Consider the following 55065-nt stretch of genomic DNA (forward strand, 5'->3'; position numbering starts at 1 on the left):
CCGTCACCCCGCCCAACGAGACCACCGCCCTCACCCTCACCTGGCCCTGGGGCCCCCTCACCCACCAGGACGGCGCCACCCACCCCGCCACCTTCATCAACCCCATCGGCTGACCGACACCACCCACACGACCCACACGACCCGCATCACTAGGACCGCTAGGCGGGCGACTGCTCGCCGACAGCGGATGACCGCTGCCCGACGCGGACAGGGCAAAGCTTCGACGCGCCCTACCTTCCGAGGAAATCGGCGCTCGGGACATCGGGAAATCGGCGCTCCCGAGGCGTACATGGGCAGCTGTCGCGGTGAGCGGACGGTTGTGACCGCGGGGGCGGGAATGGCTGGGCCGACAGCGGCCCCCGCCCCGGCGGGCGACAGATGGCAGGTCGGGAACGCCGAGACCGGCCCCGCCGGTACGCTCGCCTACCGCCGGCACGCTCACCTACCGCCGGGGCACCACCACCCCGGCCGCTTCGCCGCCGATTGCCGAAGCCGCTTGACCGAGCTCCCGTCCGATACGGCAGCTCGCAGGTAACCCGTCCTCCCCGTGCCCCGCCGAACGCTCCGCTCAATCTCCCCCGACCCGCGCCCCAGCAGCACGCGCCCGCGCCCGCGCCGCAGGGCTGACCCCCTTCTTGCGGGGCGACATACGGGGGTCCGTCGCCTCCCGCTGGGCGACCCACAGGAGGCGCCGTGGCCCAGGGGCCGCGACGACGCCCAGATACCTGGGGTCACCCGCGAACCACACGTCGGTAATCCGACCGGACTTCACCTCGCGTAGCCAGAAATGCCCTCGCGTCCCGATGAGGCCGCCATGGCCGAGGCTCACGGACTTCTCCGCCCGTTCCGGGTCCGGCACGACGAACCGTGTACTGCCGTTCTTCTTCGGCTCTGCCCGGGCGATGCCCGCCTGCCACGGGTAGACACGCAGCACGCGGCGCGTCCGCATCAGGGAAAGCGTCGAGATCACCGAGAGCATGGCGTACCAGATGCCGACACACAGCACGGGAATCCACAGCACCAGCAGCCAGACCGGCGTCATGACCACGGCGAAGAGCCACGCGCTGAACCCCAGCGGCCAGGTCACCAGGGCAGCACATCGGAGCGACGCGGTACGGCGCCAGGCCCGGCGGGTGGCCGGGTCTTCCCAGGCGGTCTTGTACGGCACCGAAGCCGTCATCTCTGCCCTCACGAGTCCCTACCCGGCCAGGCGCTGAACCAGGACCTTCACCGGGGCCGCCAGACCGCTGCGCAGTATCGCACCGGGCTGCCGGGGTCAGGCAGGACTCTCAGGAAGCGCTGACCTGTTCGGCAGGCGCACCTTCGGGCTTGGTCGGTGCTTGGGTGACGAGAGCGTTTTCATGGACGGCGAAGGCGGCGTCGCATCGGTCGCGGACGCGGTCGTCGTGGGTGGCGATGACAACGGCGCATCCGGCGTCACTCATCTCGCGGAGGATGTCGATGACCGTGGTGGCATTGGCGTGGTCGAGGGCGCCAGTGGGCTCGTCGGCGAGCACGACGGCCGGCTTCTTCACCATGATGCGGGCGAGCGCGACACGTTGCTGCTCGCCACCGCTGAGGTGGTGGATCATCTCCTTCTCCCGGCCCGCCAGGCCGACCCGCTCAAGAGCCTCGGCGATCGCCATGCCGGCCTTGCCCCGCGCACTCCGCTGCGGCTTGGTCGCGACCTCAAGGTTGGCGGCTACGGTGGCGTTCTCGATCAGAGCGTAGTTCTGGAAGAGGTACCCGAGAACGTCGCGACGGAAGTGCCGGATCTCGCGTCGCCCGAACTGGGTCATGTCCTTCCCCGCATGGAGAATCTGTCCGGCGCTGGGTCTGTCGAGCAGGCCGATGCAGTTGAGGAGGGTGGACTTTCCCGATCCGCTGGGGCCGACAAGGGCGAGCAGTTCGCCGGGATTGACGGTCACAGTGACATCGGACCACAGGGTTCGGGTACCGAAGCCCTTCGACAGCTTGACGATATCGATCACGACTGCACTCCTGCTGCGGGGGAGGGGGTCTTCCGAGTGATCCTCATGCCTCGATTGCCCCTTCCTTGACGATGCGCTGGTGGAATATCCAGAGGGTGAGGATGACAGCACCGAACTCAAGGGCGGCCAGCCCCGCGATGGCACTGATGTCAGCTGCGGTGAGCTGGACGGGCGGGACGGGCGCAGGAATGCCCTGAGCGGCCATCTCCGCAAGGTCCTGGTTCTGTCGCCACACCTGGGCAGGAACCCACCAGATGAGGAAGGCCGCGAGAATTCCCTCTACAGCGAGAATGAAGCGGTGAGTTGCGGTGAATCGCCAGCCGCTGATGTGCCGGACGAAAGTAGCCTGCGCGTGCTTGCGTGCGTGGATGATGCAGACGCCGATCCCAGTGATGAGAAGCACGGCCACGGAGGCGATGAGATTGAAGAGCTGCAGCCGGAAGCCGGCGACGGCTTCCCTCAGCTTCAGCGCGGCGTTCTGCCCCACGGGATTCACTGTCGCCACGTAGGACTGTAGCGCGTACTTATTCGCTGCAAGAGGGGTCAGGACGTCGTCGGGATCAGGGAAGACGATACCGTCCTGGGTCGCGATCGTGGTGTACATATCGTCGGTGAGGATGTGTGAACCATTGGGGACCACGACAAGGACGGGGTCGCGGACCAACGACCGGTCGTCGTCCGGACTGTAGGCAGCGTTGGGGCTTCGGTCTCCGGAGTTGTAGCCGAAGACGCGCTGACCGCTTTTCGCTTCGAATGTCTCGGTCTTGAGGTGCCGCCGGACATCCGGGTCCATCTTGCCGAAGACATCAGGGACGGTCGCTCGGATAGCCGATGCGTGAGGGGCGAGGGATTCGGGGATGATGACCCGAACCGAACGGGCGTCTGCCGCCGGCGTGTTGTGCGGCGCCGGCGAGTACCGCTGTCCCTTCGGGTCCGTGACCGGCTGGTGGGCGAGGAAGGTCTCGTTGACGATCAGTATCTCGCCTTGCGGCAGACGCGCGTCCGAAGAGAGATTCTGGAGATCGTGGCGTCCGGCAACGACGATCTCGCCGGCCGCGTCGGCCTGGCGGAGCCACGTACCCACCTGCTTGACCACCGGCTCCGAGTCGCCTCCCCAGCTGCCGTTGAGGCGGATGGTGACGGCGTTCCCCGCCTTGGCATAGGTGTCCTGACTGCCCTGGCGTGCCGTCACGTGCTGGCCAGCCACGATGACGTCCATGGCGAAGCCGAGCGCGAGCAGCACCGCGGGGATCCGCACCACGTACGTGGAGACGAATGCCGCTCTGGCGGGCAGTTCACCCTTGAGCGCGCGCAGCAACTCGGTCTTGAAGGTGAGAGCGAGTACGGCGGCGTGGGCAGCCAGTACCGAAAGGATCAGCAGGCCCGCGAGACACGCGGCCACGGCAGCGAACAGGCCCAGCCAGGCGAGACCGTTGTAGAAGCCGAGCGATACGAGCACCGCGGCCACCACGGCGCCGGCCGCCGGCAACCAGAAAGCTGCCAGCTGCTTCAGATCACGGGCAAGGATTTCCCCGAGGGATTTTCCTTGCAGACGCAATACGCCATAGGCTTTCGCGTTCAGCAATACGCTCGCGCCGGTCATCGTCACTGCGGCGAGCGCGATGACCAAGAACGACCAGAACAGCTCACCGCCCGTGAAGTACTGGAGCAGCTGGCCGGAGGAAAGCGGATGCTGGACACTAGAGCCCAGCCCGAGATCGGCGAGTACGGCGACCAGGGCGTCAGCGGTCTCAGGTGGTCCGAAAACGTAGTAGAAGCCCCGTGGGTCGCGCTGCCCGATCTCCGCGATGGGGTGCACCTCCGTGGTGAAGTGCGAACCGAACGCCGGGTATCCGTCGGTCAGCCAGGATGCCGCATCGAAGTGCGGGTTTCCTGAGGCGAGATACAGGTGCCGACGGCTGTCGGAATACTCCACGTCGGGCAGCTCGCGCGCCACGGCAACCTTGTGGTCGTCCGAGAACGCGGCGATCGCGCGGGCGACCTGGGCGCCACTCACCGAATCGTCGGACCTGGTCACCCAGACCTGAGCAGAACTTCCCAGAACCAGGCTCTCGTCCAGCCCCCGCACGAAGAGGAAAGAAATCAGGGCGGAGAAGACCAAAACGGCGGCGTGGACGAACTTGATACCTCGATGGAGCATCGGCAACCCAGGTTCAGGCACTCGGGAGTGCGCATATCGCGAGATGAGGGTGGGGCGAATCGGGGTCCTGGCTGCGGGCCGGAATGGCAGCCCGCAGCCAGGTGCGGCAGTCAGGAAATGACAGCCGCGGGTATGAGAGCGTCAGCAGGAGGGGTTGTAGTAGGCCTTGTTGATGCCGACCGACTTCTTCTGCGCCGAAGCCTTGGCCCACACGCCTTCCTTCTCGCAGGCGCTCTTGGCCCAGTACGCGCCCTCGACGGAAGACGAGTGGTAGACCTTGGGGTGCTTGTAGTTCGAGTACACGTAGTTGGCGCCCACGCCGTGGGACCACTTGCCGCCACCGGCGTCCTCCGCGGCCAGCGCGGGAGCGGCAGCGGCCACGATGATGGCGCCGGTCGCGAGAGCAGCCTTGAGCCCGGTCTTCATCTTCATCATTAACTCGCTTTCTCGTGAGTATTCGCTGCCATGAATCGATGGTCAGTCGATTCGCAGCGACGAATTACGGTATCAGGCGATTACCTGCGGGTTAACCTACAAGTTTTCGCCCCATACGCAAGGGTAGGCTTTTCTGGATTCAGGCCGGCGGGGCGGTTGCCGAAATTCCTGCACCGGCACTCTGGTGCGGGCAGTGTGCGCCGTACAGCAATTGGTGACCGCTGTACAGGGCAGCAGGAAGCAGGAAACCACCATGGTTCAGGCAGCCTGAAGGCCGGAGTGCGCAGTGATTTCGCGGAGATTTACGCATCGACAGGTGTCAGCGCGCTCCGTGAACAGCGCGCTCCGTGAAAAGTGCGCTCCGTGAAAAGTGCGCAGGAGGCCACTGTGACGAGGCGGAGCGGGAAACCTGTCCCTCTTGCTGTGCGCGGTCTCGCTGGCGTCAGCGTCGGCCTGGCGTCATCAGCTTTTTATCGCCGGGCTCCGCATGATGTCCCAGAAAGAGTGCTTCGTTTGCTGCACTGCGGGGAAGCGCGGCCATTGCTGCAGTAGTGGCTATGGGGGCCATCGTGCGTGGCTTGCGCATACCTGCTCCTCTAGGGGTCAGCGTCCCTTGCGATCAGGGGCAGGTCATTGCTGCTACGGCCCACACTTGTCCCGTTGCTGCAGGGCATACCAAAACCGCCCCAGCTGCATGAGCCGAGACGGGATCTGGTGTGACCCCCGTCCCCCTGAATGCCCCCCTCGCCGACGGTCAATTCGACGGGGTGGGCGTGACAGAACTTATGCGACAGGGGCGATATTTAGCCAGTCACCACCAGTGTGAGCAGGGTCACGTCCGGCGCGGCCCACGCCCGTGTCAACCCTGGGCCGCCTGCGCGCTCCGGTGGGTGGTCGCCCCTGCTGCGGTGAGGAGTTCGGCGGTTTCGGGGTGGGGGCCCTCGTTGGCCCAGTCCAGCGGGGAGCGGCCCGTTCCGTGATCTTCGCGCCGGTTGGGATCGGCGCCGTACGCCAGCAGTTCGCGCACGGTTTCGGTGTATCCCCAGCATGCGGCTGCGCACAGGGGGGTGCCTTCCGAGCCGAATCCGTTGCTCTCCGTGTCGGGCGAGGCGCCGGCCTTGAGGAGCAAGCGGGCGATGTCCGCTTCTCCGTTGACGGAGGCCAGATACAGCGGGGTCGTACCCTCGCTGCTCGGCTCGTTGGGGTCGATTCCGGCCCGCAGAACCGCCTTCACGCGGGCGGCGTCACTGGTCAGGATCGCCCCGAAGAGATGACGCGAAAGCTTCTTTCGTTTCCGCTGGTTCATGGGCGCCAAGGTTAGCGGCCGGGCACCAGGAGAGACAGGCCAGGGGCGACGGCACTGGGCATCTTGAGGAGTGACACGCCGTCAGGCAGTGCCGTCCGACACCCGGATACCGCGCCCGGGCAGTGATCGTGCTCACTGGAGATTCAGTATTGATCAGGGCGGCTTGATCCCGTAGGTTCTGGCGTGCTCATCCGCTCGGTTGACCACCGAGGCGGGTGGTTCTCAGGGGGGCAAGGATCGACCACCATTTCTCGCCTTGGCTTGTGCGGCCAAGGAAGTTCGGTGTGCCTTGCGGAAGTGGGTTGGCGAGTGTGGATTGCACCGCCCAGCGGCCTGCCCCCGCAGTATCGGAACATCGATCCTCGGGAGAATTTTCTCATGCGTACATCGCGTACCGTCGGTTCGCTGATCACCGGCGCCGCTGCAGTTGTGTTCTCGCTGGGTTTGACCGTCCCTGCGGAGGCGGCGTCCGGGTGGACCGCGCATATGCAGTGCCCCAAGGAAAGCATCGCGGACGGCGGAATTCACGGATACGTGCAGGGGCACGGCTGGGGCGCGACGCAGGACCTCGCCTGGAAGGCGGCCCACAAGAACGCCAACGACCAGATGCCCAAGGGCTACCGCGCGCACCACTGCACGAAGAAGAGCATCCGAAAGGGCAAGCCCTGACCTGACGGCAGGAGCCGTGGCGTAAGCCGGACCTGACTGGCCTGCCGGGGTGACCTTGAGTTGGTCCGGCAGTGCCAATACGGGCAAGGGCCGCAGCCGCAGTGCAGGCACGACCTAGTGATCACGTGTGATCACGCGTATCACGTGTGATCACACGTGAGGGTCCAAGCCCCGTGACTCCTTGACGGGTCCGTGCCTGCTCTCCCGTCCCCTCTCGTCCTAGGGCCTGGAGAAACTGAAAGGCAGCTCATCGTCACTGCCGGCACCGCTCCCGGTGGCTGTGCACGCGCCGAGCCCGGGCAGACTGTGGCGCGGCGCCCCGAGTTCCCGAGGGACACCGCGCCGATCCGGGACTCACGGGGCAACGTGCGCCACCACCGCCCTGCACAGGTGCCACGCAAAACACCCCCCTGACCGCGTCTCCGCAGATCAGAGGGGTGTTACAAGCGGTAGCGGTGGGATTTGAACCCACGGAGGAGTTGCCCCCTCACGCGCTTTCGAGGCGCGCTCCTTCGGCCGCTCGGACACGCTACCGAGAGGAACTCTAGCTCACGGGGGGCCGTACGCCGAAATCGGTATCCGGGGGAGGGGGCGCGGCGGGGTCAGCGGGAGCGGAAGAAGGTGGTCAGGAGGGTGGCGCAGGGGTCGGCGAGGACGCCGGTGATGACTTCGGGGCGGTGGTTGAGGCGGCGGTCGCGTACGACGTCCCAGAGGGAGCCGGCGGCGCCCGCCTTCTCGTCGGCCGCTCCGTAGACGACGCGGTCCAGGCGGGACAGCACGATGGCGCCCGCGCACATCGTGCACGGCTCCAGGGTGACCACGAGCGTGCAGCCGGTCAGGCGCCAGGAGCCGACCGTGCGGGCGGCCTCCCGGACGGCGAGGACCTCGGCGTGGGCGGTGGGGTCGCCGGTGGCCTCGCGTTCGTTGCGGCCGGTGCCGATGACCGTGCCGTCCGCGGACAGCACGACGGCGCCCACCGGGACGTCGCCGGTCCCGGGGGCGAGGGCAGCCTCGTCCAGCGCCCGGCGCATGGCCGCGGTCCAGGGATCGCGCAGCGGGTCGGGCGCCGGGGTGCGGAGGGGGTCGGGCAAGGAGGCGGTCATGCCTCCCAGTGTCCGTGACGGGGGTTACCTCACGGCCTCCAGGACGTCCGTGCAGCCGAGGGCGTCGGCGATCTCGGACAGCGCGTCGGTGTCGAGCGCGAGCAGCTCCTTGTCGCCGATGCCCAGGTCGGCCAGCAGGGCCGGGTCGCCGAGTGGTCCCGGCGGTGGCGCGGGGGCGCCGGAGGCCGTCACCGTCTCCTCGCCCTCGCCCGTACTTTCCACCGGGTCGGGTTCGCCGTCCTCCGTACCGTCCAGGTCGAGGCTGTCGAGGTCGTCGGTGCCGTCCTCGTCGCGGCCGAGCAGTTCGTCGGTGAGCATCGCACCGTACGAGCTGCGGGCAGCGGCGGCGGCGTTCGAGATGAAGATCCGCGGATCGTCCTCGCCGTCCACGCGGACGACGCCGAACCACGTGCCTTCCTGCTCGATGTATGCCACCACCGTGTCGTCGTCGACCGCGGCCTCTCGGGCCAGGTCGGCCAGATCGGTCAGGGTCTCCACATTGTCGAGCTCCGTGTCGCTCGCTTCCCACCCGTCTTCGGTGCGCGCGAGCAGTGCGGCGAAGTACACCGTGACTCTCCCACTGGTCATAGGCGTGCCGGGTCGGACGGGGCGGCGCCTCGGCGCCGCAGGTCCCCGCCCATCGGAATCGTGGCAGAAACAACGCGATTGCGCGGGGTCTTCGGCGTTGCGTCGTGCGGGCGTTCCGAGAGATGTGGCTCACGTTTTGTGAGGCGAGAGGTTCTGGTGAGGCTGTTGTGACGTTCGGCTACCAGCGGAACGTGCGCATTCTCATGGCCTGGCGCATCCGTGCCGCCCGGGCGCGGCGCGGCTGGACCCGGTCGCGCAGTTCCTTGGCCTCGTGGAGATCGCGCAGGAACTGGGCGCGCCGGCGTCGGCGCGCCGCGTCGTTCTCGGCACCGGTGGCGCCTTCGTCGAGGGGGGAGGGAGTGGGAGTGGGGGAGGGAGTGGGGGCGTTGTCGTCGGCGGGGGTGTCGTCCAGGGGGGCCGATGCGCCGGCGGTCGATTCGCCGTCGGCCGATTCGCCGGTCGCGCTCCCGGTCCCGCCGCCACGCCGTCGGGCGGCGCGTCCGCTGCCGGCGCGTCCGCTACCGCTGCGTCCGCTGCCGGCGCGTCCGGCCCTGCCGCCGCGTCCGGCCCTGGCCTCGGTTCCGTCGCCGACCCCGGTTCCGGCCTCGGTTCCGTTTCCGCTCCTGTTCCCGTCGGGCACGCCGTAACCCCCTTGGGACGAGGTCCATGCCCGGCGCCGGTACGACGGACCGGGCGTTTGTGCCCACTTTCCCCCTGACCGGTGGTCCGATGCCAACGGGGGCGGAATCGGTTCCCGGGCCACGCGGGCGCGGACGGGCGGGCACCGGCGCCCGCGACCTCGGCTACTGTCGATGTCATGCGGATCCACGTCGTCGACCACCCGCTGGTGGCGCACAAACTCACTACTCTGCGCGACAAGCGCACCGATTCCCCGACCTTCCGGCGTCTCGCCGACGAGCTGGTCACCCTGCTCGCGTACGAGGCCACCCGCGATGTGCGGACCGAGCAGGTCGACATCGACACTCCGGTGACGGCGACCACCGGAGTGCGGCTGTCCCACCCCCGCCCGCTGGTCGTGCCGATCCTGCGCGCCGGGCTGGGGATGCTGGACGGCATGGTCCGGCTGCTGCCCACGGCCGAGGTCGGCTTCATGGGCATGGTCCGTAACGAGGAGACGTACGAGGCCCACACGTACGCCACGCGGATGCCGGACGACCTCTCGGGCCGCCAGGTGTACGTGGTCGACCCGATGCTGGCCACCGGCGGCACGCTGGTCGCGGCGATCCGGGAACTGATCAACCGCGGCGCGGACGACGTCACCGCGATCTGCCTGCTGGCGGCGCCCGAGGGCGTCGAGGTGATGGAGCGCGAGCTGGCCGGCGCGCCGGTGACGGTCGTCACGGCGGCCGTGGACGAGTGCCTGAACCCCGACCGCTACATCGTCCCGGGGCTGGGCGACGCGGGTGACCGGATGTACGGGACGGCCGGCTGAGGCAGGCCGTGGCAGGCCGTGGCGGTCTGCGGCAGGACGTCGCCCGTAGTGGCCTGAGGCCGGTCGTAGCGGCAGCGGAGCGTCCGGGCGGGGCGGGCGGATCGGTTCGACCCGGTTCTAGGCGGGTGATCGGTTCGACTCGGTTCGGGGTGGGCGCTCGGTTCGACTGGGTTCGGGGCGGGCGCCCGGCCCCGGCCGGTCACTTACGGCAGTGCGGGTTCTGCTTGGCCGGTGCCGTCAGCGCGGTGAGTGCCTTCTGGGCCGCGGCCGGCTCGGCCAGGGCCTTGAAGGTGTCGCCGATGAGCAGGTCGACATCGCCCGTCTTACGGGTGTCGCTCTTCAGCTCCGCGCCTTCGAGCTGCGTGCCCAGCACCTTCTGGGCGCCCTCGGACGTCGCCCGGGCGCCCAGCAGCACGCCGGTGCCCTTGATCTTCTTGTCGTACGCGGGCGGGGCGTTGCCCACTTTGCCGACCTTGAAGCCGCGCTTCTTCAGCTCGTCGGCGGTCGACTTGGCGAGTCCGCCGCGCGCCGTCGCGTTGAGGACGTTGACGGTGACGTCGGCGGGCCGGGGCAGCGGCTTGCCCGTACCGGCGGCCAGGGCGCTCGTCTGCTTCGTGCCGCCCTTGTCGGGGCACTTCTTCTTGTCCTGCGCCGCCTGGGCCGTACCGCCCCTGCCGCCGAAGACGTCGATGAGCTGCAAGGTGCCCCAGCCGGCCAGGGCCAGGGCACAGACGGCGGCGGTGATCGCCAGGGCGATCCGCCGACGGTGACGGGGGCGGCGCATCCGTGGATATCTGTCGCCCGTGATGCGGTACTTCTTACCGCCCATGCCAGGGGGCGTCAGCATGCTCATGTTCGCAGCGTAGTGCGGTGGCGACGCCGTGCCTACTAAATGATCAATGCGCGTCGCAAGACCCACCCGAAAGGGCCAATACGGCCCCCCGGACAGGGGGACAGGCCGTGTCGGGCCGGGGACGCCGGGCCGGCAGCCGGGCTGCGGGCCGGGTCGTCGACCGGACTGTCAGCCCAGTTCCAGGACGCGGGCGTGGAGCACCTGGCGCTGCTGGAGAGCAGCGCGCACGGCGCGGTGCAGCCCGTCTTCCAGGTAGAGGTCGCCCTGCCACTTCACGACGTGCGCGAAGAGGTCGCCGTAGAAGGTGGAGTCCTCGGCGAGCAGCGTCTCCAGGTCGAGCTGCTGCTTGGTCGTCACCAACTGGTCAAGGCGTACCGGGCGAGGGGCAACATCCGCCCACTGGCGGGTGCTTTCCCGGCCGTGGTCCGGGTACGGCCGCCCATTTCCGATGCGCTTGAAGATCACACGGAAAGCCTACCGGGCCTCCGGTGCCGGGCGCAGCCATGCGGTCGCAGAGCGAAGGCGGCAAAGAGGGGCAATTCCGGAACGGGCTGCTGAGAAGCGGATGAGAAAGCGGTACGGGGCAGGTGGTCTGCGTCCCGCGCGGCCATGGTGGAGGAAGGGTTGCCCCGTACGGCGAAAGGCGCCCACCGCCGCGGAAAAGTGACGCGACGCGCTCGCGAGGACGGCCGGAAATGAGCGCTCGGTGGGGCGCGGCAGTCGGGGCGGGCGCTTGTCGCGGGGCGGAAAGAGAGGTGAATTCCGCAAAATCCGTGAAGCGTGTGGTGTGGGGGAATTCGACACGATCGGAGTACGGCTCGTCGTGCCGGGTGGATGTGGGTCGGGGGGAGTGGTACGCGCGTAGTGGCGATGCGAACGATGGCGATGGTGGGGCAGGGGCAGGGGCAGGGGCAGGGGCAGGGGCAGGGGCAGGGGTGACGGTGGGGACGGGGTCGGGGGCGACGGCGGAGGCGGGGCGTGACGCACCTCAGCGGCCGGCCGCGCCGCTCGGGGACGCCACCCGGCCCGAATCCGGCGCGCTCGGCACCGCCGTCGCCGGGGGGTCCGCCGCCCCCGGAGGCGATGCGGACGGCCGTCGCCGCGCCTCCAGGGGCGAGGCGCCCTCGACCGGATCGGCGGCGCGCGCACTCGGGACGGGCGTTCCGGGCCGCGTGGTGGGACCGGGGGCGGGGGAGGACGCGGACGGCGAAGGGGTGGCCGGGCCGGTGGGGGACGACGGGGAGGGGGTGGGGGTGGGGGCAGGAGTGAGGTGAGTGGGGGGCGGTACGGGGCTGGGCGTGGACGCGGGGACGGGGCGCGGTGAGGTCGGGGCGTCCGGGGCCAGGACCAGGTAGCCCACCGCGGCGGCGGCCGCCGTGACCGCAGCGGCCAGCGGCAGGACGAACCGCCGCAGCCGCCGGCTGAGGAACGGGCCGCGCCGCAGCTCGGGCCCTGGAGGCGCGGCCGGCCGCAGGTCCCGGAGGTCGACCTGCTCGGCGCGGGCGGACAGGGCGAGCCGGAGCCGCGTTTCGAGGGAGTCGTCGGCTCCCGGTCCGTGGTGCGTCATGGCCGCGCCTCCAGCATCTTCTCCAGGGAGTCCAGCGCGCGGCTGGCGATGGACTTCACCGCGCCGCGGCTGATGCCCAGCGTGGCCGCGATCTGCGCCTCGGTGAGGTCGCCCCAGTACCGCAGGACGAGGACCTCGCGGCGGCGCGTGGTCAGCCGGCCGAGGGCGGCGAGGACTTCGCGGTGCTCCTCGTCGAGCACGACGCGTTCCTCGGCGGAGGGTGCGTCCGATTCGTACGGGGGTGTGTAGTCGCGGGCCGTGCGGCGGCGCCGCAGCACCGAGCGGGCCGCGTTGACGACGGCGGTGCGCAGGTAAGCGAGGGCGTTGTCGACCTCGTCGAGCCGCTCGCCGTGGCGCTTGTAGAGGGCCGCGAACGCGTCCTGGACGACGTCCTCGGCCGTGGCCCGGTCGTCCACCAGCAGCACCGCCAGCCGCACCATGGACAGCCGGTGCGCGTGGTAGAGGTCCGTGATGGTGGGGGCGTCGTCGGGGTGGTGGGCGGTGCGGCCGGCGCGATACGGGGAATCGGTCCGGCCGGTCCGGTAGTCCCAGGCAGCCCGATCAGCCCGATCAGCCCGATCAGCCCGATCAGCCCGATCAGTCCGGCTTGCCTGGTCGTCCCGGTCGGTCCTGGAAGTGGGCCGCTGGACCGGCGGCGGACCGTACGACCGGTGGTGCTGCTGCGCCGACACGCGCGTCAGCAGGCGCCGGCCCAGGGCGCGCCAGGGCCCCGGCACGGCGGGCCGTACCGGGGCGGGGGACGCGGCGGCGGTGAACTCCATCGGTTCCTCGGCCGTCGGAAGCGTTACGGGTGGCTCAGGCGGCGCTGCCGCGGCGGCGGGCGGCGTACACGGCACCGCCGCCTCCGGCGATCAGCAGGACGGCAGCGGCGCCCAGCGCCACGTTGGTGGTGGTGGAGGTGCCCGTCTCGGCGAGTTCGTCCTTGCCGGACGGGGCCGCCGGCGCGGGCGCGGGCTTCGCCGCGGAGTCGCCCGGCGCCTTGCTCGGACTTGCCGCGGCACTCGGTACGGCGCTGGGCGCGGCGCTCGGGCGCGAGGCGGACGAGGGCGGGTTGCTGACCTCGGGGGCCGGCTTGGGGGCGGAGTCCGCCGGGCGAGGGGCGGCGCTGGGCGCACTCACCTTCGAGGGCCGCTCCTCGGCGTGCGCCGTACCGGCCAGGGCGAGCGCCGGAAGGGCGACCGCCGCCAGCAGCCCGGCGGTCACGGCGCTCCGTACCCGGCCGCGGGCCGCGCGCCCGGCGTCACCGGACGGCGCGTGGGAGGCGGCGGACGGGCCGGGCGAAGTGGACGAGGCGGAGGTGCGAGAGTCGTTCACGGTGGCTGCTCCACGATCGGCGGGACGGCGCCGGACGGCGCCCTCACCCGTCACGACGTGCGGCAGCGGTGGGGGTTGCCGGTGGGGCGGAAATTTCTTCGAACGGTCCGCGACCGGCCTGCCGCGGCGGCCCGCGGCCCTTCCTCAGTGGTCGTCCCAGTGGTCCTCGTGCGCGGCGTGCCGGTGGCCGTCGTGGATGAAGTCGACGTGGGTGCCGTGCGGTACGGCGACGTGGCCGCAGCCGGGGCGGTGGTCGTGGTCGTGGCCCTCGTGGACGGTGTGGGCGGCGGGCTCGCACTCGTCGGCGTGGTCCCCGTGCGGGCGGTGCAGATGGCCGTCGTGCACGTAGTCCACGTGGTCGTCGTGGGGTACGGCGACGTGGCCGCAGCCGGTGCCGTGCTCGTGGGTGTGGTCCGGGTGCGGCGCGTGCGTGGTGGCTGTCATGACAGGCACCTTCTTTCCTTCCTCGCCATGGATGCGCGCACCGCGGCGTGGGTGCGCGACTCCTCTTCCGAGTCTCCCGCCATCCCGCGCGGGGCGCATCGCCGTACGGGCCGTGAGCCGCATCGCCGTACGGGCCGCGCGGGGCGCATCGCCGTACGGGCCGTGGGGCCAGGGCTATGCGTACAGACCGTCGCAGTGGCCGCAGATGCCGCTGAGTTCCACGGTGTGCTCGACCGCGCTGTAGCCGCTCTCCGCGCCCACCCGCTCCGCCCAGCGCTCCACCACGTCGGAGTCCAGGGGGCGGCTGCGGCCGCAGCGGCGGCAGATCAGGTAGTGGCGGTGGCCGTCGGCGGGCCGCGGCCGGTACAGGCGCTCGCCCGCCTCGTCCCGTACGACATCGACCTGCCCGGCCCGCTCCAGGTCGTGCAGGGTGCGGTAGACGGTGGACAGACCGACGGGTACGTCGGCGGTGACCAGGCGGACGTGCAGTTCCTGCGCCGAGACGAAGTCCTGGCACGTGGTCAGTACGCGCAGGACGGAGGCGCGCTGTCGGGTCAGCCGGCCGCCCATGCCGGTTAGCCCTCGTGGTCGCAGCTGTCGTCCGCGCCGTACACGTCCCAGGCCGGGAACGGGTCGGTGCCGTACGCCCCGGTGAGCGTCTCGGCGTCCGTGACGAGGCAGTTCCCCAGGGCGGCGTGCAGGGCTTCGGCCCGCAGGCCGGTCCCGATGAAGACCAGTTCCTGGAGATCCTGAGGGGCCTGGAGATCATGAGGGACCTGAGGGGTTTGGGGGCCCTGGAGGTCCTCGGGAGATCCGTCCCCGGCGTCCGCCCGCGTGCCCGACGGTTCGAAGCGGGCGACGGAGCCCGCCTGCGACCACAGGCCGGTCACCCGGGGCCGGCCGGCGAGGCGGAAGAAGCCCTTGGACCGCAGGATGTCCCCGTACGCGCCGCTGTCCATGCCCTCCGTGACGAACTCCCAGAGCCGGGCGGGGTGGAAGGGGCGCGCCGCGCGGAAGACGGTGCTGGAGATCCCGTACTCCTCGGTCTCCGGCACGTGGTCGCCGTTCAGCTCCATGACCCAGCCGGGTGCCTGCTGGGCGCGCTCCAGGTCGAAGCGGCCGGTGCCCAGGATCTCGGCGGGCGCCACGCGGCCGTGCCGGGCGGGGACGACGCGGGCCGCCGGGTTCAGCCGGGTGAGGACGGCGCGCAGGCGGCCGGCCTGGGCCTCGTCGACCAGGTCGAGCTTGTTGAGGACGAGTACGTCCGCGAACTCGATCTGGTCGATCAGCAGGTCGCTGATGGTCCGCTCGTCGTCCTCGTACGGGGCGAGGCCGCGCTCGGTGAGACCGTCGCCGCGCACCAGCTCGCCGTGGAAGTTCACGGCGTCGACCACGGTGACCATGGTGTCCAGCCGGGCCAGGTCGCCCAGCGTCGCACCGTCGTCGCGCGGGAACGCGAAGGTCGCGGCCACCGGCATCGGCTCGGAGATGCCGCTGGACTCGATGAGCAGGTGGTCGAAGCGGTCTTCGCGCGCCAGCCGGTCGACCTCTTCCAGGAGGTCGTCGCGCAGGGTGCAGCAGATGCACCCGTTGGTCATCTCGACCAGCCGTTCCTCGGTACGGGACAGTGCGGCCGTGCCGCCGCGGACGAGCGCGGCGTCGATGTTGACCTCGCTCATGTCGTTGACGATCACCGCGACCCGCAGGCCCGCGCGGTTGTGCAGGACGTGGTTGAGCAGCGTGGTCTTGCCCGCGCCGAGGAATCCGGAGAGCACGGTGACGGGCAGCGGGCCGGCGGGGGACGGGTGCGGCGCCATGGGCGGTCAGTCCTCCGGGTGCAGCAGGCCGCGCTGGTACGCCTTCACCAGGCGGCGCGGGACCTGGTACACGGAACCGTCGACGGTCACCGGCACCAGGGCGGGCGTGCGGGCCTTCCACTGGGCGCGGCGGTGGCGGGTGTTGCTGCGGGACATCTTCCGCTTGGGAACGGCCATGGTCCGGGAACCTCCTGGGCGTGGGTGTGCTGACGGGCACGCGGGACGCCATGCGGGCGTACGCGGGCACGTACCGGTGCCGACCGGTGCCGGACGAGGCTATATGAAAATGGATCCCATTTCGAACTAGGAGAGGGGTGGGTCAGGGCGGGGCTACGCGGTCACCGGCGGGGCGGGCGCGTGCCGGGGAGAGCGGATATCTCGTCGTCCAGCTCGGGATGCGGGATGACGTGCCCGCGGCCGAAGCTCTTGTAGGCCGCTGTCCGGTTGCGGCGGCCCGCGACATTGGCGTGGCATATCTCGCGGCGCCCGCACTGCTCGCAGTACAGGCTGGCGACGAACGGCGACAGGGCGACCGGGCCCGCCGGGCTGAGCACGTACACCGTGTCGTCGGCGACCGGGGCCGCGCAGGGGAAGGTCAGCCGGTCGAAGTCCGGGTGGTCGCCCATCAGGTGGTCCGCCACGACCTCGAACGTGCCGGTACGGCGCTGGTAGGCGCACGACACGGTGAGCAGCCAGGGCAGCCCGGCGAGGAACTGTGCGCTCGCCAGAGCCCGTTCGAGCGTGAGCTGGTGCTCGGTGACGCGCAGGGCGGCCTCTTCCTGCGTCCGTGGCTTGTCGCCGTGCGACGTGCGGTTGCGTTCGCCCTTGAGGCGGTCGAGGAGTTGGACGAGTCCGGGATCGTCCGGTCTGGCGGCCATGTCGGAGCCGTCCCGCAGCGCCTCCGCGAGACCGGGGACGACGTCCGGGCGCTCCCGCGCGACCCGGCACAGGTGGTGGAGCCACGTCGTCCAGGTGCCGAAGGTGGTGCCCGTGCCGGCGAGGGCGGTACGCAGCTCAGCGAGGTTGCGCTCGCCGACGCCGTACGCCGTGAGCAGGCCGGCCGCGGTGACGGTGACGGTGGCGGCGAGCGTCTCGGCGGCTTCGAGCAGCGCCTCGTGCCGGTCCTTGGGCGTATGCGCCCGCTGCATCTCGTGAACGGTCCGGGCCACGGGGTGCGGCAGGGTCCGGCGGGCGGCGGCCAGGGGGTCGGGGGAGGGTGGGTGCGGGGTCTCGGGCCGCGCGAACGCTGGGGGTGGGACGGGCTCCTGGTGAGCGGTTTGCCGTGGGGGCGGGGTGGTGTGCGGGGGCGGCGCCGTACGGGCGGGTGGGTCGGTGTGAGGGGGCGGGGCGGTGCGAGGGGGTGGGTCGGTGTGAGGCGATGGGCCGGTGTGAGGCGGCGGGTCGGTGTGAGGTGGCGGGGCGGTGCGAGGCGGCGGGGCGTGGTCGGTCGGCGGGGCGACGCTGGGCGGCGGGGTGTCGCTGGGCGGCCGGGTGGCGCTGTCCGGCGGTGCTGGGCGGGGGTGGTGTCTGCGTCGGCGCCACCTCCGGACGTGCAGCCGGATCCAGGCGGGCAGCACTCCGAAGAGCGCGGTGAAGACGACCACCGCGAGCAGTGTGTCCAGCCAGCGGGGCAGGCCGCTCGCCGGACCGGGATGGGTGAGGACACTGACGGTCTCCAGGGCGGCAAGCCCGACGGTGAGCCAGAACGCCCAGTCCCGGTGCAGGGGCGCGTCGTACAGCCGGAGCACCGCGTTGTGCCGCCGCGGCGACGGCTGCGGCGGTTCCGTCGGCGCGAACCCGCTGGACCTCCTCATGCACCCATAGTGCAGGTGTGGCGTGGTTCACAACCACCCCTGTGGACAAGTCGAATCACCCCTGGCGTTCGGGGCTCTCGAACGCGGGGCTCTCGAATGCCGGGCTTCCGTACGCGGGCTTCCCGTAACCCGGACTGGCGTACTCGGGGCGGGAGCGGGTGGGCTGCGCGGCTGTGGTCGCGCCGGCGCGGGACTGCTGTTCCTGGATGCGGGACAGCAGGAACGGCAGGATGCCGCGCTCCAGCAGGGCGAGCTGCCAGGCCGCGCGTGCCCGTGCCACCTCGGACTCCGGGCCGACGCCGTCGCCGATGGTCGTTTCGCCCGCGGGGGCCGCCGAGCGGTTGCGGGCCGCCGTCACCAGCACCCAGGCCAGGCCGGCCATGGTCGCCGCCGCCGCGATGCCCGCGGCGAGCCAGCCCGCGTAGACCAGTTCGTCGGCGAACTGCCGGTGGAGGCCGACGAGCCGCATGCCGAAGCCGATGGCGAGGAAGAGGGCCGCGGCCACCGCGCCCAGGCTCGGTACGAGGACGGCGAGGGCGGGGAGCAGGCCGCCAGAGGAGTCCGCGTCCGTACCGGAGTCCGCGTCCGGACCGGAGCCCGGGGCCGTACCGGACTCCGAAGCCGTACGGCAACCCGAGGCCGTACCGGAACCCGGGTACGCCCCGGCGCCGTCCCCGGCGCGCAGCCGGGTGTACGCCGCGTACTCGGCGGCCGCCGCGGCGCACAGTGTGTCGCGTTCCCGGTGGGCCCAGGCGCGCAGCTGTTCGCGGTCGACGGCTCTCGGGGCGCGGCCCATCGCTTCCCTGACCTGCGGGGAGTCGAGTGCCTGGCCGAGGGCGTGGGCGAAGACGGCGTCCGCCTCGGACCGTGGGGAGTGGGTGCCTGGCATGTGGATCCCCCTGCGGCTCGGTGCGCGTTCCGCGCCGCGCTCATTAAGTTGCTGGATTGCGCAACTGTACAACTCGTTGCCGGCGTACCCGCCGCGTAGCTGCCGACTTCCGGCCATCCCGGCGCCCGCGGCCCCGCGACGCGCGTCCCGCACCCCGGCCCCGCACTCCGCAATCCCCGGATCGGGTGGCTGTCCACGGCCGGGTGAACCGCGGTCCGCGCCACCCGGGCCGGTCCGCGCGTTGACGGGCCGGTCGAACTTTCGACCGAGAGGGCGCCCGCGTGGGACCGTGACGAACGGTCCGCGGGCCTCGTTCTGCGAGCACCCGTCCGAACCGGCGTCAACCGAGGAGGAACTGTGCCAACCGTCCCGAACACCATCGGTGCCTGGGCCCGCCGCCGCGTGGGCGGCGAGATCGCCGAGATCCGCGACGTCACGCGGCGGCGGGCCGGCTCACGGGTGTGGGAGCTGACGCGCGCGGACGCGGCCCGGTTCTTCCTCAAGGTGGCGCCGGCGCCGGACCGCTACACGCGCGAGACGCACGCGTACCGCCATGCCGTGCCCGCCCTCGGCCACGCGCACGCGCCGGTCCTCGTCGACAGCGATCCGGGCCGGCTCGCGCTGCTGCTCACCGCGGCTCCGGGGGCCGGTGCGTCCGCCGTCGCGCTCGGCCGTGCCGACCGTACGGAGCTGTACCGGCAGGCGGGCGGCCTGCTGCGCCGGCTGCACGACGCGTGCCGCGCGGTGGGCCCGGCGGGCGGCGCGGACCAGTGGGCCGCCGGCCGGTACGCCGCCGCCGAGCAGCACGTGGCGGAGCTGTCGGCCGCGGGTGTGCTCGACGCGGCGGAGCGGCGGTTCGTCCTCGACCGTGCCGCGGTGCTCCACCTGCTTCCGCCGCTGCCTCCGGGTTTCCTGCACGGCGACATCGGCGAACACCACTTCCTGTGGGACGCGGCGGGCCGGCGCCTGGCGCTCACCGGTTTCGCGCAGGCGCGGCTGGGCTGCGCGGCGGAGGACCTGGTACGGGTGGCGCACGGCGCGTGCCTGCGCGACCCGGTCCTGCGCGCCGCCTTCCTGCGGGGGTACGGGCGGGATCTGACGGAAGCGGAGCGGTACGCGCTGCCGGCGCTCGCCGCGCTGGACGCCGCGGAGACGTGGGCGCGCGGCGTCCGGACGGACGACGGGGAAGCCGTCGAGCGGGCCCGGGGGGTGGTGGGCGCGCTGGTGAAGGGTGTTGGGTTGCGGGTATGAGTGGCGACATCGACCCAGGCTCCGTCACCGACCCAGGCTCCGTCACCGACCCAGGCCGCGACGCCGACCCAGGCCGCGACGCCGACCCAGGCTCCGTCACGGGCCCAGGCTCCGTCGCGGACCCAGGACCCGTCACGGCCCCAGACCGCGACACCGACCTCACCTACGCCGACGCCACCGACCTCGCCGCCCGTATCCGCCGCCGTGAGCTCTCCGCCCGCGAGGTCGTCCGTGCCCACCTGGACCGCATCGACCGCGTCAATCCGCACGTGAACGCCATCGTCACCCTCGACCCCGAGGGCGCGATGGCGGCGGCGGCCGCCGCCGACGAACGGCTGGTGCGCGGCGGTCCGGACGGGCCCCTGCACGGGCTGCCCATCGCCTTCAAGGACACCCACCTCACCCGCGGCATGCGCACCACGTACGGCTCGCCCCTGCACGCCGAGACCGTCCCCGATGAGGACGAACTCCTCGTCCAGCGCATCCAGGCCGCCGGGGCGATCCGGATCGGTAAGACCAACGTGCCGGAGTTCGGGGCCGGTTCGCACACGTACAACCCGGTGTTCGGTGTGACCCGCAACCCGTACGACCTCACCCGCTCGGCGGGCGGCAGCAGTGGCGGCGCCGCGGCCGCGCTGGCCGCGGGCATGCAACCGCTCGCCGACGGCTCCGACATGGGCGGTTCGCTGCGCAACCCCGCCTCCTTCTGCAACGTCGTCGGGCTGCGCCCCACGCCCGGCCGGGTGCCGTCGTACCCGGCGTGGAACCTGTGGGACACGCTGACCGTGCCCGGCCCGATGGCCCGTACGGTCGCCGATGCCGCCCTGCTGCTCTCGGTGATGGCGGGGCCCGACCCGCGCTGCCCGGTCAGCCTGGAGGCGCCCGGCGCGCCGTTCCGCGAGCCGTTGGAGAGGGACATCGCCGGACTGCGCGTGGCGTGGACGCCCGACCTGGGCGGCCGGGTGCCGGTCGACCGCTGCGTACGGGGGGTGCTGGAACCGCAGTTGGAGGTGTTCCGGCGGCTCGGCTGCCGGGTCGAGGAGGACTGCCTGGACCTGGACGAGGCCGAGGACGTCTTCCGTGTCCTGCGGGCCCACCACTTCGACCTCGCGCTCGGTGCGGCGCTCGACGCGTCCCCCGAAGCGCTGAAGCCGAGCCTCGCCTGGAACATCGAGCAGGGCCGCCGCCTGACCGGCCCCGACCTGGCCCGGGCCACGGCGGGCCGCGCGCGGCTGCACCTGCGCGCCGTCGACTTCTTCGCCCGTCATGACGTGCTGCTGGCTCCGGTGTCGCAGGTCGCGCCGTTCGACGCGGAAGCGGAGTACCCGGACACGGTCGACGGGCAGCCGCAGCACACGTACATCGACTGGATGCGGTCGGCCTACTTCGTGTCCGTGCTGGGCGCGCCCGCCCTGTCCGTACCGGCGGGCCGCACGCCGGGCGGCCTGCCCGTGGGCCTTCAGATCGTCGGTCCGCCGCGCGCGGACCTGGCCGTTCTGCGGGTCGGCGCCGCGTACGAAGCGGCCACGGGGTACGGCCGGCGGCATCCGGACATCCTTGGCAAGATCAGCATGTGAGGCTGCGTCCGTCACCACCCGTATCTACCATCGCACTCATGAGCGAGGGGGAGAACGCGGAGCAGCTCGGCAGCCGGGCCGCCCGCATAGGGGTGGGCGTGGTGAGCGCCCTTCTGGTGGCCGTACTGGCGCTGTGGGTGGCCTGGTGGATGGAATGGTGGAGCCCCGGATTCGCCTTCCTGAGTACGAAGCTGGCCGTCAAGGCCGCGGTGGCCGCGCCGATCGGGCTCGTGGCGCTGCTCGCCTGGCTGCGGAAGTGCCGCTGAGGGCGAGGCGATCCAGCCTTCACCTCACCCCGCCCCGTACCTCTTCGCCCAAGCCGTGGTGAAGGGAAAGACGAGCCGGTGGGGCACGGCGTCGCTGTGGACCGGGTGGGGTTCCGGCGTGAGCGCCGAGTACGCGTGGACGGTGGCGCAGTAGAAGCGCTTGGGGGAGTCGCCCTGGAACTCGGCGGGCCGGCGGGCCTTGTGCGCGCGGACGGCCGGGTCCGGGTAGCGGCGGGCGTAGAAGACCGCGAGGGCGGCCGGCAGGTCGGCCGGGGCGAGGGCGTGCGCGGTGCCCTCGCCGTAGAGGGCCTGTGCTTCGGCGTCGGACACCTGGGAGTCGAAGACCAGGAGGGAGACGGCGGGGTTGGCGGCGATGTTGCGGGAGTGCTGTGCGTCCGACGCGGACCACCAGAAGAAGTGGTCCGCGTCGTCCCAGGCGAAGGTGACGGGGACGGCCCAGGGGGTGCCGTCGGGGCCCGCTGTCGCGAGGGTGAGGTAGCGGTTGGCGTGCAGGAGGCGGGCCGCCTCGGTACGTAAATCGGGGGTGGTGGCCATGGTCAGGAGCCTTCCTGGGGGAGGGCGGGGGCGGGTGCCGTGGCGGTGCGGAGGTCGGGTGTGGTGCGGCGGCGGGCGATGAGCCAGTACGCGGCGGTGGGGATCAGCAGGCCCACGGCCCAGGAGAGGTCTATGCCGTTCAGCGCCGCGGCGACCGGGCCGGTGTAGGCCGAGGTGTGCATGAAGGGGATCTCCAGCGCGAAGCTGACGGCGTAGACCAGGACAGCCGGGCCGTTGACGCGTCCGTACACGCCGCCGCCGGGGGCGAAGAAGGACGGTACGTGGTAGTGGCCGCGCCGGATCAGGTAGTAATCGACGAGGTTGATGGCGGTCCACGGGATCAGGACGTACTGGAGGATCGCCAGGAAGTCGGTGTACGAGGCGAGGAAGGTGTCCTGGAAGGCCAGGGCGAGGGTCAGGCCGAGGGCGAGCGGGCCCGCGATCAGCGCCGTACGGGTCAGCCGGCCCGGCAGCCAGCTGTGCCGGAAGGTCTGGGCGGCGGTGACCAGGCACAGTGAAGTGCCGTACAGGTTCATCGAGTTGACGTGCACGACGATGACGGCGAAGGAGCACAGCACCACGGCGGACAGGGTGCCGCCCAGGACGGTGTCCAGCCCGGCGATCGCGTCGTCGGCCACCGCGAGGCCCATCACGATGCCGAGGAACATCGGCAGCACGCTGCCCAGGACGCTGCCCCAGTAGGTGAACCACAGGGTGGAGCGGCGGGCCGCGGCGTGCGACGGCATGTAGCGGGTGTAGTCCGAGACGTACGGGGCGTACGTGATCTGGAGCAGGATGCCGATCGCGGTCATGCCGACGAAGCCGGAGAGGGTGAAGCCGGTGGCGTGCGTGGCGCGTTCCAGGACGCCGGGGGTCATGAACACCCGTACGGCGCACAGGGCCAGCAGCGCGAGGGTGAGGACGGTGGCCCAGCGGCCGACGCGGTGGATCAGGCGGTACCCGACGACCGCGACGACCAGCCCGGCCAGCGCGCACAGCACCAGCCAGCCGGAGGTGTCCACGGCGGGCACCGACCGGTTGAGCGCCTGCCCGGCGATGACCAGGTTGGACGCGAACCAGCCCGCGTACATGAACACGACGACCAGCGTGACCAGCAGCGACCCGTGGCTGCCGAACTGGCCGCGGCTCTGGATCATCTGGGGGACGCCGAGCCGGGGGCCCTGGGCCGCGTGCAGGGCCATCAGGAAGCCGCCGAGCAGGTTGCCGAGGGTGACCGCGGCGATGCCGGGCCACAGGCCGAGGCCGAAGACGAGCGGGGCGATGGTGCCGGAGACGATGGTCAGCGGGCTGATGTTGGCGGCGAACCAGACCGCGAACAGGTCGCGCGGGCGGCCGTGCCGTTCGGTCTCCGGTACGGCGTCGATGGTGCGGCCTTCGACGAGGTGGTGTTCCGGGCCGCCGGAGGCGGGGTGCTTCATGGTCGGGCCCCTTTCAGGGGAGGAGAACCCGGCTGGGGAAAGCGAACCCGATTGACGGCCCTCGGAGGCGGTCCGCCGCGCCCACTGCGGTGTACATGCCCGTTTCCCCGCTCCCCGGCGCGCCGCGGGCAGACCCGGTCAGCGGGGGCCGAGCGGCCGGTCAGGGCCGGGTCGGCAGCCGACGCGGGTACGGAGCTGGGGCTCGCCGTGCCCGCGTACGGGCACTGCCGTGCCCGGCCCTGCCCGGTCGTGAACGGTCATGTCCGTACCCCTTCGAAAGCGGGGCCTTCGTAAGCAGGCCCTTCGTATGCGGGGCCGTCTTCGTACGCAGGGTCGTCTTCGTACACGGGGCCCTCGTACGAGGGGACGAGGTCCCACGCCAGCAGCCCGGCCCCGATCCGCCCCGCCCGTTCACCCAGCTGGGCGAAGACCAGGTCGGGCAGGGCCTGGAAGGCGGCGCGCTCTTCGAGGCCGCGCCGCAGCGGTGCGCGCAGCTGCTCGCCCGCCTGGCTGAGGCCGCCGCCGAGCACCAGGACGGCCGGGTCGAAGAGGGTGATCGCCGCCAGCAGTGTGTGCGCCATCGCGTCGGCCGCCTCGTCCCACACCTGTACGGCCGCCGGGTCACCGGCCGCCGCGCGCTTCGCCACCTCCTCGGCGCCGGTCACGGCGGTCAGCGTCCCGCGCCGCTCGTTGTAGCGGCGCGCCACTGCGGCGCCGCCCGCGAGGGTGTCCAGACAGCCGCGCTGGCCGCACGGGCACGGGTCGCCGTCCGGCCGGGTGACGACGTGCCCGACCTCCGCCGAACGCCAGTGGCTGCCCGGGAAGGGCCGCCCGTCCAGCAGTAGTGCCCCGCCCACGCCCGTGCCGACGGGGACGAAGAGGACGACCCGGTGCCCGCGCCCCGCGCCCAGCCGTGCCTCGGCGACGCCGCCGGACCGTACGTCGTGGCCGAGCACCACCGGCAGGCCCAGGTGTTCGGACGCCAGCCGGCGCAGCGGCAGGTCACGCCACTGGATGGAGGCGGAGAACACGACGGTGCCCGCGTCCTCGTCCACCAGACCGCACGAGGCGATGCCGGCCGCGCGCACGTCCTCGCCCGCGTCGCGGGCCGCGGCCAGCGTCCCGGCGGCGTGGCCGAGGACGGTGCGCAGCACGGCCTCGGGGCCGTCCTCGGGGCGGGTCGGGCAGCGGCTCTCGTAGCGGACCGTGCCGTCGGGGCCGATCAGCGCGGACTTGACGAGGGTGCCGCCGATGTCGAGGCCGAGCGTGACACCGCCGGGGCCGCCGTTCACCCGGCCGGGGCCGTGGGGGGTGCGGAGCGTGCCGGGCAGGGTCAGTACGGTGTCGGCCGCCCCCGCCTGCCGGCGGGTGTTCCGGTCCGGGTCCGTCATGGTGTCCTCCGATCGCGGCCGGCCTCAGTGGTCCTGGGGCCGCGGTGCGCGTACGCTCCGCGGGCCCATGGTCTCCAAGTGACGCAGGATGCGGTCGTATTGCCGGACACCCGTGTCGACCGCGAGGTGCGCGCCGTACAGGGCGGCCCGTACCTCCCGGGGCGTGAGGCGGGGGCGCTGGGCCCGCAGCCCGTCGCACAGTTCCCGGCTGTGGCGGGGGTCGATGCGGGTGTGGGCGGTGTAGTACACGCGCATGTCGTCGTCGTGGATGCCCACCCGCGTCATTCCCTCCAGGAGGAGGGTGAAGTGCGGTTCGACCCAGCTTTCGAAGACGAGGAAGCAGCCGTACGCGGCCTGGACGCGCGCGGGGCGCAGCAGCAGCGCGGCGAAGAGGTTGGAGGTCGGTTTGGCGAACCAGGGGTGGCCGCGGCGGTAGCGGGCCAGCGCCTCCCACCCGGCGGGGGAGCCGAGCTGGCGGCGCAGCCAGTACGTGTGGAAGTTCTCCAGCCGGCCGCGCCCGCACTCGTCCCAGAGGTTGGCCGCGGCGACGGCCTTCTGCTGCCCCTGGAGGCCGACGACGAGCAGGGCGACCTCGTCGTCCACGACTTCGTTGCGGATCAGTTCGCAGCGCAGGAAGTACGCGATCTGCTCGTGGGTGGCGTCGGCGGCCAGGAAGCGGAAGAGGGGGTGGGAGGCGCCGGGGTTGGCGGCGGCGAGGGCTTCCAGGTGGTCGGCGGCGGCTTCCTGGCCGCGGACGTGCGGTACGGGTGCGGGGGTACAGCCGTACGTCAGGAACTCGTGCTCCAGCCGGGTGCGCGCCGCGTACAGCGCGATCTCCAGGTCGTCGTCGGGGGCGTGCGCGGCCGGGCCGTCGCGGTAGCCGAAGGAGTGGGCGTAGAGCGTGGCGAGGTGGTCGTGGAGGAAGCGGCCGTGGGCCTCGGGGTCGTGGCGCAGCCGGGCGAGCTGCGCGGTCTGGGCGGGCCGGGGAGCGGCCAGGAAGCGGACGAGCGCGGGGCCCAGGGAGCCGAAGGGGTGGACGGGCGGCCAGTACAGGTCCTGGAGGCCGGCACCGCCCTCCGGTGCGGCGGGCGGCCTGGGGCGGCCGGTGTCCGGGGCGGCGTTCGCGGTGGGCGGGTTCATTCAGCGCACCTCCTCTGGGGCGGCCTGCGGGGTGCCGGGCAGCGGGGGCCGGCCGGCCGCGGCGGCGCCGAAGTGCTCGGTGACCCAGGCGTCGTCGTACACGGTGTCCAGGTAGCGGTCCCCGAGGTCGGCGGAGAGCGCCACCACGCGGGCGCCCGGCCGGATCACGGACCGCAGCCGCAGCACGGCGCTGAGCACGGAGCCGGTGGAGCCGCCGACGGCCAGGCCGTGCGAGCGGGCGAGGCGGCGGCACATCCGTACGGCGTCCCGTTCGGGGACGCGGACCACCCGGTGCACGTCGCGCGGGCGGCAGAGTTCCGGCACCCGGCTGGTGCCCAGGCCCGGGATGCGGCGGGTGCCGGGCGGGCCGCCGAAGGTCACCGACCCTTCGGCGTCCACGGCGACGACCGTGGTGCGGGGCGAGCGGCGGCGGAAGTACGCGGCGCAGCCCATGACGGTGCCGGTGGTGCCGGCGCCGACGAAGAGGTGGTCCACGGTGCGGATCTCGCGCAGCACGGCGGCGGCGGTGCGCGCCGCGTGCACGGCCGGGTTGGCGGGGTTGGCGTACTGGTTGAGCCAGGTCAGTGACGGGTCGAGGTCCAGGGCGCTGCGGATCAGCGCGATCCGGCTGCCGAGGTAGCCGCCGTTGCGGTCGGGGGTGTCCACGACGCAGACATGGGCGCCGAACGCGCGCATCAGCGCGACGCTCTGCCGCGGTGCGTGCGGGTCGGTGACGCAGGTGAAGGTGTAGCCCTTGGCCGCGCAGACGGCGCTCAGGGCGATGCCCAGGTTGCCCGAGGAGGACTCGATCAGGGCGCCGCCGGGGCGCAGCAGGCCGCGGCGCTCGGCGTCCTCGACCAGGCCGGTGGCGGTCTTGAGCTTGACCGAGCCGGCGGGGTTGAGCCCTTCCAGCTTGAGGAAGAGTTCGGCGTGCGGCAGCAGGCCGTCCAGGCGCAGGAAGACGTCGTCGGTGATCAGTTCGTAGGCGTGGTCGACGATCATGGGCCCGCGGTCCCTCCGTCCCCGGGGCCGCCGCCCGCCGCGTCGGCGGCGCGGGTGGCCGGGGCGGCGTCGGCTGCGTTGATCCCGTACGCGGACGACTCGGCCGGCAGGCCCGCCACCTCCGGCGCGATGCGCAGCGCGTTGGCGGCGATCGTCAGTGCCGGGTTGACCGCCGCGGAGGACGGGAACCAGGAGCTGTCCGCGATCCACAGGTTGTCCAGCTCGTGGGCCTTGCACCCCGGGCCGACGACGCTGGCCGCCGGGTCGTCCCCGGCCACCGCGGTGCCGCACTGGTGCGAGTTGACCGCGATGCCCATCCGCCGGGTGCGGATCAGGGGGAAGCCGGCCCGGCGCATCATCTGCGCGGTGCGGCGCGCCAGTTCGCGGTGCGGCGGCACGTTCACCGGCCGCCAGTGCACCTCGATCCGGCCCCCGGGCCCGACGGTCACCCGGTTCTCCGGCACCGGCAGGTCCTCGCTGGTGAGGTAGAGGTCGATGCTGTGGCGGGTGGCGGCGGCGAGCAGCGGGCGCGGCGTACGGGGCCACAGGCCGCGCGCCGACGGGGTGCGCAGTTTGCCCAGGGCCTGGATGTTGCCCAGGGGCCCGTGCGGGCCGTCGCCCAGGTACCAGTCGTTGACGCCCAGCGTCTTCTGGAACACCACGTCGCTGGTGCGGCGCGGGTCGACGGCCATGAGGAAGGTGCTGTTGTGCACCAGGTAGTTGCGGCCGGCCTGCCCGGAGCCGTTGGCCAGGCCGGTGGCGCGTACGGGCCCGGTACGGAGCGAGCCGGGCTCCGAACGCAGCAACAGCGCCGCCGTGTTGACCGCGCCGCAGGCCAGCACGAACCGGTCGGCGCGGATGCGCAGCTCCCGCCCCTCGTACCGGGCCAGTGCCTCGGTCACCCGCCGCCCGGACGCCCCGGTCACCAGCCGGGTGACCGTGGCCCGGGTGAGCAGCGAGACGTTGCCCGAGGCCAGCGCGGGCCGCAGCGCGCACACGTCGGCGTCGCTCTTGGCCTGGACCAGGCAGGGGAAGCCGTCGCAGCTCGCGCAGCGCAGGCACGTCCCGTCCGTGCGCAGGTCGATGCCGGTGGGCAGCGCGAACGGTGTCAGGCCCTGGTCGCGCAGCGACTCGGCCAGCGCGGCGACCGCGGGTTCGTGGGGCACGGCCGGCCAGGGGTAGTCACCGGAGCGCCAGGGGTCGGTCGGGTCGGCGGAGCGGGTGCCGTGCACCCGGTAGAGGCGTTCGGCCCGCGCGTAGTGCGGTTCGAGGGCGCCGTACGGGAACGGCCAGCCGCGCGAGACGCCCTCCGCGTGCTCCAGCGGCCCGAAGTCGGCCTCGCGGAAGCGCGGCAGCGTGGCGCCGAAGACCTTGGTGTTGCCGCCGACGTAGTAGTGCACGCCGGGGGAGAAGAACCGGCCGGTCCGGGCGTCGTACCAGGGTTCGGCGTTGCGGTAGCGCCCGGCGGTGAAGACGGCGGGCGCCGACCAGTTCTGCCACTCCCGCGGCAGGAAGTCGCCGCGCTCCACGACCAGGACGCGCGCGCCGGTGCCGCGCAGGGCGTACGCCAGCGTCGCGCCGCCCATGCCGGAGCCGAGGACGGCGATGTCGCAGTCGAGGACGGGCCCGGTGGGGTGGAGCAGGCCGCGCGGACGTCCCGTGGCGCCGGGGTGTGGTGTCGCTGTCACCGTGCCTCCTCGGAGGGAGCAGTGGGGGATGCGGAGAGGTGGCGGGCGACGATCTCGTGCGCGAAGGCCATGACCGTGCCCTGGGGGCTGATGCCGGCCGGTCCCGGCAGCACCGACGCGTCGCACAGCCGCAGGTTGGTGAAACCGTACGGGCGGCCCTCCTGGTCGCACATCCCGCCGAGCGCGGGCCGTCCCATGGGGCAGGACGCCATGGCGTGGACGGAGACCAGGTTCCAGCCGCGCGGGTCCGACCGGGCGGCGAACTCCTGGGCCGCGCCGTCCGAGCCCAGCGTGCCGGGGCACGGCGGGTACAGCTCCACGGCCCCCGCCTGGAACAGCAGTCGCGCCGCCCGGCCGAGCGCGAAACGCAGCAGGCCGTGGTCGTACGGGGTGATGCGGTGCCGTAACAGCCGCCCCACGCCGACGCGTTGGCGTACCGTGACGCGTCCGCTCATCCGTACCTGCACCGTGAACACGGCGACCTTCGCCAGATCCGTCAGCAGTGCGTCGATCACCGCCGGACCGTGCGCGACGAGCGCTGCCGCCAGCGACCCGGCGGTGAGGTTGGCGGGCATCAGGTGGATGCCCAGGTCCTCGAACTCCCGCACCTGAGCGGTGAAAATGGTGCCGCGCGCGGCATGTACCGGGTCCGCGAAGCGGGCCACGATGCGGAAGTTGACGTGGAACCCCATGGCGCGCCCGGCGAGGCGGCGGTGGATGCCGCTGCGCTGGAGGAGGAGGGCGCTGCCGACGGCACCGGCGGCGAGGAAGACCGCACGCGGGCGGTAGTCGATGCGGGTCCGGCCGTCCGGGCCGCCGAGGGCCGCCACCCCGTGCACGGTGCGGCCGTCGTGCCGCAGCAGCACGGCCCGCGTCCGGGGCTCGATCCGCGCGCCGTACCGCTCGGCCTCCGGCAGGTAGCTGACGAGCATGCTGCGCTTGGCGCCGCTGGGGCAGCCGGTCGGGCAGCGGTTGCGGTGCAGGCAGCCGGGGGCCGCCCTGCGGACGGCGGCCCAGCGCCAGCCCAGGGCGTCGGCCGCGCCCGCCAGCAGCCGGGAGTCCGCGTTGCCGGCGCCGTGCGGCTGCTCGTGGACGCCGAGGCGCGCGGACACCGTACGGACGTGCTCCGCCAGCCGGCCGGCACGGTAATCGGTGGTGCCCATCACCCGCGCCCAGCGGTCCAGCAGCGCGTCCGGCGGCGCCCACAGGACCCCGCCGTTGACCACCGTGCTGCCGCCCACACAGCGGCCCTCGCCGTACGGGATGACCGGGCTGCCGAGGATCGGGGTGAGTCCGGCGTCGCGGTAGAGGCGGCGCAGGTTGGCGGCGGGCGCCGACGCGGCGATCTCGGCGGTGGCCGTCCGGGGCCCTTCCTCCAGGACGACGGTGCGGTGCCCGGCCCGCGCCAGTTCGAGTGCGGCGACCGAGCCGCCGGCGCCGGAGCCGATGACCAGGACGTCGCAGGGCACGGTGCGGGCCGGGGCGAGGCGTGGCGTCATGTGTCCGGCTCCCCGTCCAGGCCGCCGTACAGCGCGAGGGAGTCGGTGACGGCGAGGAGACGGCCGAAGCCGGGGAGCCGCGCGAGCCGGTCGTACCCGGTGGCGGGTACGGGACAGCCCGCCAGTGCCAGCCTGCCGGCCCGGAGCGCGACTTCGGCGGCGCATCGATACGGCGCCGGCATGCGCGCCAGCGACCCGCTGACGTGCGCGGCAGCGCGCGCACGTACCAGCGGTTCGGCGAGCGCCGGGTAGCGGGCCGCCCACAGGCGCGGCAGCCCGCTCGCCCGCAGCGCGCGCGCCATCCGGCCGCCATCATGCGCGTACGGGCGCCTCACTGCGGCACCGCCTGCCGCCCGGCCCCGGCCCCCTTGCCCCGCAGCGGCACATGCTGCGCCAGTACGTCCTTCGCGAAGCGGGCCAGCAGCCGGGCGGCCCCCTGCTCCAGCACCGAGTCCAGCGCCTGGAGGAACACCTCGACCTCGGTCTCCCCGGCGACCAGCGGCGGCGAGGCGATGAGCGGCAGGCCGTGGTTGGAGCCGTAATAGGCCAGGACGCCGAAGTCGCGGTACAGGGAGGCGATGACGGCGGCGGTGACGAGCTTGCGGCGGGCCCGCGGGTCGCGGGCGAAGGCGGAGGGCACCAGGCGCAGCAGCCGGTCCAGTGCGGGGTTGCCGTCGTTGAGGAACACGCCGTGCAGCGCGCCCCGGCCGAACGTGCCGGACACCAGGGAGGGATGGCGGGCGGCGAGGTCGGCGAGCCCGCCGCCCAGCCGCTCACCGATCCGCACGGCACGCGCAGGGTAATCGTCCTCGACCGCGATGGCGACGGCTTCCAGCGCCGTCGCGGTCTCCTCGCCGAAGCCGTAGTACGTGGTGCTGTGCAGCGTCGCGTCGGCGAGGTTGTCGTACGCGGCGCGGAAGACCGGCTCGCGCGTGATGTAGCCGGAGATGGACGCCTTGCCGCCGCCGAAGGACTTCGAAGTGGTCAGGACGTCGGGCAGCAGGCCGGGATGGCGCATGAAGTGGAAGAGCGTCCCGGTCCGTCCCCAGCCGGTGTACACCTCGTCGAAGACCAGCACGATGTTGCGTTCCGTGCACAGTCGCCGCACCTCGTACAGGAACTCCGCCGAGCACTCGCGCACGCTCGACGCGCTGAACGGCTCCAGCACCACCGCGTACACGTCGCTGCCGCCGTCCCCGGTGCGGTGCCGTTCCAGGGCGAGCGCGAAGGACTCCAGGTCGTCGTAGGCGAAGTGGTCGGTGCCGGGCAGGCCGGGATAGGGGAAATCGACCTCCGGGGAGGCGGTGAGGCTGCCCGCGCCGAGGAGCTTGCCGTGGAAGGAGATGTCGCTGTGCAGCACCGTCCCGCGGTGCCCCCGGTGGTACTTGTACGCGAGCTTCACGGCGCCTTCCACCGCCTCCGCGCCGGAGTTGGGGAAGTAGCTGACGGCGAGGTCGCCGGGGAGCAGCCAGGCCAGGTTGTGGCTGAGTGCCGCGACGTACGGCGACAGGTAGTTCTTGTGCACCTCCATGGTGCGCCGCTCGGCGAAGCGGCGGCGCGCGGCGAGCAGCCGGGGGTGGTTGTGCCCGTGGTTGAGGACGCCGATCCCGCCGGTGAAGTCCAGGATGCGCCGCCCGTCGCGCAGGGTGATCCAGCAGCCCTCGGCGTGGTCGACCAGATCCTGGCCGAAGCCGAACGAGCCGAGCAGCGAGACCTGGGCGCGGCTGACGTACTGCCGGTACAGGTCGTGCACCTGGCGGGCGGGCATCCGCTCGCAGTCGTCGATGCTGAACAGCGGCTGCCGGGCTCGCCCGGTCTCCTGGGGCTGGGGGTCAGTCATGGTCCGCTCCGGTCCGGTGGCTGGCGTGGGCAGCGGCGGCGCGCCCCGCGCGGCGCTCCGCCGTACGGATCCGGTCGGCGATCAGCCGCCCGGCGCGCTGCCCGCCGCGCAGCGCGTAGTTGGTGCCCCGGTCCTCGGGGAAGACCTGGGCCATGCCGGCCAGGTAGAGGCCGGGTACGGCGTTCTCGACGGCGGGCACGGTCCGCGAGTAGTGCCGGGTGATCACCGGCTGCGCGTACGGCGCGCGCCAGACGTGGTGCGCCCGCACCCACTCCGCGCGGAACGCCGGGAACATCCGCCGCAGGTGCGGGAGGCTGTACCGGAAGACCTCGGCGTCGCTCATCCGGTAGAGCGGGGCGTCCGCCGGCAGGTAGGTGGAGAGGTAGACCAGGTGCCGGCCGCCGTAGTGCTCCGGTGCGTCGAGGTTGGTGTGCTCGATGACGCCGACGTACGGGAAGTGCGGGTCGGTCACGTTGAGCCAGTACGTGTCGGACAGCGGCCGGTCGTTCTCCAGCACCAGACAGAGGTTGGCCAGGTACGGGATCGCCGCGAGCCGCCGGCGCAGGGCCGGGGCGGCCGGGTGCGCGGACCCGGCGAGCAGCGTGGCGGCCGGTCCGGGTGCGCAGGTCACCAGGACGCGCGGCGCGCTGATCACCTCGTGGCCGCACCGGACGCCGTACACCCCCGCAGGCCCGGTCAGCACCTCCGCCACCGGGCTGCCGGTCCGTACCCGTACGCCCAGCCCGGCCAGCCGGGGCAGCCAGGCGTCCAGCAGGGCGCCGCAGCCCCCGCGCAGGTAGTGCAGCACCTCGCGGCCCGACCGGCTGCGGCTGCCGCCGCGCAGGTGCAGCTTGGTCCACATCCAGGTGGCGCCGACCTCGGGCGCGTACGGGCCGAACTTGCCCTCCAGCAGCGGCCGCCACACCCGGTCGTACACCCGCCGCCCGCCCAGCCCGACCAGCCACTCCTCGGCGGTCAGCGCCTCCAGCTCGCGCCAGTGCCGCACCCGGCCCGCGCGCAGCACCGACCGGCCCAGGCGCAGCCGGTCGGCCGGGGGCAGCGGCGCGAAGCGCAGCACGTCGAGCGGGGTGGAGAGGCGGTGGATGCCGCCCGCGTAGTAGAAGCCGGTGCGGCCGTGGTGGCGCTGTACGAGGTCGGCGCGGCCGAGGGCGGCGCAGAGCCGGAAGATGTCGGTGTCGGAGGCGAACCAGTGGTGGTAGAAGCGCTCCAGCTGCCGGCCGCCGACGGTGAACGTGCCCGCCAGGCCGCCGACGTGGTCGTCCGCCTCCAGGACCAGGCAGCGAAGACCGGCGCGGCCGAGTTCGTGCGCGGCGCCCAGGCCGGTGAATCCGGCACCGACGACGATGACGTCCCAGTCCGGGCCGCCGGGGCTTGCGCCACGTGCCTCCCGGTCGCCGTTGGCGGCCGTCACCACGCGCTCCCCGCCGGCCACGATTCCCGGGGCCCGGCCAGGCCCGCCGCCGTCAGCTCCGCCGGTGCCGGGACACCGGCCGCCCACCGCTGGAGGACCACGTACGGCGGCCGGCCGCGCACCTCGCGGTGCACCAGCAGCAGGTACTCGCCCAGCACCCCGAGCAGCACCGCCTCGCAGCCGAACGTCCACGCGGCCAGCGGCAGCGGGCGGCGCCGCGCCGCCGACGCCACGGCCGTACCGCCGAGCCAGGCCAGGCCGACGGCGGCGGGCACCCGGGCCGGCGCCGACGAGCAGGCGAGCAGGCCGCGCCGGGACAGGCCGGCCATCTTGCGCAGCGTGTACTTCGTACGGCCGGCCGGCCGCGGCAGCCGCCCGTACTCCAGGCTCGTCTCGGGGAAGCCCGCCCAGCACACCGAGCCGCGCAGGTACAGCTCGCTCTCCGGGAGCAGCGTGAGGGTGCGCACGACCTCGCGGTCCAGCAGCCGGAAGTCCCCGGTGTCCAGGGCCACCGGATGGTCGGCGACCGCGGCCAGCAGCCGGTAGAAGACGTGTGCGGTGCCGGTCTTGAAGCGGCTCTCGCCCTGCCGGGCGGTGCGCCGCGCGGAGACCACCGGCCAGCCGGCGCGCCAGCGTTCGACCATGTCGGCGATGAGTCCCGGCGGGTCCTGGAGGTCCGCGTCGATGGTCACCACCGCGTCCCCGGCCGCCTCGCGCAGGCCCGCCAGGACGGCCGGCTGGTGCCCGAAGTTCCGGGTCAGCCGCACCAGCCGGACGCGCGCGTCGCCCGCGGCGAGCGCCGTGAGCCGGTCCCACGTCCCGTCCCGGCTGCCGTCGTCCACGTACACCACCTCGTGCTCGCACCCCGGCAGGCCGCGCAGTACGGCGCTGAGCCGGCGGTGCGTCTCCCCGATGACGGCCGCCTCGTCGAAGCACGGCACCACCACGCTGACCAGGGGCCTGGCGGCCACGGCGGTGAGCTGCGCGGGGGTTCGGGTCGCGGGCATGACGGTCCTTCGGGTCGGTGGGCGGGCAGGGGGGTGGCGCGACGAGCAGGAGCCGGGGCCGGTCAGCCGAGCACTTCGCCGACCGCCTCCCGGAACCGGTCGGCGACCTCGGCGACCTCCTCCGTACCGCTGAAGACGTTCACCCCGAAGTCGGCGCCCAGGTAGGTGTCCGAGGTGCCGACGGTCAGCGCCAGCGACCGGCTCAGCACGTCGTCGGTACGGGGCAGCGCGCCCGCCCGCCAGCCGTCCCGCCGCCAGGCCTCGGCGGGCGGGCGGAAGGGGCAGGAGGAGCCGTCCGGGGCGGCCAGCGCGGCCAGTTCGGGGATGCCGCCGTAGTAGTGCTTGGGCGAGTGCAGCAGTGTCTTGGTGCCGAGCCGCTTCGCGACGGCCTCGGCGTCCGCCCGCTCGTCGAAGACGTGCACCAGGAGGGTCGCGCAGTCCCCGGCCGCGTCGTGCAGGGGGCGGCGGACCAGCCCGTCCCGTTCGGGGATCTGTTCCAGCAGCTCGTCGCGCAGCTCCCGGGTGCGGGCCAGTACGGCGTCCAGCCGGGCGAGCTGGGCGCGCGCCACGGCCGCCGTCAGCTCCGTCATCCGCAGGTTGAGGCCCCACAGCCGGTCGCCGGGCCCGTCCTCGCGCCGGTACGGGAACCAGCCGTGGTCGTGGAAGCCGTACGCCCGCTGGAAGACCCGCTCGTCGGCGGTGAGCAGGAAGCCGCCGTCCCCGCCGGTGATCACCTTGAACATGTTGAGCGAGAAGGCCCCGGCCTGCCCGAACGTGCCCAGTGCCTGTCCCCGGTACGTACCGCCGCACGCCTGCGCCGCGTCCTCCAGCACCAGTAGCCCGTACTCGTCCGCGATCCGCCGCAGCGCCGCCAGGTCACAGGCCGCGCCGAGCATGTGCACCGGCATCAGCGCCTTGGTGCGCGGCGTGATCCGCTGCCGCACGTCCTCGGGGTCGAGGGTGAGCGAGGCGTCGACCTCGGCCAGGACCGGCGTCGCACCGCTGTACGCGACGGCGGCGAGGCACGCGCCGTACAGGTACCCGGGCACGATGATCTCGTCACCGGGCCCGATGCCGAGCGCCGCGAGGCCCGCCTGGAGCGCGGAGGTGCCGCTGTTGACGGACAGGCAGTACGGGCTGCCCAGCCGGTGCGCCGCGGCCTGCTCGAACAGCCGGGTCTGCGTCAGGTCACCCAGCGGATAGGAGTGCGCGGTGGTCGTGCGCGCCCAGGCGTCCAGCACCTGCTGGACGTTGTCGCGCTCCTCGTCACCGAAGAAGGCATAACCGGGTCCGGGCATGGAGGACTCCTTGGAGAACGGTGGTGGGTGACCGGCGGCTGCCACCTGCGGCGGCCCGCCGAGGCCGTACGCAGCTCACTGAGCGGCCGGCCGGGGACGGCCTACGGCACTGCACGGCGCTGCACCGCACTGATCCGCACTGCACTGATCCGCACTCAAAAAGACATCGGACAGAACGGCGCCGGATCGTGGCGGAAGGCGGTGGAGGCGGCGCTCAGCGCGCCGGGCCGCAGCTCCGTGACCCGGCCCGCGTGCGCCAGCTGCACCAGCGAACCGCCGCCGAGCAGCACCGCGCCGATGTCACGGGCGGACAGCACGAGATCGGCCGCGGCCCGGGTCCGCACACACGCGGCCTTGCCGTACGCATCGGCCGCGAGCCGCCAACGCCCCGTGTTCCACGGGCACATCGCATCCCGCACCTCCAGCACCACGTCCACCGGCGCGCTGTACGTACGGGCGCTGAGGGCCCGGTCCAGGTCCACGGCACGGGCGTACAGCTGGTCACGTACGGTCGGCGCGGCGCTGCGCGGATCGTCGAGCAGCGCCAGCAGCGGGTCGTCGACCGGGCGGGCCGCCGCGCTGACGGTCCCGGCCAGATCGGTGTCGAGCAGCGACCGCCACACGAAGGCGTACGCGGCCGGGTCGCGCGCGAACACCTCCCGTACGGACAGGGCGTAGCGCGGCCGGGACCGCTCCCAGGCCGGCCGCAGCCGGTACAGCGCGTACCCCCGGGCCTCGCCGCCGGGCCCCGACACCACCATGCACAGCAGCCGCCCCGCACCGTGCCGCCCCTCGGGCTCGTCCTCGACGGCCCGGCGCTGCCAGGCGGCGTCCCTGCGCAGCAGTCCGGGCCGCTGGGGCAGACAGGCGCGGTAGATGTCCGCGACGACAGCGCCCGCGTCCTCGGGCGACCCCACGTCCATCACCAGCCCAGCGGTGTCCACGTCCGCCGAGAACGCCCGGGCCTCCGGCGGCACGGACACCTCGACGGCCTGGGAAGCCACCCCGAAACCGAACCGCCCGTAGATCCCCGGCTCGGTCGAGTGCAGGACCATGACCGGCTCGGCCCGCTCCTCGTGCAGCGCGGTGAGCGCGCGCCGCAGCAGCTCCCGCATCAGCCCGCGGCGGCGGTGCGGCGGCGCGACCGCCACGTACCCGATGCCGGCCACCGGGACCGGGCCGCCCGGCAGCGTCATCTCCAGCGCGTAACCGGCGAGCGTGGCGCACGGGCGTCCGCCGTAACACGCGACGAGCGATCGCTTGGGCTCGAAGAGCGCGCCGACCACGGCACTGTGGGCCGGGGAGTGCGGATGACCGCCGTACGCGAGGTCGATCACCGCCCCGAATTCCGCCCATTCCGCGGCGGCCCGGAATGTGTATCCCGCGGCCGGTCCACCGGCCGGCCGCACCGGCTCCGCCGGATCTGCTGCAGCCCTCACTTTCCCCACATCCCTCTCCAAAGCCCGTCATCGGCCTCATGCCCGGGAAGAGGTGCGGCGAGCGCGGCGCTGAAAGGTCGTCGGCGTTCGACGCAGAGGCCGTATCGGCTGCTCCGGTACGGCGGTGCACGCCGTGGAACCGGAGAGATGGTGATCGCGAGGCCCGGATCGCGAATTCCTCATGCGTCGATCGTGCCGGGGCCGCCGGAAATGGCTGGGTCCTAGGTTTGTAAGGCGGCCGGAGGCTGTCAACCCTCCCGAAAAAAGAATCATGGCCCCCGCTCCCCGCCCCGGTTACGCCCGCCCCGTCCCCCGGTCAACCCTCCATTCCGGCCAGCACTCCCGGCCGCGGCGGGCACTCCCCACATCTGGCCAACGTTGTCGAACGGCCTTGCTAGTCACGGACTTCCGGGCCCAGACTGCTCTGGCCGCCGATCAGTGGATCGCCGGTCCGCATTCCTACGAGGACGCGACAGGAGCAAGCAATGCAGAACGGCAAGTTCCTTTCCGGCAGGACCGCCCCCGGCGAAGGCTGGCAGAACTATCCCGACCGCAATGGCGACGGCGTTTACATCGACGTCGACACCAGCGCCGGCGGATTCACCGAGACCCCCGCCTATATCGCTGCCCTCACCGGCGACGACCGCATGTGGATGACCACCGGCGGAAACACGGTCTACCAGGCCACCCCCACCGGCTTCCGCGTCTACGTCCGCCGCGTCGACCGCCAGCCCATCGACCCCGAATACGCCGCCAAAAACGGCTGGCACATCGCCTGGATAGCCGCCGAAGTATGACCCCCAGCCCCCCGCCCACCGGCCCTCGCGGGAATGTCGCGGGGGTCGGTGGTGTGTGTGGTCGGGGGGTGGTGGGTCAGCTGGGCAGGGCGGGTTCAGCGGTGTCGGCTGCCGGGGTGCGGCGCGACGGCCGGCGCTCCGCGCCGCCGGGCTGCGTGAGGTGGGCGACGACACTCGCGTAGAACCGGCCCACGGCTTCGTCGACGCTGCGGATGAAACCGGACTCGGCGTTGCCGCGGGTGCTGCCCATGCCCTTGAACAGGGACAGCCGGAAGCCGGCGATGGGCACCCCGTCCTTGGGCAGCAGGTCACCCGGCTCCGGGCGCAGCCGCTCCAGCGTGCCGCGCGGGCCCCGGTTGCCCTCCACCAGGGTCTCCACGTGCAGGTCCGCAGGTGCTTCGGCGAGCTGCCGGACCAGGCGCTTGACCCAGCTGAGGGGGTAGCCCTGCTCCGGCGCCGGCACCTCGATGGACGTACGCAGCTTCCCGGTCCGCAGGTCCGCGGTGATCGCGAGGATGCCGGGCGTGGTGTCGATCCGCAGCTCGGCGCTCAGGCGGCCCTCCTCACAGAGCCGGTCGGCGAGCTCGGCACGCCGGCTGGCCTGGTCCGTACCGCGCTTGGCCCGCTGCACGGGCAGCACCTTCTGCCCCAGTTCCCCGCCCAGCCGCAGGCAGACCTGGCGGATGAGCCGTTCCCAGCTCTCCACGACGGCCACGGCGCGCTCGTCTCCCTGGCAGAGGGTGTCCGTGTCGATGCCGTTGCGTACCGGTACCCACGCCGGGCCCATGTTCTGGAAGCCGTGGCAGCCGGAGTTCTCGTGCTGGAGGTAGTGCAGCAGCTCCTGGAGCAGCCAGGCGTGTGCCGCGTTGCCCACGCCCTCGTGGCGGATCAGCAACTGCGCCTGGTGCGCCACCTCGGCCCAGGACAGGTGCCACAGGGACACCTTGTGCTTGCGGCGCCCGTCGGTCTTCACCTCGACCAGCGGGCTGCCCTCCAGGGCGACGTCGTTGGAGAGCGTGATCACCGCTTCGTAGCCGCGCCGGGCCGCGATGTCCATGTAGTCCTGGACCTGCTCGGACTTGAGCGGGTTGCCGTTGGTCTTCGTCTCGACCAGGGCGGTCCACAGCTTGCCCGCCCGCTCCACCCGGATCACCCCGTCAGGGCGCCGGGGCGTGTCCCCGTTCGGCAGGGTGACCTCGGTGAACGTCTGCATCCGGCCGGCCGGGGCGCCGAAGGCCGCGGTGAGCCGCCGTCCGAACTCGGGCACCTGCGCCATCACGGCCAGCAGTACCGATGTCGCGCGCATCTCCCGTTCCCGGTCGCTCTTGAGCGTGGGCGCGGGGAAGAGACGGGCCTGCCGCCAGTTGTCGTTCTCGGCGAGGGACTTCTTCGCCACCTTGGGCAGGGTGACCTTCTTCTTGGCCGTACGCGGGCCACGGGACCGGCGCGCAGGGGCCGGGGCCGATTCGGCCGGCCGCGCGGGCGCCGCCGCCGGCGCCTCGGCCGCCGGTGCCGGAATGACCACCGGGCCGACGGACGCCGGCGCCTGCGCCGCCTTCGCCGCGCTCCCGATCGCGGGCTGCGCATCGGCCGCCGTCGTGGTCCCGGTTCCGGGCTGCGCCTCTCCCGGCCCCGTCTCCTCCTCGTCCGCCGGCTCTTCCTCCTCGTCCACGGATATGCCGAAGTCCGTGGCCAGGCCGGCGAGTCCGGTCTCGTAGCCCTGCCCGACCGCGCGGAACTTCCACTCGCCGGCCCGCCGGTACAGCTCGCCGAAGATGAACGCGCTCTCCTCCCCGGCGTCGGCGATGGTGAAGCCCAGCAGCACCTCGCCCGTACGGTCGGCGACCGTCACCCGCAGGTCGTCCAGCTGCCCGAAGCGGCCCGTACCGTACTGGCTGGCCGCCACCACCAGGCGCTCGACCTCGTCCGGCACCGCGGTCAGGTCGATGCTGACGCGGTCCTCACTGCCGTTGGCCGTCGGTGTCTTGCCCAGTAACTGCACGCTGCCGTCGGCAGCGGCCGGATTGTTGTAGAAGAAGAAGTCCGCGTCGCTGCGCACCTTGCCGCCCGCGCCCAGCAGCAGGACGGAGACGTCCGCATCGCCGTCCCCCGACGCGCTGCTCCAGCTCAGGCTCACCATCAGTGAACCGGTGTCCTCGCTCAGGGCGGCAAGTCCGACGTTGCCGCCCTTGACCATCTCGTGCATGGAGCCCCCACAAATGCCGCCGCATCCAGGGGCACGGCACACCCGGCAGGCTGCTACGTGGTGACCTGCGATGCAGCACAACTCAGTGTGTACGCCGCGAACCTTAGACCCGTTTCAGGTGTTTCGGGAGGTGCGGGGACCAGCGGAAGTCCGGATCTGACGGATGCGGGACGACCTCCGGACGTCCGGCCCGGGCCGCACCCGAAAACCCCGTGCACCCCGCCGCACCACCCCCTACCCTCGGACCCATGTCGACCCCCCGGATCTCCTAGCTCGGACACCCGCTTTCGCGCTACCCGTGTGTCCTTGAGCTGTTCCGGAGTGTCAAGTCATGATTACCGTTCGTGGTGCCGACGTGCGCGTCGGGGCCCGGCTTCTGCTGGCCGGGGTGTCCTTTCATGTGGGGGCCGGCGACCGTGTCGGCCTGGTGGGGCGTAATGGGGCGGGGAAGACGACCCTGCTCGACATCCTGGCGGGGCGGGTGGCCCCCGCTGCCGGTGAGGTGGTGCGGGTGGGGAGTGTCGGGCATCTGCCGCAGGACTCCCGGGCGGCCGATCCGGCCGTCACCGTCAGCGACCGGATCCTGTCCGCGCGCGGGCTGGACCGGGCCGGGGCGGAGCTGCACCGGGCCGGAGAAGCGCTGGCCGGGGCCGTCGGGCCGGTGGCGCAGGAGAAGGCGATGGCTGCGTACGCGCGGGCCGGGGACGCCTTTGAGGCGTGCGGCGGATATGCGGCCGAGGCCGAGGCGGCGCGGGTCGCGGACGGACTGGGGCTGCCCGAGCGGGTGCTGCGCCAGCCGGTGGGCGGGCTTTCGGGCGGTCAGCGGCGACGTGTGGAGCTGGCCCGCATCCTGTTCGCCGGGCACCGCACGCTGCTGCTGGACGAGCCGACCAACCACCTCGACGCCGACTCGGTCGCCTGGCTGCGCGGCTTCCTGGCCGCTCACCAGGGCGGTCTGGTGATGATCAGCCACGACACCGGGCTGCTCGCCGGCACCGTCAACCGGGTGTTTCACGTGGAACCGTCGCGTGCCGCGCTCGACGTGCACAACACCGGATGGCACGCCTACCTCGCCCAGCGCGCCGCGGACGACCGGCGCCGGGTCCGGGAGCGCGCCAACGCCGAACGCAAGGCGGCGGCGCTGCACACCCAGGCGGACAAGATGCGGGCGAATGTCGCCACGGCCGTCTCCGCGAAGAACATGGCCCGCCGCGCGGACCGGATGCTGGCCGCGCTGGAGCCCGCGCGGCGCAGCGAGAAGACCGCCCGCATCCGGCTGCCCGAGCCCGCGCCGTGCGGCCGGGTGCCGCTGGGTGCGGTCAGCCTGGTCAAGGCGTACGGGGAGCACCGGGTGCTGGACGGTGTGGACCTGGCCGTCGACCGGGGCAGTCGGCTGGTCGTGCTGGGCCTCAACGGGGCCGGCAAGACCACCCTGCTGCGGCTGCTGGCCGGACGTGAGACGCCGGACGCGGGCCGGGTCGTCGCCGGGCACGGACTGCGGCTGGGGTACTTCGCGCAGGAGCACGACACGCTGGATCCGGCGCGTACGGTCCGGGAGAACCTGGCCGCCGCGGCGCCGCACCTGACCGACGGCGAGGCCCGGCACGTCCTCGGCTCGTTCCTCTTCTCCGGGGACGACGCGGACAAGCCGGTACGGGTGCTCTCCGGCGGCGAGAAGACCCGGCTGGCACTGGCCGGCCTGGTCCACTCGCGCGCCAACGTCCTGCTCCTGGACGAGCCGACCAACAACCTCGACCCGGCCTCCCGCGACGAGGTGCTGGGCGCGGTCGGCACCTACCCCGGTGCGATCGTGATGGTCAGTCACGACCCGGGCGCCGTCGAGGCGCTGCGGCCCGACCGGGTGCTGGTGCTGCCGGACGGCACGGAGGACCTGTGGGGGCGGGAGTACGGGGAGTTGGTGGGGCTGGGGTGAGGGCGGGGCCGTACGGGCGCCGCGGGCGCCTCACCGTCCTGTACGGCCCCTGGGCCTGCGTCAGGCCGGCTTACGGGCCTCGATGAGGAAACGGGTGGAGTGGGCCACGAACGGGCCCTCCGCCCGGATCTTCGCGTCCAGTTCCCGCAGCCGGTCGCGGTAACGGTCCACCGTGAAGCCCGGAACCATCCAGATCACCTTGCGCAGGAAGTAGACCACCGCTCCGATGTCGCGGAACTCCGTACGCAGGGACTCGGACCGCAGGTCGGCGATCTCCAGGCCGGCGGCCCGGGCGTCCCGGCTCTCGTCGTCGGGATGGCGCCGGCGCCGTACCTCCTCGGGCTGCGGGCCGAGGAAGTACTCGACCAGCTCGAAGACGCTGGCCGGCCCGACGTGCTGGGCGAAGTACGTGCCGCCGGGGCGCAGCACGCGGGCGATCTCCGACCACCACACGGTGGCCGGGTGACGGCTGGTGACGAGGTCGAAGGCACCGTCGGCGAAGGGCAGCGGCGGCTCGTCCGGGTCGGCGACGACGACCGCGCCGAGCGGGTGCAGCAGCGCGGTCGCCTTCGCGACGTTGGGCGGCCAGGACTCGGTGGCCGCCATGACGGGCGGCAACGGCCCGGCGCCGGCCAGGACTTCACCGCCGCCGGTCTGGATGTCCAGCGCCGCCCGGGCGCGCGCCAGCCGCTCGCCCAGACAGCGCTGGTACCCCCAGGAGGGGCGCTGCTCGGTGGCCCGGCCGTCCAGCCAGGAGAAGTCCCAGCCCTCGACGGATACGGATTCCGCCTCGGCCACCAGGTCGTCGAAGGTGCGTGTGGTCATGGGGGGATGGTGGCAGGCGAGAGGTGAGGTTTGCCAGTTATTTTGGTGGTTTGGGTGGGTTGAGGGAGGGGGTCAGGTGAGGGCGTCCAGGGCGGTCAGGATGTCCGTCGGCTCGGCGCGCTGGACGTAGTCCGGGTCGGCGAAGCTCCAGCGCACCGTTCCGGTGCGGTCGATGACGAAGGTGGCGGGGATCGGCAGGGTGCGCGGGTGGCCGCCGTTGACGCGCTGCATCTCGAAGCCGAACGAGTCGTAGACCGCGGCCAGGTCCTCGGGCAGGTCGAAGGCGATGCCGTACCGCCGGGCGACCTCGGAGCCGACGTCGCTGAGGACGTCGAAGGCCAGCTCGTGCTTCTCGGCGAGGGTCAGGGACTCGTCCGGGACCTGCGGCGAGACGGCCACCAGGCGGGCGCCGCGCGCGGTGATGGCGTCGTGGTGCTGCTGGAGCGCGCGCAGGGCGAGGTTGCAGTACGGGCACCACGCGCCGCGGTAGAAGGTCAGCACGACCGGCCCGTCGGCCAGGAGGGTGCTCAGGGTCACCTGCCGTCCGTCCGCGGCGGGCAGGGTGAAGTCGGGGGCCGGCGCGCCGGGTCCGGGCGCCGCGTCGGCCTGGCCCGACTCGGCCAGTTCGCGTCCGGCGCGCTCCATGACCGCCCGGGCGGCGTCCGGGATCTGCGGGTAGCGGGACTCGAAGAAGGCGTGCAACTCGGCGGTGAGGCTCATGGGTTCGTCCACCTGATCTGAGAGGCCGGGAGCGTACGGAACTTGGAACGGTCAGAACTTGGAACGGTCGTTTCAAGTTAAGCGGGTGGCGGGTCCGTTGCCAAGGGGCGGGACGCGATATCTTGGAACGGTTGATTCAAGAAGAAGCGCGCGGTCGAGGCCGGGGCCGAGTTCGGGATCGAGTTCGAGTTCGAGTTCGAGTTCGAGGCCGAGGTCGAGGTCGCGGTCGAGAGCGTGTGAGGGAAGGCGGCGGGCCCGCGGATGCCGGACATCAAGCACTTCGACCCGGACGCGGCCCTGGAAGCCGTGGTCCGGCTGTTCTGGGAGCGCGGCGTCGCCTCGACCGGCATCCAGGACGTGGTCGACCGGACCGGCGTCAGCCGCTCCAGCCTGTACGCCACCTTCGGCGGCAAGCAGGACCTCTACCTCGCCGCCCTGCGCCGGTACGTCGAGCAGTGGTCGCGGCCCGCGTTCGCGCGGCTCGCGGCGGACCCGCGCGGCCTGCCCGCCGTCACCGAGTTCTTCGACGAGCTGATCCGCCTGCGGTGCAGCGGCCCGTACGCCCGCTGGGGCTGCCTGGTCGCCAACGCGCACACCGGCCCGGCCAGCGCCGAACCGGACGTACGGCAACTGCTCGAAGAACACCACGCGTTGCTGGCAGGCGCCCTGCGTGCGGTGCTCCGTACGGCCGCGGAGCTCGGACAGCTGGTGCCGGGTACGGACCCGGACGCCGGCGCCGAACTGCTGGCCCTGCTCGCCTACGGGGTCAATCTGCGCTCCCGTACGGGCGCCGATCCCGAGGTGCTGAAGGCGACCGTGACGGCGGCGCTCGCCCCTTACGCGGCGTAACGGACCGCCGGGCCGACGCCGCGGGCGGCAGGCCGGATGTGTGGCCCACCCGTCCGTACGGCCATGGCGCCGGGCGCGTCGGCGGGCGATGGTGGGAGCGCGGACGACCGAGCGACGAGGAGAACATCATGAGCGAGGTGATCGCCGATGTGCGGATCCCGGACAGCGCCCTGGCGCGGGAGGCGACGGAGCTGGTGCGCGAGGCCGCGTCGCCGCTGCTGTTCCACCACTCCCGCCGGGTGTTCCTGTTCGGGGCGCTGCGCGGGCGGCAGCAGAAGCTGGATTTCGACCTCGAACTGCTCTACGTGGGCGCGATGTTCCACGACCTCGGGCTGACCGAGCGGTACCGCCGCACCGACCAGCGCTTCGAACTCGACGGTGCCGACGAGGCCCGTAGCTTCCTGCACCGGCACGGCATCACCGGCGAACCGGCCGACCTGGTCTGGACGGCCATCGCCCTGCACACCACCCCCGAGATCCCCCTGCACATGGCGCCCGAAGTGGCTCTGGTCACCCGGGGCGTGGAGCTGGACGTCCTGGGCATCGGCTACGACGCCGTCCCCGACGAGCAGCGGGCCGCCGTGGTCGCGGCGCACCCCAGGCCCGACTTCAAGAACCGCATCCTGGCCGCCTTCACCGACGGCATCAAGGACCGGCCCGGCACCACCTTCGGCAATGTGAAGGCCGACGTCCTCGCCCACTTCGTCCCCGGCTTCGAGCGCGGTGACTTCGTGGCGGTGATTCAGAACTCCGACTGGCCGGAGTGACGGCGCGGGCCGCCGGGCGAGGTGGCCACCCGTACCCGCAGGGACCAGTCGTGGTGGCGCACGGTCTCCGGCCCGGCGCGGCCGGCCAGGATGTCGCAGAGCAGGGCGGCGCAGGCCCGTCCGTACGCGTCCGGGCGCAGGTCGATCGCCGTGACGGGCGGCGTGCAGGCGCGCAGGGCCGCGCTGTCCACGCAGGACGCGACGAGCAGGTCCTGCCCGGCCGTGCGGCCGAGCCGGGAGGCGGCCCGCAGGACACCGGCGGCGGCTCCGTCGGGCGCGCAGACCACCGCGTCGACGGCGGGTTCGGCGGCGAGCAGGTCCATGGTGGCCTGCGCCGCCTCGTCGGGGGTGGCGGCGAAAGGCACGGTACGTACGGCGACTTCGTGCCCGTACGTACGGCCCCAGGCGTCCGCCGTCGCGCGCAGCGCGGTGGCCCACGCGGAGGTGCCGGCGGGTGCGAGCAGTGCCGGGCGGCGCGCGCCGCACTCGCGTACGTGGTCCAGCAGCGCGGTCAGCGAGGCGGCGTTGTCGCAGACCACGGCGCCGGCGGGGGCGGCGGCCCGGCCGAGGTAACGCTCGCCCGTCACGACGGGAACGCCCGCGTCGAGCAGCCCCGGTACGGCGGAGTCGGTGGCCTCGGGGTCGATGACGAGCAGACCGTCCACGCGGGAGGCGAGCCGCCCGGCGGCCCCGCCGTCGGGAGCCAGCAGCACCACGTCCAGGCCGTCCTCCTGGGCGCGGGTCACCGCCCCGAAGGCGAGCGTCATGTAGTAGTCCAGCCGGGTCGCGGTACGCGGCAGGTGCAGCCCGATCGCGCCGGTGCTGGCGCGGCGCAGCCGTTGGGCTGCGCTGTTGGGGCGGTAACCGAGGCGGTCGGCGGTGTCACGGACCCGGCGGCGGGTGTCCTCCGCCACCCGTCCTGAACCCTGGAGCGCGTCGGAGACGGTGCTCTTGGAGACGCCGGCGGCGCGCGCGACATCGAGCAGGGTCACGGTGCGGCGGCTGGTCACGGGGCGCAAGTGTAGACGTACGGGCCGGGCGGGCGGTCTGGGCCGGGCGGCTGGCGCGGCGGCTGGCGCGGCTCGGAGCTCGGGGGCCGCCTGGCGGCTCGTCCGGGAGCCGCGCAGCGGTCCGCCAAGTGGCAGTCCACGGTCGGACACCCCTTGCCGGAACGTTCCGGCGCTCGTACATTGCTCTCTGCCGGAACGTTCCGGCAGAGTCTGGCCGACCACGGCCGTCCGTCCTTCCGCCCGCCAGTCCGTCCGTTCGCCCGTCCGCCCGTTCGTCCGTCCGACCGACTGTCCGCCCCACGCCCCACGTCCCACGTCCCCCGTCACCCCGGAGCTCCCATGCGCGTGATCACCGCCCTCACCCCGCCCGCCTCGCCGACCCGGACCCGCCCCGCCGAGCGCGCGCCGCTGCGTGTCGCGCTCGTGCAGGAGCGCTGGCACCGGGATCCGGACGAGCACCGCGCCGCCCTCAAGGAGGGCATCCGCCTGGCCGCGGCGGAGGGCGCCCGCGTCGTCTGCCTCCAGGAACTGACCCTGTCCCCGTACTTCGCGGTGGTCCGCAAGGCCGACCACCCGGCCCCTGCCGAGCCGGAGGACCTGCGTACGGGGCCCACGGTGACCTTCGCCGCCGAGGCGGCCCGCGCGTACGGCGTGCACGTCCACGCCTCCCTGTACGAGCGGGCGGACCCCGCCCCCGGCCCCGACGGCACCGTGACGCCCGACGGCCTCGGCTACAACACGGCTGTCCTGGTGGCCCCGGACGGCACCCTCGTGGCCCGTACGCGCAAGACGCACATCCCCGTCTCCGAGGGCTACTACGAGGACCACTGGTTCCGTCCGGGCCCGGCCGGTGCCGACGCCTTCCCCACCCACGCCGTCGAGAACGCCACGTTCGGCCTGCCCACCTGCTGGGACCAGTGGTTCCCCGAGCTGGCCCGCGCCTACTCGCTGGCCGGCGCCGACGTCCTGGTCTACCCGACCGCCATCGGCTCCGAGCCGGGCCACCCCGGCTTCGACACCCAGCCGCTGTGGCAGAAGGTGATCACTGGCAACGCCATCGCCAACGCCACCTTCATGATCGTGCCGAACCGTATCGGCACCGAGGGCCCGCTGACCTTCTACGGCAGTTCCTTCATCGTCGACCCGTACGGCCGCGTCCTGGCCCAGGCCCCCCGCGACGAACCCGCCGTCCTGGTGGCCGACCTCGACCTGGACGCCCGCCGCGACTGGCTGGAACTCTTCCCGTTCCTCACCACACGCCGGCCGGACGCGTACGGGCCGTTGACGGTGACGGACCAGGTCCCGTCGTCAGACGCCGCGCGGCAGGCGGGAATGTGACGGCAGGTCCTTACTGAGCGTTCGGGGATGTTTCGCGGCGATACATTGCGATCTTCCGGTGGGAGTGACGCTGTTCCCGCGGTCGAGGACCGGCATGGACCTCACCGAGCCGGGGCGGGTGCTGGCGGCGCGGGTGCCCGCCCTGCTGACCGAGTGGGAAGGCGTACTGCGGGAGACGAAGGCCACGGCGAGCCGGGCCGCCCGCGTACTCCGCGTCGGATTCACGGCCAGTGCCGCCGACGAGGCGACGCAGCCGATCGTCGCGGAGTTCGCCCGCCGCCGGCCGGGCCGACGCGTCGAGATGTTCATGTACGCCAACGGCGGCTTCTTCGTCGCCGGCGCGATCATCGAGAAGATCACCGGCAACAGCTACGCCGAGGAGGTCGAGCGCACGGTCATCCGGCCGCTCTGCCTCGACCACACCTACGTACGCGGGAACGACGCCGGATACCGCGACCCGCACCCGCGGGCGTACTCGAACCTGTTCCTCAAGGACGGCGCCGATCCGGCGAAGATGACCCCGGCGAACTGGGAATCGATGATGGAGGAGCCGGGCCTGCCGCCCCTGGAGGTCACCGAGTCCGCCTCCGGCAGCGGCTGGGCGGCCGGAAATGTCGTCTCCACCACGAGCGACATGCTCCGCGTCCTCTCCGCGCTGGCGAACGGCACACTGCTGCCTCCGGCCCAGCACCGCGAGATGTGGACCACGGTCTCCACCGAGGGCGGGCACTGGACGCCGCACACCCGGTACGGCCTCGGCCTGTTCGAGCTCGACAAGGAGGCGATGGGCGGCCGGACGCTGCGCGGCATGGGCGGCAGCATCTGGGGATCCTGGTTCGCCGTGGTGGGCACCCCGGACGGCAAGCACACCATGGCCCTCCACACCAACACCGAATGGAAGAGCTGGGACATCATGTTCGACGCCATCGAGGCGGAGTTCGGCATCAGCCCGTCGTCCGCCGCCTGATTCAGGGAGGCGCCGCAGCAGGCCGGTGAGCTGCTCGAGGACGCCGTCCTGCTGCCACTTGGCGAAGTAGCCGTATGTCGTGGCCCAGCGGGCGAAGTCGTGCGGCAGACAGCGCCAGGGAATTGCGGTGCGGTCCACATACGAGATTGCGTTCATGATTGCGCGCAGGTCGTGCTCGGGTGGGCGGCCGGTGTCCAGGGCGCCCCGGCGCCGCTTGGCCGGCCAGGCGGTGAGCACGGGCTCGATCAGCTCCCAGCGTGCGTCGGACAGGTCGCTGGGGTACCCGTGGTGCGGGGTCATGTTTCCGATGCACCGCGCGATGTCCCGCTCGGCCAGCGGGCGAACGTCTGCGGGTCAGGACGTGTTGGGATGAGACAGGAGGTGCCGGAAGGAAACAGCTCTTCCTGCCGCACCCCAGGCCTACCGGCTCACCGAACCCGCTGGTCTCAAGATGCTGGAGCCGGAAGATCGCAATGCATCGCCGTGGAACAGCCCCAAACGCTCAGTAAGGACGGCGCTAGTGGCGGGCGGGCACGACGGCCGGCCCCGAAGGACAGCGGGCGGCCCCCTCCGGGAACCGCCCGCCTGTGCCACTCCGCCCGGCGTCACCGCGCCCCACGCGGGCGCACGCTCAGCGCTCCGCGATCAGCTTCGGCAGTGCCGCCAGGGTCTCCGGCAGTTCGCCGGCCGGCAGACCCCCGCCCTGGGCCAGCTCAGGGGAGCCGCCGCCGCGACCGTTCAGCAGGCGCTTGACCAGGTCGGACGCCGAGCCGCCGGCGTCCTTGCCGGCCTTGTTCAGGGCGACCACCAGGGCCGCCTTGCCGTCCGTGGCCGAACCGACGGCCACGGCGGCGGGCTGCCCGGCGGGCAGCCGGTCGCGTACGGCCATGGCGAGCGCGCGGGCCTCGTCGGCGCCGCCGTCCGCGGTGGCGGTGACGACCCGGAAGCCGCCCGCCTGTACGGCGGAGTCGGCCAGACCGGCAGCGCGCGCCGCGGTGGCCTGCTGCCGCAGCCGCTGGTTCTCGCGGTCGGACGCCTTCAGGCGCTCCAGCAATCCGGCGACCCGGTCGGGGAGTTCGGCGCGCGGTCCCTGGAGCTGTTCGGTGAGCTGGGTGACCAGGTCGCGTTCGCGGGCGAGGTAGCCGAAGCCCTCGATGCCGACGGACGCCTCCAGGCGGCGCATGCCGGCGCCGACGGACGACTCGGCGGTCAGGGCGACGACGCCGACCTGGGAGGCGTGCGCGACGTGCGTACCACCGCACAGTTCGCGCGACCAGGCGCCGCCGATCTCGACGACGCGCACCTTCTCGCCGTACGTCTCGTCGAAGAGGGCGAGCGCGCCGATCTCCTTGGCCTCCGGGAGTGTCATCCACTTCACGTCCACCGGCAGGTCGCGGCGGAGCGCCCGGTTGGCGGCCTCCTCGACCTCGCTGCGGGCGGCGGCGGACAGGCCGCCGCGCCACGGGAAGTCCAGGCGCAGGTAGCCGGGGCGGTTGTAGGAGCCGGACTGGAGGGCCGTCGGGCCGAGGATTTCGCGGAGGGCGGCGTGGAGGACGTGGGTGCCGGAGTGGGCCTGGCGCGCGCCGAGCCGCCATTCCGGGTCCACGGCCGCGTGCAGGGTGTCGCCCGGGGCGAGTTCGCCGGCGGTGACGCGGATCTGGTGGGCGACCAGGCCGGGGAGCGGCCGCTGTACGTCCAGGACCTCGGCCTCCACCGAGGTGCCGGACAGCCGCCCGGCGTCGCTGTCCTGGCCGCCGGACTCGGCGTAGAAGGGGGTGCGGTCGAGGACGACGGTGGCGATGTCGCCCTCGCGGGCCACGGGGACGGGGCCTTGGGCGCCGAGGACGGCCAGCACCGTGGAGTCGGTCTCCAGGGTGTCCCAGGCGCGCCAGTCGGTGGGGCCGTGTTCGTCCAGGACCGTACGGAGGGCCGACGTGTCCACGGCGCCGCCGGACTTGCGGGCGCGGGCGTCGGCGCGGGCCCGTTCGCGCTGTTCGCGCATGAGGGCCGCGAAGCCCTCGCGGTCCACCTCGACGCCCTGTTCGGCGGCCATCTCCAGGGTGAGGTCGATGGGGAAGCCGTAGGTGTCGTGGAGGAGGAAGGCCTGCTTGCCGGGGAGGGAACGGCCGCCCTCGGCCTTGACCTTGGTGACGGCGGTGTCCAGGACCGTGGTGCCCTGGCGCAGCGTCGCCCGGAAGGCGTCCTCCTCGCCGGCCGCCTGGCCGGCGATGCGGTCGTAGGACTCGGCGACCTCCGGGTAGCTGGGCGCCATGCAGTCGCGGGCGACGGCGAGGAGTTCCGGCAGGGCCCGGTCCTCGTAGCCGAGCTGGCGCATGGAGCGGACGGCGCGGCGCAGGATGCGGCGCAGGACGTAGCCGCGGCCCTCGTTGCCGGGGGTGGTGCCGTCGGCGAGCAGCATCAGGGCCGTACGGACGTGGTCGGCGACCACGCGCAGCCGTACGTCGTGCTGTTCGTCGGCGCCGTAGCGGACGCCGGCGAGTTCGGCGGCGCGGTCCAGGACGGGGCGGGTCTCGTCGATCTCGTAGAGGTTGTCGACGCCCTGGAGGAGGGTGGCCATCCGCTCCAGGCCCATGCCGGTGTCGATGTTGCGGCGGGGGAGTTCGCCGAGGATCGGGTAGCCGGACTTGCCGGTACCCTCGCCGCGCTCGTACTGCATGAAGACGAGGTTCCAGAACTCCATGTACCGGTCCTCGTCGGCCTCAGGGCCGCCCGCCCGGCCGTACTTGGGCCCCCGGTCGTAGTACAGCTCCGAGCAGGGCCCGCACGGCCCCGGCACGCCCATCGACCAGAAGTTGTCCTCGTCACCGCGCGAGACGATCCGCTCCTCGGGCAGGCCGGAGATCTCCCGCCACAGGGTGCGCGCCTCGTCGTCGGTGTGGTGCACGGTGACCCAGATGCGGTCGGGGTCCAGACCGTACCCGCCGTCGGCGACGGGGGTGGTGGACAGCTCCCAGGCGAAGCGGATGGCGTCTTCCTTGAAGTAGTCACCGAGGGAGAAGTTGCCGTTCATCTGGAAGAACGAGCCGTGCCGGGTGGTCTTGCCGACTTCCTCGATGTCCAGGGTCCGTACGCACTTCTGGACGCTGGTCGCGCGCGGCCAGGGCGCCGCCACCTCACCGGTGAGGTACGGCTTGAAGGGCACCATGCCCGCGTTGACGAACAACAGGGTCGGGTCGGGCGTGGGCAGCGGCGCGCTGGGAACGACGGTGTGGCCGCGCTCGGCGAAGAAGTCGAGGAAGCGGCGGCGGATCTCGGCGGTACGCAAAGGGGGCTCCGGGGCGGTCGGGGGAGGAGGGAGAGGCGGACGCGGAGGCCGTCGGAGAATGTGTCAGCACCCCGGCCGGGCGTGCTGACACAGGCTCTTACGCGGCGGCCTTCGCCGCCCTGGCGACCGGGTGCAGGGCCGCGTACTCCAGCGGCGCGGACGGGTCGATCGAGAGGTCCAGCGGGGCCGGCTCGGCGCCCGCCCGTACGAGGAGGTCGCCGACGGCGGCGATCATCGCGCCGTTGTCCGTGCAGAGGCGGAGAGGCGGCACCCGCAGGGTGATGCCCGCCTTCCGGCAGCGTTCCTCGGCGAGGGACCGTACGCGCGAGTTGGCGGCCACGCCGCCCACCACCACCAGGGTGCCCACGCCGTGCTCCGTGCAGGCCGCGACTGCCTTGCGGGTCAGTACGTCGGCCACCGCCTCCTGGAGGGAGGCCGCGCCGTCCGCGACGGGGAGCTCCTGGCCGGCGTGCCGTTCGGCCCAGCGCGCGGCGGCGGTCTTCAGGCCGGAGAAGGAGAAGCCGTACGGGTCGTCGCGCGGCCCGGTCAGCGGGCGCGGGAACGCGACGGCCTTCGGGTCGCCCTCGCGCGCGGCCCGGTCGATCGCCGGGCCGCCCGGGTACGGCAGGCCGAAGACCCGCGCGACCTTGTCGAAGCACTCCCCGGCCGCGTCGTCGAGGGTGTCGCCGAGGTGCACGATCGGGTCACGCGCCAGGTCCCGTACGAGGAGGAGGGAGGTGTGCCCACCGGAGACGATCAGCACCATGCAGGGGTCCGGCAGCGGGCCGTGCTCCAGGGTGTCGGCGGCGACGTGCCCGGCGAGGTGGTGCACCCCGTACAGCGGCACGCCCAGCCCGTACGCCAGGCCCTTGGCGCCGGCCAGCCCGACCTGGAGGGCGCCCGACAGGCCGGGGCCGGTGGTCACGGCCACCGCGCCGATGTCGGCCATGGTCAGGCCCGCCTCGTCGAGCGCGCGGCGTACGACGGGCGTGAGGGAGTGCACGTGGGCGCGGGCCGCGATCTCCGGTACGACGCCGCCGTACCGCGCGTGCTCGTCCATGCTGGACGCCACCGCGTGCCCGAGCAGCTTGCCGTCCCGGACCAGGCCGGCCCCGGTCTCGTCACAGGAGGACTCGATCCCCAGCACCACTGGAGAGCCTGGAGATGCCACCGCACCGCTCCTTCGTACCCGCCGGATTCGTTATTGCGAGTTATGTGCAATAACCGTCTCCGTCCAGGATACGGCGGCGCGCGGCCGCGGCTATGGTGCCTCGGGCGCCGCGGCCTGTGCGGGTTCTGCGGCCTGTGCGGGTTCTGCGGCCTGTGCGGGTTTCGCGTCCTGCCTTCCGGGTTCCGTTCCCTGTCCGGGTTCCGTTCCCTGTCCGGGTTCCGCGTCCTGCGTCCCGGGCTCCGTCCCCTGCCCGGGTTCCGTTCCCTGTCCGGGTTCCGCGTCCTGTCCGGGCTCCGCCCCTTGCCCGGGCTCCGCCCCCCGCCCGGGCCCCGTCCCGAGTTCCGCCGCCACCCGGGCGTTCCACCGCCCGTCCCGTCCGCTCAGCGCCGTCACGGACAGCGGCGGTACGTCCACCCGCCAGAAGGACGACGGCGGTGCCCCCAGCGCGCACACCACGGACGCACGTACGACGTCCGGCTCCACCACGGCCACCACCCGGCCGCCCTCCGCCGCGAGACCGGCCAGCCAGTCCGTCACCCGGCCGAGGAAGCGCGTCAGCGACTCGCCGCCGTGCGCCGCGCTGTCCGGGTCGGCGAGCCAGGCTGCGACCGCCTCCGGTTCGGCGGCCAGCACGTCCTCCAGGGCCAGCCCCCGCCAGCGGCCCATCGCGCACCCCGCGGCGCCCGGGTCCGGTACCGCAGGCAGGCCCAGGGCTTCGGCCGTCTCCTGGCAGCGCACGGACGGCGAGGTCAGGACCCGGCCGGCGGGCAGCGCGGCAGCGGCGGGGCGGGCGGCGCGGGCGCGGCGCAGCCCGGCGGGCGTCAGTGCTTCATCGGCCGGGAAGCGCACCGCGTGCAGCGCGTCGTCGAAAGCCGGTGAGACCAACGTCACCCGTGTTGTCATGTGCACCTCTTCCGGTGGAGATCCTGGTGGCGCACAAGGGAACAGCGGGGCGCGCGCCCGCCACCGTGCGCCTTCACGGCCACCCGGGGGCCTTGGCCCGGCCGCCGCCACGCGGTACGTTCCCGATGATATTGACGATGACATGACGGAAGCCGGTGGAAATCCGGCGCGGTCGCGCCACTGTGAACCCGCACCGGTCCCGCACGGGGCCGACGGGCGAGCCAGACCCGTCCTGTCGTGACGATCCACTGTCCGGGACGCGTGATTTCCCAGGAGGTACCGCCATGGCCCAGTCCGTCGCACCGCCGACCACCGGCTCCGCCGCACCCGCCACCCTGCCGATCAGGACGGTCCTGCCGTGGGCCGTCTTCGGCGGCGTGCTGATGCTCGTCCTGCTCTACTTCGTCGGCGCCGAACAGGGCGCCACCGCACTGCTCTCCGGCACCGGCGTGCACGAATGGGTGCACGACGGACGGCACCTGCTCGGCTTCCCCTGCCACTGACCGGGGGCGTCCGTACATGAACTCCGCCACCGTCAGATCCCTCCTGGTGCGCGGCATGCTGGCCGGCCTCGCGGCCGGCCTGCTCGCCCTGCTCGTCGCCTACCTGCTGGGCGAACCGCAGGTCGACGCCGCCATCGCCTTCGAGGACGCGCACGCCCACGAACACGAGGCCGAGGTCGTCAGCCGCACGGTGCAGTCCACCGCCGGCCTGGCCACCGGCATCCTGGTCTACGGCGTCGCGCTGGGCGGGATCGCCGCCCTGGCCTACTGCTTCGCCCTCGGGCGCACCGGCCGCTTCGGCCCGCGCGCCACCGCCCTGCTGCTCTCCGGCGCCGCCTTCGCCGCGGTCTACCTCGTACCGTTCCTGAAGTACCCGGCCAACCCGCCGTCCGTCGGCGACCCGGACTCCATCGGCAAGCGCACCGCGCTGTACTTCCTCATGATCGCCCTCAGCGTGCTGCTGACCGTCGCCGCCGTCATCCTCGGCAAGCGGCTCGCACCCCGCCTGGGCACCTGGTACGCCACGGTCGCCGCCCTGGCC

52 protein-coding genes, 1 tRNA gene, 2 pseudogenes and 1 riboswitch (1 of these 56 only partly in view) are annotated in these 55065 nt (G+C 72.8%); of the genes and pseudogenes, 14 read left to right on the top strand and 41 right to left on the bottom strand.

Annotated features, from left to right (window positions below; translation table 11 throughout):
• Positions 1-113, top strand: a pseudogene (locus AB0L45_RS08750) (DUF4232 domain-containing protein); the annotation flags it as partial.
• A 455-nt stretch (positions 114-568) separates the two neighbouring features.
• Here AB0L45_RS08750 and AB0L45_RS08755 read toward each other — a convergent pair.
• The 5 genes from AB0L45_RS08755 to AB0L45_RS08775 all read right to left on the bottom strand — a co-directional run bounded on the left by AB0L45_RS08755 (position 569) and on the right by AB0L45_RS08775 (position 5893).
• On the bottom strand, positions 569-1180 hold the full coding sequence (locus AB0L45_RS08755; protein WP_365837519.1) for a hypothetical protein: 612 nt from the start codon (positions 1178-1180) through the stop codon (positions 569-571).
• Positions 1181-1289: 109 nt separating this feature from the next.
• Entirely contained in the window at positions 1290-1991 is a 702-nt protein-coding gene (locus AB0L45_RS08760; protein WP_365837521.1) for an ATP-binding cassette domain-containing protein, read from the bottom strand.
• A gap of 43 nt (positions 1992-2034) precedes the next feature.
• Positions 2035-4113 (bottom strand): hypothetical protein, encoded by a 2079-nt coding sequence (locus AB0L45_RS08765; RefSeq protein ID WP_365837523.1) that lies wholly within the window; start codon positions 4111-4113, stop codon positions 2035-2037.
• A gap of 180 nt (positions 4114-4293) precedes the next feature.
• Positions 4294-4587, bottom strand: a complete 294-nt coding sequence (locus tag AB0L45_RS08770; protein ID WP_365837525.1) for a lactococcin 972 family bacteriocin — start codon at positions 4585-4587, stop codon at positions 4294-4296.
• Between the two features lie 859 nt (positions 4588-5446).
• On the bottom strand, positions 5447-5893 hold the full coding sequence (locus AB0L45_RS08775; RefSeq protein WP_365837527.1) for an ankyrin repeat domain-containing protein: 447 nt from the start codon (positions 5891-5893) through the stop codon (positions 5447-5449).
• 378 nt (positions 5894-6271) lie between these two features.
• On the opposite strand from AB0L45_RS08775, the gene AB0L45_RS08780 reads away from it, so the two are divergent.
• Positions 6272-6562, top strand: coding sequence for a hypothetical protein (locus tag AB0L45_RS08780; RefSeq protein WP_365837529.1), 291 nt, complete (start codon positions 6272-6274; stop codon positions 6560-6562).
• 447 nt (positions 6563-7009) lie between these two features.
• On the opposite strand, the gene AB0L45_RS08785 is transcribed toward AB0L45_RS08780, so the two are convergent.
• From AB0L45_RS08785 to AB0L45_RS08800, 4 genes are all read right to left on the bottom strand, one after another.
• Positions 7010-7096: transfer RNA gene (locus AB0L45_RS08785), tRNA-Ser, on the bottom strand.
• Positions 7097-7164: 68 nt separating this feature from the next.
• Positions 7165-7665, bottom strand: coding sequence for a tRNA adenosine(34) deaminase TadA (tadA, locus tag AB0L45_RS08790; protein WP_365837531.1), 501 nt, complete (start codon positions 7663-7665; stop codon positions 7165-7167).
• A gap of 24 nt (positions 7666-7689) precedes the next feature.
• Positions 7690-8232, bottom strand: a complete 543-nt coding sequence (locus AB0L45_RS08795) for a hypothetical protein (RefSeq protein ID WP_365838047.1) — start codon at positions 8230-8232, stop codon at positions 7690-7692.
• Between the two features lie 199 nt (positions 8233-8431).
• The gene (locus AB0L45_RS08800) at positions 8432-8893 is read right to left on the bottom strand and encodes a response regulator (protein WP_365838089.1); all 462 of its coding nucleotides are present in this window, start codon (positions 8891-8893) and stop codon (positions 8432-8434) included.
• Between the two features lie 177 nt (positions 8894-9070).
• Here AB0L45_RS08800 and upp point away from each other — a divergent pair, with 177 nt between their 5' ends.
• Positions 9071-9706, top strand: coding sequence for a uracil phosphoribosyltransferase (gene upp, locus AB0L45_RS08805; RefSeq protein ID WP_003986292.1), 636 nt, complete (start codon positions 9071-9073; stop codon positions 9704-9706).
• A 199-nt stretch (positions 9707-9905) separates the two neighbouring features.
• Here the strand turns inward: upp and AB0L45_RS08810 are convergent, their stop codons facing one another.
• The 11 genes from AB0L45_RS08810 to AB0L45_RS08860 all read right to left on the bottom strand — a co-directional run bounded on the left by AB0L45_RS08810 (position 9906) and on the right by AB0L45_RS08860 (position 18425).
• Positions 9906-10559, bottom strand: a complete 654-nt coding sequence (locus AB0L45_RS08810) for a LytR C-terminal domain-containing protein (RefSeq protein WP_365837533.1) — start codon at positions 10557-10559, stop codon at positions 9906-9908.
• Positions 10560-10727: 168 nt separating this feature from the next.
• A complete protein-coding gene (locus AB0L45_RS08815) occupies positions 10728-11024 on the bottom strand; it encodes a type II toxin-antitoxin system VapB family antitoxin (RefSeq protein WP_003986294.1) in 297 nt (98 codons plus the stop codon).
• A gap of 523 nt (positions 11025-11547) precedes the next feature.
• Positions 11548-12126, bottom strand: a complete 579-nt coding sequence (locus tag AB0L45_RS08820; RefSeq protein ID WP_365837535.1) for a hypothetical protein — start codon at positions 12124-12126, stop codon at positions 11548-11550.
• The gene (locus tag AB0L45_RS08825; RefSeq protein ID WP_365837537.1) at positions 12123-12908 is read right to left on the bottom strand and encodes a SigE family RNA polymerase sigma factor; all 786 of its coding nucleotides are present in this window, start codon (positions 12906-12908) and stop codon (positions 12123-12125) included. Before AB0L45_RS08825 ends, AB0L45_RS08820 begins: the two co-directional genes overlap by 4 nt.
• A 34-nt stretch (positions 12909-12942) precedes the next feature.
• Complete coding sequence (locus tag AB0L45_RS08830; protein ID WP_365837539.1) at positions 12943-13461, bottom strand: LPXTG cell wall anchor domain-containing protein; 519 nt, start codon at positions 13459-13461, stop codon at positions 12943-12945.
• A 144-nt stretch (positions 13462-13605) separates the two neighbouring features.
• Positions 13606-13905, bottom strand: coding sequence for a hypothetical protein (locus tag AB0L45_RS08835; protein WP_365837541.1), 300 nt, complete (start codon positions 13903-13905; stop codon positions 13606-13608).
• A 174-nt stretch (positions 13906-14079) separates the two neighbouring features.
• Entirely contained in the window at positions 14080-14475 is a 396-nt protein-coding gene (locus tag AB0L45_RS08840; RefSeq protein WP_365837544.1) for a Fur family transcriptional regulator, read from the bottom strand.
• Positions 14476-14480: 5 nt separating this feature from the next.
• On the bottom strand, positions 14481-15722 hold the full coding sequence (locus AB0L45_RS08845; protein WP_365837546.1) for a GTP-binding protein: 1242 nt from the start codon (positions 15720-15722) through the stop codon (positions 14481-14483).
• Between the two features lie 6 nt (positions 15723-15728).
• Positions 15729-15899, bottom strand: a complete 171-nt coding sequence (gene rpmF, locus AB0L45_RS08850) for a 50S ribosomal protein L32 (protein ID WP_365837548.1) — start codon at positions 15897-15899, stop codon at positions 15729-15731.
• 161 nt (positions 15900-16060) lie between these two features.
• Complete coding sequence (locus AB0L45_RS08855) at positions 16061-17536, bottom strand: hypothetical protein (protein ID WP_365837550.1); 1476 nt, start codon at positions 17534-17536, stop codon at positions 16061-16063.
• 55 nt (positions 17537-17591) lie between these two features.
• Positions 17592-18425: a hypothetical protein gene (locus tag AB0L45_RS08860; protein WP_365837552.1), complete on the bottom strand. Its 834-nt coding sequence runs from the start codon at positions 18423-18425 to the stop codon at positions 17592-17594.
• Positions 18426-18782: 357 nt separating this feature from the next.
• Here AB0L45_RS08860 and AB0L45_RS08865 point away from each other — a divergent pair, with 357 nt between their 5' ends.
• From AB0L45_RS08865 to AB0L45_RS08875, 3 genes are read left to right on the top strand one after another with little or no spacing between them, the layout of a single operon-like run.
• Positions 18783-19676: an aminoglycoside phosphotransferase family protein gene (locus AB0L45_RS08865; RefSeq protein ID WP_365837554.1), complete on the top strand. Its 894-nt coding sequence runs from the start codon at positions 18783-18785 to the stop codon at positions 19674-19676.
• Complete coding sequence (locus tag AB0L45_RS08870) at positions 19673-21253, top strand: amidase (protein WP_365837556.1); 1581 nt, start codon at positions 19673-19675, stop codon at positions 21251-21253. Before AB0L45_RS08865 ends, AB0L45_RS08870 begins: the two co-directional genes overlap by 4 nt.
• A 38-nt stretch (positions 21254-21291) precedes the next feature.
• Positions 21292-21519, top strand: coding sequence for a hypothetical protein (locus AB0L45_RS08875; RefSeq protein WP_365837558.1), 228 nt, complete (start codon positions 21292-21294; stop codon positions 21517-21519).
• A gap of 24 nt (positions 21520-21543) precedes the next feature.
• Here the strand turns inward: AB0L45_RS08875 and AB0L45_RS08880 are convergent, their stop codons facing one another.
• From AB0L45_RS08880 to AB0L45_RS08940, 13 genes are all read right to left on the bottom strand, one after another.
• Complete coding sequence (locus AB0L45_RS08880; RefSeq protein ID WP_365837560.1) at positions 21544-22074, bottom strand: pyridoxamine 5'-phosphate oxidase family protein; 531 nt, start codon at positions 22072-22074, stop codon at positions 21544-21546.
• 2 nt (positions 22075-22076) lie between these two features.
• Positions 22077-23513 (bottom strand): cytosine permease, encoded by a 1437-nt coding sequence (locus AB0L45_RS08885; RefSeq protein ID WP_365837562.1) that lies wholly within the window; start codon positions 23511-23513, stop codon positions 22077-22079.
• A 257-nt stretch (positions 23514-23770) separates the two neighbouring features.
• Positions 23771-24904: an ROK family protein gene (locus AB0L45_RS08890; RefSeq protein WP_365837564.1), complete on the bottom strand. Its 1134-nt coding sequence runs from the start codon at positions 24902-24904 to the stop codon at positions 23771-23773.
• A 24-nt stretch (positions 24905-24928) separates the two neighbouring features.
• The gene (locus AB0L45_RS08895) at positions 24929-26044 is read right to left on the bottom strand and encodes an iron-containing redox enzyme family protein (protein ID WP_365837566.1); all 1116 of its coding nucleotides are present in this window, start codon (positions 26042-26044) and stop codon (positions 24929-24931) included.
• Complete coding sequence (gene sbnA / locus AB0L45_RS08900) at positions 26045-27046, bottom strand: 2,3-diaminopropionate biosynthesis protein SbnA (protein ID WP_365837568.1); 1002 nt, start codon at positions 27044-27046, stop codon at positions 26045-26047.
• On the bottom strand, positions 27043-28734 hold the full coding sequence (locus tag AB0L45_RS08905; protein ID WP_365837570.1) for a GMC family oxidoreductase: 1692 nt from the start codon (positions 28732-28734) through the stop codon (positions 27043-27045). Before AB0L45_RS08905 ends, sbnA begins: the two co-directional genes overlap by 4 nt.
• The gene (locus AB0L45_RS08910; RefSeq protein WP_365837571.1) at positions 28731-30233 is read right to left on the bottom strand and encodes a GMC family oxidoreductase; all 1503 of its coding nucleotides are present in this window, start codon (positions 30231-30233) and stop codon (positions 28731-28733) included. Before AB0L45_RS08910 ends, AB0L45_RS08905 begins: the two co-directional genes overlap by 4 nt.
• A complete protein-coding gene (locus AB0L45_RS08915; protein ID WP_365837573.1) occupies positions 30230-30535 on the bottom strand; it encodes a hypothetical protein in 306 nt (101 codons plus the stop codon). The genes AB0L45_RS08910 and AB0L45_RS08915 overlap by 4 nt, the downstream gene beginning before the upstream one ends.
• A gap of 29 nt (positions 30536-30564) precedes the next feature.
• Positions 30565-32001, bottom strand: a complete 1437-nt coding sequence (locus AB0L45_RS08920) for an aminotransferase class III-fold pyridoxal phosphate-dependent enzyme (protein WP_365838049.1) — start codon at positions 31999-32001, stop codon at positions 30565-30567.
• Positions 32002-32065: 64 nt separating this feature from the next.
• Positions 32066-33505, bottom strand: a complete 1440-nt coding sequence (locus AB0L45_RS08925; RefSeq protein WP_365837575.1) for an NAD(P)/FAD-dependent oxidoreductase — start codon at positions 33503-33505, stop codon at positions 32066-32068.
• The gene (locus AB0L45_RS08930; protein WP_365837576.1) at positions 33502-34512 is read right to left on the bottom strand and encodes a glycosyltransferase family 2 protein; all 1011 of its coding nucleotides are present in this window, start codon (positions 34510-34512) and stop codon (positions 33502-33504) included. The genes AB0L45_RS08925 and AB0L45_RS08930 overlap by 4 nt, the downstream gene beginning before the upstream one ends.
• Before the next feature lie 62 nt (positions 34513-34574).
• Positions 34575-35810: a DegT/DnrJ/EryC1/StrS family aminotransferase gene (locus AB0L45_RS08935; RefSeq protein ID WP_365837578.1), complete on the bottom strand. Its 1236-nt coding sequence runs from the start codon at positions 35808-35810 to the stop codon at positions 34575-34577.
• Positions 35811-35965: 155 nt separating this feature from the next.
• The gene (locus AB0L45_RS08940) at positions 35966-37258 is read right to left on the bottom strand and encodes a GNAT family N-acetyltransferase (protein WP_365837580.1); all 1293 of its coding nucleotides are present in this window, start codon (positions 37256-37258) and stop codon (positions 35966-35968) included.
• Between the two features lie 476 nt (positions 37259-37734).
• Here AB0L45_RS08940 and AB0L45_RS08945 point away from each other — a divergent pair, with 476 nt between their 5' ends.
• On the top strand, positions 37735-38046 hold the full coding sequence (locus tag AB0L45_RS08945; RefSeq protein WP_365837582.1) for a hypothetical protein: 312 nt from the start codon (positions 37735-37737) through the stop codon (positions 38044-38046).
• Positions 38047-38122: 76 nt separating this feature from the next.
• Here AB0L45_RS08945 and AB0L45_RS08950 read toward each other — a convergent pair whose 3' ends face one another.
• A complete protein-coding gene (locus tag AB0L45_RS08950) occupies positions 38123-40243 on the bottom strand; it encodes a TerD family protein (RefSeq protein WP_365838051.1) in 2121 nt (706 codons plus the stop codon).
• Positions 40244-40583: 340 nt separating this feature from the next.
• Here AB0L45_RS08950 and AB0L45_RS08955 point away from each other — a divergent pair, with 340 nt between their 5' ends.
• Positions 40584-42185 carry an ABC-F family ATP-binding cassette domain-containing protein gene (locus AB0L45_RS08955; protein ID WP_365837584.1) on the top strand — a complete coding sequence of 534 codons (1602 nt, stop codon included), beginning with the start codon at positions 40584-40586 and terminating at the stop codon, positions 42183-42185.
• Positions 42186-42245: 60 nt separating this feature from the next.
• Here the strand turns inward: AB0L45_RS08955 and AB0L45_RS08960 are convergent, their stop codons facing one another.
• Positions 42246-43010, bottom strand: coding sequence for a class I SAM-dependent methyltransferase (locus tag AB0L45_RS08960; RefSeq protein WP_365837586.1), 765 nt, complete (start codon positions 43008-43010; stop codon positions 42246-42248).
• A gap of 72 nt (positions 43011-43082) precedes the next feature.
• Complete coding sequence (locus AB0L45_RS08965; protein ID WP_365837589.1) at positions 43083-43730, bottom strand: peroxiredoxin-like family protein; 648 nt, start codon at positions 43728-43730, stop codon at positions 43083-43085.
• A gap of 261 nt (positions 43731-43991) precedes the next feature.
• Here AB0L45_RS08965 and AB0L45_RS08970 point away from each other — a divergent pair, with 261 nt between their 5' ends.
• Both AB0L45_RS08970 and AB0L45_RS08975 read left to right on the top strand, forming a co-directional pair.
• Positions 43992-44579, top strand: coding sequence for a TetR/AcrR family transcriptional regulator (locus AB0L45_RS08970; protein ID WP_365837591.1), 588 nt, complete (start codon positions 43992-43994; stop codon positions 44577-44579).
• Between the two features lie 128 nt (positions 44580-44707).
• Positions 44708-45346 carry an HD domain-containing protein gene (locus AB0L45_RS08975; protein ID WP_365837594.1) on the top strand — a complete coding sequence of 213 codons (639 nt, stop codon included), beginning with the start codon at positions 44708-44710 and terminating at the stop codon, positions 45344-45346.
• Here the strand turns inward: AB0L45_RS08975 and AB0L45_RS08980 are convergent.
• A complete protein-coding gene (locus tag AB0L45_RS08980; RefSeq protein ID WP_365837596.1) occupies positions 45322-46356 on the bottom strand; it encodes a LacI family DNA-binding transcriptional regulator in 1035 nt (344 codons plus the stop codon). The genes AB0L45_RS08975 and AB0L45_RS08980 overlap by 25 nt on opposite strands.
• 339 nt (positions 46357-46695) lie before the next feature.
• Between AB0L45_RS08980 and AB0L45_RS08985 the strand changes: the two genes are divergently transcribed.
• A complete protein-coding gene (locus AB0L45_RS08985) occupies positions 46696-47694 on the top strand; it encodes a carbon-nitrogen hydrolase (protein WP_365837598.1) in 999 nt (332 codons plus the stop codon).
• Positions 47695-47788: 94 nt separating this feature from the next.
• Complete coding sequence (locus AB0L45_RS08990) at positions 47789-48661, top strand: serine hydrolase (protein ID WP_365838053.1); 873 nt, start codon at positions 47789-47791, stop codon at positions 48659-48661.
• A gap of 6 nt (positions 48662-48667) precedes the next feature.
• On the opposite strand, the pseudogene AB0L45_RS08995 reads toward AB0L45_RS08990, so the two are convergent.
• The 4 genes and pseudogenes from AB0L45_RS08995 to AB0L45_RS09010 form a co-directional block, all read right to left on the bottom strand.
• Positions 48668-48961, bottom strand: a pseudogene (locus tag AB0L45_RS08995) (transposase); the annotation flags it as partial.
• 331 nt (positions 48962-49292) lie between these two features.
• Positions 49293-51947 carry an alanine--tRNA ligase gene (alaS, locus tag AB0L45_RS09000; RefSeq protein WP_365837600.1) on the bottom strand — a complete coding sequence of 885 codons (2655 nt, stop codon included), beginning with the start codon at positions 51945-51947 and terminating at the stop codon, positions 49293-49295.
• A 97-nt stretch (positions 51948-52044) separates the two neighbouring features.
• A complete protein-coding gene (tsaD, locus tag AB0L45_RS09005; protein WP_365837602.1) occupies positions 52045-53118 on the bottom strand; it encodes a tRNA (adenosine(37)-N6)-threonylcarbamoyltransferase complex transferase subunit TsaD in 1074 nt (357 codons plus the stop codon).
• A gap of 90 nt (positions 53119-53208) precedes the next feature.
• A complete protein-coding gene (locus AB0L45_RS09010; RefSeq protein ID WP_365837604.1) occupies positions 53209-54021 on the bottom strand; it encodes a histidine phosphatase family protein in 813 nt (270 codons plus the stop codon).
• A gap of 106 nt (positions 54022-54127) precedes the next feature.
• Positions 54128-54271, top strand: a riboswitch (cobalamin riboswitch).
• 34 nt (positions 54272-54305) lie between these two features.
• On the opposite strand from AB0L45_RS09010, the gene AB0L45_RS09015 reads away from it, so the two are divergent.
• Positions 54306-54524: a CbtB-domain containing protein gene (locus AB0L45_RS09015; RefSeq protein ID WP_365837606.1), complete on the top strand. Its 219-nt coding sequence runs from the start codon at positions 54306-54308 to the stop codon at positions 54522-54524.
• A gap of 16 nt (positions 54525-54540) precedes the next feature.
• Positions 54541-55065, top strand: partial view of a CbtA family protein gene (locus AB0L45_RS09020; protein WP_365837608.1) — the 5' portion only. The gene runs 237 nt beyond the window's last position; the window shows 525 of its 762 coding nt (coding positions 1-525); its start codon is at positions 54541-54543; the stop codon falls past the right edge of the window.

It is taken from the genome of Streptomyces sp. NPDC052496 (assembly GCF_040679095.1).
Classification (GTDB): Bacteria; Actinomycetota; Actinomycetes; order Streptomycetales; family Streptomycetaceae; genus Streptomyces.

Coding starts and splice junctions, on each gene's coding strand:
- AB0L45_RS08755 (WP_365837519.1), bottom strand. CDS start 1,180: ATGACGGCTTCGGTGCCGTACAAGACCGCCTGGGAAGACCCGGCCACC.
- AB0L45_RS08770 (WP_365837525.1), bottom strand. CDS start 4,587: ATGATGAAGATGAAGACCGGGCTCAAGGCTGCTCTCGCGACCGGCGCC.
- AB0L45_RS08775 (WP_365837527.1), bottom strand. CDS start 5,893: ATGAACCAGCGGAAACGAAAGAAGCTTTCGCGTCATCTCTTCGGGGCG.
- AB0L45_RS08780 (WP_365837529.1), top strand. CDS start 6,272: ATGCGTACATCGCGTACCGTCGGTTCGCTGATCACCGGCGCCGCTGCA.
- tadA (WP_365837531.1), bottom strand. CDS start 7,665: ATGACCGCCTCCTTGCCCGACCCCCTCCGCACCCCGGCGCCCGACCCG.
- upp (WP_003986292.1), top strand. CDS start 9,071: ATGCGGATCCACGTCGTCGACCACCCGCTGGTGGCGCACAAACTCACT.
- AB0L45_RS08810 (WP_365837533.1), bottom strand. CDS start 10,559: ATGAGCATGCTGACGCCCCCTGGCATGGGCGGTAAGAAGTACCGCATC.
- AB0L45_RS08820 (WP_365837535.1), bottom strand. CDS start 12,126: ATGACGCACCACGGACCGGGAGCCGACGACTCCCTCGAAACGCGGCTC.
- AB0L45_RS08825 (WP_365837537.1), bottom strand. CDS start 12,908: ATGGAGTTCACCGCCGCCGCGTCCCCCGCCCCGGTACGGCCCGCCGTG.
- AB0L45_RS08835 (WP_365837541.1), bottom strand. CDS start 13,905: ATGACAGCCACCACGCACGCGCCGCACCCGGACCACACCCACGAGCAC.
- AB0L45_RS08840 (WP_365837544.1), bottom strand. CDS start 14,475: ATGGGCGGCCGGCTGACCCGACAGCGCGCCTCCGTCCTGCGCGTACTG.
- AB0L45_RS08845 (WP_365837546.1), bottom strand. CDS start 15,722: ATGGCGCCGCACCCGTCCCCCGCCGGCCCGCTGCCCGTCACCGTGCTC.
- rpmF (WP_365837548.1), bottom strand. CDS start 15,899: ATGGCCGTTCCCAAGCGGAAGATGTCCCGCAGCAACACCCGCCACCGC.
- AB0L45_RS08855 (WP_365837550.1), bottom strand. CDS start 17,536: ATGAGGAGGTCCAGCGGGTTCGCGCCGACGGAACCGCCGCAGCCGTCG.
- AB0L45_RS08860 (WP_365837552.1), bottom strand. CDS start 18,425: ATGCCAGGCACCCACTCCCCACGGTCCGAGGCGGACGCCGTCTTCGCC.
- AB0L45_RS08870 (WP_365837556.1), top strand. CDS start 19,673: ATGAGTGGCGACATCGACCCAGGCTCCGTCACCGACCCAGGCTCCGTC.
- AB0L45_RS08875 (WP_365837558.1), top strand. CDS start 21,292: ATGAGCGAGGGGGAGAACGCGGAGCAGCTCGGCAGCCGGGCCGCCCGC.
- AB0L45_RS08880 (WP_365837560.1), bottom strand. CDS start 22,074: ATGGCCACCACCCCCGATTTACGTACCGAGGCGGCCCGCCTCCTGCAC.
- AB0L45_RS08885 (WP_365837562.1), bottom strand. CDS start 23,513: ATGAAGCACCCCGCCTCCGGCGGCCCGGAACACCACCTCGTCGAAGGC.
- AB0L45_RS08890 (WP_365837564.1), bottom strand. CDS start 24,904: ATGACGGACCCGGACCGGAACACCCGCCGGCAGGCGGGGGCGGCCGAC.
- AB0L45_RS08895 (WP_365837566.1), bottom strand. CDS start 26,044: ATGAACCCGCCCACCGCGAACGCCGCCCCGGACACCGGCCGCCCCAGG.
- sbnA (WP_365837568.1), bottom strand. CDS start 27,046: ATGATCGTCGACCACGCCTACGAACTGATCACCGACGACGTCTTCCTG.
- AB0L45_RS08910 (WP_365837571.1), bottom strand. CDS start 30,233: ATGACGCCACGCCTCGCCCCGGCCCGCACCGTGCCCTGCGACGTCCTG.
- AB0L45_RS08915 (WP_365837573.1), bottom strand. CDS start 30,535: ATGGCGCGCGCGCTGCGGGCGAGCGGGCTGCCGCGCCTGTGGGCGGCC.
- AB0L45_RS08920 (WP_365838049.1), bottom strand. CDS start 32,001: ATGCCCGCCCGCCAGGTGCACGACCTGTACCGGCAGTACGTCAGCCGC.
- AB0L45_RS08930 (WP_365837576.1), bottom strand. CDS start 34,512: ATGCCCGCGACCCGAACCCCCGCGCAGCTCACCGCCGTGGCCGCCAGG.
- AB0L45_RS08935 (WP_365837578.1), bottom strand. CDS start 35,810: ATGCCCGGACCCGGTTATGCCTTCTTCGGTGACGAGGAGCGCGACAAC.
- AB0L45_RS08945 (WP_365837582.1), top strand. CDS start 37,735: ATGCAGAACGGCAAGTTCCTTTCCGGCAGGACCGCCCCCGGCGAAGGC.
- AB0L45_RS08950 (WP_365838051.1), bottom strand. CDS start 40,243: ATGGTCAAGGGCGGCAACGTCGGACTTGCCGCCCTGAGCGAGGACACC.
- AB0L45_RS08955 (WP_365837584.1), top strand. CDS start 40,584: ATGATTACCGTTCGTGGTGCCGACGTGCGCGTCGGGGCCCGGCTTCTG.
- AB0L45_RS08960 (WP_365837586.1), bottom strand. CDS start 43,010: ATGACCACACGCACCTTCGACGACCTGGTGGCCGAGGCGGAATCCGTA.
- AB0L45_RS08965 (WP_365837589.1), bottom strand. CDS start 43,730: ATGAGCCTCACCGCCGAGTTGCACGCCTTCTTCGAGTCCCGCTACCCG.
- AB0L45_RS08970 (WP_365837591.1), top strand. CDS start 43,992: ATGCCGGACATCAAGCACTTCGACCCGGACGCGGCCCTGGAAGCCGTG.
- AB0L45_RS08975 (WP_365837594.1), top strand. CDS start 44,708: ATGAGCGAGGTGATCGCCGATGTGCGGATCCCGGACAGCGCCCTGGCG.
- AB0L45_RS08985 (WP_365837598.1), top strand. CDS start 46,696: ATGCGCGTGATCACCGCCCTCACCCCGCCCGCCTCGCCGACCCGGACC.
- AB0L45_RS08990 (WP_365838053.1), top strand. CDS start 47,789: ATGGACCTCACCGAGCCGGGGCGGGTGCTGGCGGCGCGGGTGCCCGCC.
- AB0L45_RS09010 (WP_365837604.1), bottom strand. CDS start 54,021: ATGACAACACGGGTGACGTTGGTCTCACCGGCTTTCGACGACGCGCTG.
- AB0L45_RS09015 (WP_365837606.1), top strand. CDS start 54,306: ATGGCCCAGTCCGTCGCACCGCCGACCACCGGCTCCGCCGCACCCGCC.